Raw genomic sequence first — 47,393 nt, forward strand, 5'->3', positions numbered from 1 at the left:
ACGCAGAGGCTGGCAGACTGGGCAATGATGGGTACCACGTCCGGCTACGACGGATTTTTCGATCAATGTACCACAGTGAACACAAGGCTTAACGCTACGTCCATAGATTTGCAATTGATGCTGGAAGTCGCCCGATTGGCCTTGTCCATTGACGAATGATTTAATGGACGATCCTCCGACCAAAATCGAAGCGCTCAGTGTGGAGATAATCGCTTCATGCAGCACACGGAACTGGTCACCCTCCAAGCTTTTGGCCGGCTGTGCCGGATGTATACCCGCCTTAAACAACGACTCATCCACATAAATATTCCCGATGCCCACGACATATGACTGGTTTAACAGCGCAGCCTTGATCGAAGTCGAACGGGTCCCCACAGCGGCGCGAAGCGCCTCCGGTGTAAAGGACTCGTCCATCGGCTCCAGACCGAGCTTGTTCAGCGGCTTTTCCAGCAAATCCTGTCCTTCCGTAAATAAATGCATTGTGCCGAATTGGCGAACATCCTGATAGCGTAATTCCGTTCCATCCGTAAAATGAAAGATAACGTGAGTATGCTTTTCCACAGGATCATTTTGCGAATATAGGCCATACCGTCCTTCCATTCTGAGATGGGAAACGAGCACCAGCCCGTCCAGCAGAATCCGCAAAAACTTCCCGCGTCTCTCCACTCCTGTAATGCGATGATCAGCCAATTCCATAGCAAAAGCGTGTATATCATCAGGCCGCTGAATAATGCGCGGCAGATTCACGGTCACATGATCTATATGTTTATCGACGATAAGCTCGTTTAACGTTCGTTTAATCGTTTCTACTTCCGGTAATTCCGGCATGATGTCTTCACCTCACCCTATATTATAACGGAAGCAGCGTTAAATTGGGACTATCTACTCATTGAATAACTTACTTTGCTTCATACCAATTACTTCCATAGCTAACTTCCGCTTTGAGCGGTACAGATAGCTTCAGCGCCGCTTCCATCGTAGCCGGGACAAGCTCTTTCATCGTTTCCAATTCCTCCGGCGGAACCTCGAAAACAAGCTCATCATGTACTTGAAGCAGCATACGGCTACGAAGATTACGATCGCGAAGCGCCGCGTCCATCTGCACCATCGCCAGCTTGATAATATCGGCTGCGGTACCCTGAATCGGCGTATTCATGGCGGTACGCTCCGCGAACGAGCGCAGGTTGAAGTTGCTGGCGTTAATCTCCGGCAAATAACGTCTGCGTTCCAGCAGCGTTTTTACGTATCCGTCCCGCTTCGCATCCTTCACAATATCATCCATGTAACGACGAACGCCCTGGAACACGTCAAAATATTGGTCAATAAAGCGAGCCGCTTCCTTGCGCGTAATATTCAGGTTTTGCGACAAACCGTAATCACTGATCCCGTAGACAATCCCGAAGTTAACCGCCTTGGCAGAACGCCGCATGTTAGAATCTACGTCTTCCGCAGGGATGCCGAACACATCGGACGCGGTCTTCGTATGGATATCCATGTCGTGGACAAAGGCTTCCTTCAATCGCTCATCATCCGAAATGTCAGCCAGCACCCTTAGCTCGATCTGCGAATAGTCCGCCGCGAGAATAGACCAGCCCGGCTCGGACGGCACAAATACCTTACGGATTTTACGTCCCTCTTCCAGACGAATCGGAATATTTTGCAAATTTGGGTATTGACTGCTCAATCGTCCGGTTGCTGCAACCGTCTGTCGGAAATACGTATGCAGCTTGCCCGTTTTATCCGAAATTTCCTTAAGCAATCCTTCCACATACGTGGATTGGAGTTTCGCAATGGTACGGTACTGCAAAATGTTTTGCACAATATCATGATAGGGGGCGAGCTTTTCCAGTACCTCGGCATCGGTGGAGTACCCGGTTTTCGTCTTTTTGATAACAGGAAGGCCCAGCTTATCGAACAAAATTTCACCTAGCTGCTTGGGCGAATTCAGATTGAACTCTACACCGGCAATGATGTAAATCTCGCGCACCAGCGTTTCAATCTGGGCTTCAAATTCTTTACCCAAAGCGCGCAGTTCTTCCACATTCACCAAAATGCCCTGCTTCTCCATATCCGCCAAAATGCGGGACAACGGCATCTCCAGCTCATGGAAGAGCTTGTGCATTTCCGTTTTTTCCAGCTCGGCCTGCTGTACAGGTACCAGCGCTTCAATCACCGCCGCCTTGCGCGCCACATGATCGGACAGCACATCCACGTCAGGTACTTTATATTTAGCGCCTTTGCCGAACACTTCATCGTCCGGACGAATCGAGGACAAGCTATGCTTGGCTGCCAATCCGCTCAGCGACTGGTTTGCATCCGTCGGGTCCAGCAAATATCCGGCCAACTGTACATCGAATTCCGCCCCGGCAAATTCAATCCCGTGCCAATGCAAGGCTAAATCCGTACGGTGCAAATCATGCCCCCGCTTTTTGCGCCCAACATCGGCGAGCCATTCACGGACAGGCTTGGCTGCATCAGTGTGCAGTACATCCAAGGTCATAAAAAACTGTCGCCCCGCTCCGCCAAAGACCAGACCCACAATTTCAGCATGATGCGGATTATCGCCATGGGTCTCTACATGTAGCAGATCGACGGTATCCAGTTCATGTACCAGCTCGCTAATCAGCTGTTCGTCCAATACGGTCACGTCAGCCGCAGCTTCCTCTACGTCTATTCCAGCACTGCCAACCTCACCCGAAAAGGATAAACGCTCCAGCAAGGACTTGAACTCCAGCTTCGCCAGCGCAGGTCCCGCTGTTTCTGCTTGCAGCCCGTCGAAGACAACATCTTCCAGCTGCTTGTCCAGCGTTACATCCCGATAGATGGTCGCCAAATCCTTGCTCATCCGTGCATCATCTGCATGCGTTTCAACGCGCTCTTTCATCTTGCCTTTCAGCTCATCCGTATGCGCCAGCACCTCTTCGACCGAGCCATATTGGTGCAACAGCTTGAGCGCAGTCTTCTCCCCCACGCCCGGAATCCCCGGAATGTTGTCCGACGTATCGCCCATCAGACCTTTGAGGTCGATGATTTGCAGCGGCTTCAAGCCATAACGCTCCTGAATCTGCTCAGGTCCGTACGTCTCCACCTCGGTAACCCCTTTGCGGGTTAAGCCGACAGTGACGTTGTCCGAAGCCAACTGAAGCATATCCTTATCTCCGGTAACCACCAGCACGTTAAAACCAGCTTCGTCCGCTGTTTTAGACAGGGTTCCAATGATATCGTCCGCCTCATAGCCATCCAGCTCAAACTGGGCAATGCCGAAGGCGGTCAACAGCTCTTTCAGCAGTGGAAATTGTTGGGACAGCTCCGGCGGCGTTTTTTCCCGTCCACCCTTGTAATCCTCGTATCCTTTGTGACGGAACGTTATTTTTCCAGCATCAAAGGCAACCAGAATATGTGTCGGCTTGTGTTCCTCCAAAAGCCGCAGCAACATCGTTGTAAATCCGTACACCGCGTTCGTCTGCTGTCCGCTCGAATTCGTTAACGGCGGCATAGCGAAAAACGCCCGGTAAATGATACTGTTGCCATCTATAAGCATGAGTTTATCCATTTAGCACCTCGCAAGTTCATCAATGCATTCGAAACGTTCTTTCGTTTTACGCATTCCTTTTCCTATCTTAACATAAAGGCTCCTTTTTCAGAAAAAAACGGCTGCTCCCTAACCAGATTCGTCTTTTGCACAAAGACAAGTCTGGGTCAGAAACAACCGCTATATACCTGAAAAGCCCTACTGGTTCAAATCTGGTCGCTCCCCTGTCACGAGATATACAGTGCTTTCACCGATATTCGTCGCATGGTCACCAATCCGTTCAATATATCGTCCGACGAGCAGTTGCAGCATGCCTTGTGGAGCTTCCTCAGGCTTTTCTACCATAAACACATACAGATTGCTGATCATATGGCTATACATGGAATCTACACGATCATCCTCTTTGGCCATTTTATAAGCCAAATCTGTATTTTCATCCAGATAGGATGTAATTGCGTCGTCAATCATTTCTTTGACGATCGAAGCCATCTGCGGAATATCCACCAGCGGCTTGATGACCTGCTGCCCTTCCAGACGCAGCGTGACCTTGGCAATATCGAGGGCCAAATCCCCCATCCTTTCCAGATCACTGGAAATTTTAAAAGCAACAATGATCCGGCGTAAATCCTTGGCTACCGGCTGCTGGGTAATAATGAGCTTGGAGCCCATATCGAGAATGTTCTCTTCCAGCGCATTGAGAGATGCATCATTTTTGACCACCTGCTGGGCCAATTCCGTATTTTTGGTCTGCAAACATTCAATGGCCTGATCGAGTGCCTTCGATACATGTGCACCCATTTCGCGCAGTACGGCTCTCAGCTCATCTAATCCTTCATCAAAACCTTTTCTGCGAATCATTTCGAAGTCACCCCTCCTGGCATTACTAATCTGGTCAACTTTAGCCAAACCGGCCGGAAATATAATCTTCCGTACGGGAATCCTGCGGCGTGGAAAACATCGTCTCTGTATCTGCCGCCTCTACCACAACACCGTTCAAGAAAAAAGCAGTACGACCGGACACACGAGCCGCCTGATGCATGTTATGCGTCACCATGACGATCGTATATCTGTCACGCAGCTCTTGAACCAGTTCTTCAATCTTCATCGTGGAGATCGGGTCCAGCGCTGACGTTGCCTCATCCATAAGCAAAATATCTGGCTGCACAGCAAGCGCTCTAGCAATGCACAGCCGCTGCTGCTGTCCGCCGGACAAGCTCAGGGCTGAACGCTTGAGAAAGTCCTTAACCTCTTCCCAGAGTGCCGCCTGCCGCAAGCTTTGCTCCACCAGTTCGTCCAGCTTGTCCTTTTGCCGGATTCCATGCAGACGCGGACCGTATGCCACGTTATCATAAATAGATTTAGGAAACGGATTAGGCTGTTGAAAAACCATCCCCACCTGCTTGCGCAGAGCTTCTACTTCCATCGTATCGCCATATATATCCTGGCCTGCGATACTCACCGTACCTTCAATACGCGTTCCCGGTATCATATCGTTCATCCGATTCAGCGTACGCAACAAGGTAGATTTACCGCAGCCGGACGGTCCGATGAAGGCTGTTACCGTTTTTTCAGGAATATCCAGGTTTATATGTTTCAGCGCTTGAAAATTCTCATAATACAAGTTCAGCTTATCAATCCGAATAACGGAATCATTCATTGATTTATGATCTCCTTCGTGTTGCAGTTATGGTCCTCAAGCATTGCACCTGATTTGCACAATATGAAGATTATATAAGCTGTGTGTAAATTCAGTGTGGTGGATTTGTTAACGGTATGTAAAATGATCAGGAATTCAGCATAAGCTCCAGCTCCTGTGCAATCCCGGCTGCATTCAAAGCCGCTTCCTCTGCGGAACGGGACATTTCGTTGTTTTTGGTCTCAATTTCAGCAACGGCCTGTAACAGTTGGGTAAATGTTTGGGTTCCAGCGGATATATACCGGGAGCCGCTATTAATCTGCTGCATGCTCGTATCCGTCAGATCGGCAGTGTCACGCAGCATTTGTTCAATATCTGTAAGCAAGCTTGTAATCTGTGCGGAAAAGACCTTCGTCTGAAGTGACATATTCCGCACCTCCTGAGACACGATCTGGAAGCCACGCCCGTGTTCGCCGGAATGTGCTGCTTCAATTGAAGCGTTGATCGCCAGCAGTCCACTTTGATCCGCGAGTGCGCGGATGGAGGAAGCCATGCCTGCAATGTCATTCAGCGATTGGGTAAGCGCTGTAATCTGCTCATGCTGGCGCTTCATTTGCTCTGTGACTGCACGATAGGAGAGCAGAACATCTTCCAGTTCTATTTTGCCACGGCGTGATAATTCACTCATCGAGCGGGTTAGACGCACACTGTCACCGGCCTCTTTAGCGGCATCCAGCACAGTTGTCTGAATCCGATGGGCACCATCATAGCTATGCCGAACCACCTTACCCCGATGCTCGTCCGCTTCTCTTTGCATTCGCTGTACAACCGTCAGGATATCACGAATCGTTAGCACGCCAAGTAACCTCGTCCCCTCCTTAATTAACAAACAATCGTAAAATCGTTGATCTTGGCGCAGCATCGCCTGCTCTACAATGTCCGATGCCGGGCTTTCCAGATCCACAATTAATGTATCGGGGTCGGCAAATATCGCAGCAGGCTTGTCATAAAACAGAGCCGCAGCAAACCTGCCCGTAAAATGGCGGTTATACGCATCTCTCATAATAATGCCCAACGGAAGGCCATTTTTATCAACGACAATGACACAAGGAATGTCTTCCTGCGTTTTCATTAGTGCTAATAGCTCTTTACAAGACATATCCGTACCAATGATCGGAACCTCCCGGCAAGGCACGTAGGTAGTAATTGGCTTGTTAGATTCACGTTCAATCACGGCAGTGGAACTCGGCTGGGTCTTTGGTTCCGTTATCATCGTTCTGAAGTCCCCTTTTTTAACTACTTGAAGTGACGGGAACATCATATCGGTCATTTGTTGATTGTAACGTTTGTTTATGTTAACGAAATGTAAAATCACGAAATGGACACAAAAATCGTCGCATACAAAAATCGAACATAAAGAAAAACGCTCCTCATTTATAGTAAATGAGAAGCGCTTCTTTTTTTATTAACAACCAGTTTGTATCCGACTCCGCGAATCGAATCAATATGAACCGAATCGGGATCCAGCTCCAGCTTCTTACGCAATGAGCTAACATGCACATCCACCGTCCGTTGACCGCCAATGTAGTCGAAGCCCCAAACCGCGTTCATCAGATCGTCGCGAGTCAATACCACGCCCGGCTTACGGGACAAGTAGAGGAGCACCTCAAATTCCTTCGGCCTTAAGCTGATGGATTGTCCTCCGAGAATCACTTCATATTTCTCAGGATAAATCTCCAGCTCGCCTAATTGAATTTTGGAGCCGTCTTTCTGATCGGATAGCACGCCTTCATCCCCACCGGAGGTTCTTCGCAGCACAGCCGTTACGCGGGCCAGCAGCTCGGAAACACCGAAAGGCTTCGTGATGTAATCGTCCGCTCCTGATTTCAATCCTTGGACAACCTCAGCTTCGCCGTTTTTGGCTGTTAAAATAATGATTGGAGTCGTTAGTCCCTGATGGCGGAGTCTGCTCAGAATATCCAGTCCGTTCATACCGGGCAGCATCAAATCCAGCAGAATCAAATCATAGGACTCTCTGGAGGCTTTTTCATACCCTGCACTGCCGTGATCCTCCGTATCTACTTCAAAACCCTCTTGTATCAAATTGTAGGATAGCAATCTGGCAAGCGTTGGTTCATCCTCAATAACCAGCAAGCGTTGTCCCATAAATAAATTCATCTCCTGTTTACCTTTTAAAGGCGCATTGGTCAAAATTCCAAAATCTTTTCCATACTCATGCGACACCCGTATATTTTATCACGGCATTGTTAACAGAATGTAAAAACCAAACTAGTTCATTCTTCCTGTTGCAATAACGGCAATTCAATCGTAAATGTCGTGCCCAAACCAAGCTCACTTTCCACGGAAAGCCCCCCATGATGTAGGTCCACCAAATGCTTGACGATGGACAATCCCAGACCTGTTCCCCCCGAGTTGCGCGAACGCCCTTTATCCACCCGGTAAAAGCGCTCAAAGATGCGTGGCAGGTCCTTCTTTGGAATCCCGATGCCCGTATCGCTAACTGTAAATACGACCTTCTCCGTGTCATTCTCCCGCTGTACTGTTACAACCTTGATTTTCACCTTGCCGCCGTCAAGTGTGTAGTTAATGCCATTAGACAGAAGGTTTACAAAAATTTGCTGGAGCTTATCTTCATCCGCCTCCATAAACAGTTCATCCGGGACATCCATATGCAGTGTAATTCTTTTTTTGGCAGCTACATTATTCAATTTTTCCAGCAATGATTCTATAAACGAGGATACATGAACCGGAGAGCAATCCAGCGGGGAACGCTTGGATTCAATTTTGGACAGCTCCAGAATGTCGCCGATCAGCCGATTGAGCCGTTCGCTTTCATCATAAATAATTTGCAAAAAGGAACGGGCTGTTTCCTCATCCTTAACCCCGCCACCGAGCAACGTCTCGGCAAAGCCCTTGACTGCGGCAATCGGCGTTTTTAGCTCATGGGAAACATTAGCCACAAATTCGCTCCGCATATTTTCCAGCCGCCGAATAGCTGTAATATCCTGCAAAAGGAACAGCATGCCGCGATATCTGCCTTCATCCTCATACATCGGCACACCATCGAGCAAAATCAGCCGTTCCTCGGGATTATACAGATGGACCTCACCATGCAGTCTGTCGCGGCTCTGTATACTGCCCTCGATCAGCTTCGTCAGCTCGTAGTGCTTTTTCAGCTCATGATACGGCTTGTCCGTCACCCGTGTGCTAGTGACACCGAGCATCCGCTCAGACTCACGGTTCACAAGCGCAATCCGCTCCCCGGCATCAATCATGAGAATCCCTCCGGTCATATTGCTCATGACGCTCTGAAGCAAATCCTCATTATCACGTATCGTTTTCATTTGGTTTTGCAGACTGTCCGCCATGCGGTTAATCGCTTCACCCAGTTGCCCTACCTCATCCCTGCGCTGTATGCCAACTCTTGCGTCATAATCCAGCCCGGAAATACGATTGGCTACGCCTGTAATATGCTCAATAGGCGAGGTTAGGCCACGCGCGATACGGTAACTGACCAATCCAGCGGCAAGAAACAACAAGACCAGACCAATGCCAATCGCCGTCCAGCCACGCTGCACACCTTCCTCTACCGCCTTCAAATTCATGGACAAACGGATATATCCGTCAAACCCCTTGTCGGATACAACAGGCTCTGCCACGTACAGCATATTTCGCTGCAAAGTTTCACTATAGCGTATCGTCCGTCCGATTCCTTCAGACGCGGCTTCCCGAATTTCTTCACGTGATACATGGTTCTCCATCTTGCGCGGATCGCTTAGTGAATCGCCAACAACCGTTCCATCCTTGCGAATGAAGGTCACCCGTGAGTCCGTCAGACGTGCAATTTCCTTGGCCTTTTCTGAATAGTAGGAGACGTAATCAGTACTGGAAAGAGCGTCTGCGCTGACAAAAGGAAATGTAGCCCGAAGCAGGTCGATCTCACGCCCCATATTTTCCTCAAGTACCTTCATGTTCGAGTTTTTAAAAATTTGTCCCATGGTGATTCCAGCAGCAAGGACAGATACGCCGATCAAAATCAGCATCATCAAGGTAAGCCTGAAACGAAATGACTTCATACATATGCCCATCCTTTAGTTGAGTAGAAATTTTTTGATCATAACAGCTGTAAGTTAAGTCCCATTCTACAGGCCACCTGCTTTTTGTTCCACTGTTAAAAAGGAAAAAAGGTCAGGGCACACATGCCCCAACCTCTCTCTTATCCGTTTACGACTTCACCGCCGTTGATATGGATAACCTGCCCGCTTACATAAGATGAATCATCTGAGGCGAGATACACATAGGCTGGTGCCAATTCTTCCGGCTGACCGGGACGTTTCATCGGCTGCGCCCCTCCGAACTCGCTGACGGTCTTGGCATCAAAGGTCGAAGGGATCAGCGGTGTCCAGATCGGTCCCGGCGCGACAGCGTTTACCCGAATGCCTTGATCGACCAAATTGAGCGAAAGAGAACGGGTGAATGAAGTAATCGCCCCTTTGGTGGATGAATAATCAATGAGTGTCTTGTTACCAGCATAGGCCGTAATCGACGTGGTGTTAACAATTGCGCTGCCCTTCTTCAAATGCGGCAATGCTGCTTGCGTCAGGAAAAACATGCCGAAAATGTTCGTGCGGAATGTACGCTCCAGCTGCTCTTTCGTGATATCCACCAGCTTTTGCTGTGGATGCTGCTCTGCGGCATTGTTCACGACAATGTCCAGCTTGCCCAGCTCGTTAACCGTCTGCTGAACTGCTTTTTTGGCAAATTGGTCATCTCCGATATCGCCGGGGATCAGCACGCATTTGCGGTCCTCCTGCTCTACTTGACGCTTCGTCTCCTCAGCATCCTTATGCTCGTTCAGATAGACGATAGCTACGTCAGCACCTTCCTTGGCGTACGTAACAGCTACTGCGCGTCCAATTCCACTATCTCCACCGCTAATGAGTGCGACTTTGCCTGTTAGCTTGCCAGCCGCCTTATAGGTAGACTTCTCAAATTGAGGTGCAGGCGACATTTTGGACTCGACCCCCGGTTGCTGTTCTTGATGCTGCGGGGGCAAGGTTTGTTGGGTCTGATTGCTTTTGGCCATCGTGCATTCTCCTTTCAAGATTAGATATCTTATAGGATGCAACATTTGTATCCACCCTACTCCTGATTTACCACACGGGCTTGTACGTTAAACGAAAAAGGAGTATGAGGTTCGTTGGACGCACAAAAAAACGGATTGTGCTTATTCAGCACAAACCGCTTTTTTCAATTTAGCATTTTGTATCATTCGATTTGCAGCCACTCGCAAAATGCTTCATTAAATAATATGGCTATATACCATTAAAAACGTGATGAGGATCAGAAATACCGCAAGCAATGTACTGAACATGCGCATTTTTCCAGCGTATTGCGTAATGGGCTGTTGGTTACGAATCGCTTCCAGCGATAAACGTAACGGCTTGCCCATAGCACCTGCGATGCCGGAGATAGCCAGAAACAGCAGCAAAACGACGACGATCCATGCTACGGAATATGGACCCCAAGCAAAAATCATATAGATGCCGCTAACGAGCAAAATGATCATTGCAAATTGAGCCAAACGGTTCAATAGTTGAACAGCCGATATCGTTCCTTCCTGCACGGAGGGGGCCAGCTTGTCGATTTTGCCAACTACGAAGGGGAGCAATATATAAAAACCCAGCGCCAGCGATCCGATCATGTGAATAAAAAACATAGTTTTCAGCCTCCATTTCTTTGTTTACCTGAATGTCATCATTTCAGTGTTTTGGGACATGCTTTTCTATGTACACTATCAACGCATACGAAATCTATTATACCGGGGAAATTAATTAAATTCTATATAAAGAGGTGTCCGTCGGCCATAACTATGGCTTTGGGACACCTCTTCAAGTAAAAGTATACCGTTTTAGTAGAAAATCGAACCTATACGGTTACTATTTTAATTACATTGCGGACTGATTCGGCGGATTGATCAAGCGCTACTTTTTCCTCGTCGGTCAATTCCAGCTCGAACACCTTTTCGATACCATTACCACCAAGAAGTGTCGGTACGCCGAGGAACAAGTCCTGATAACCGTACTCTCCCTCCAGATAGGCAATGACCGGGATAATACGTTTTTTGTCTTTCACAATCGCTTCTGTCATCTGCGTAAGCGAGGCTGCCGGGGCATAGTATGCGCTACCATTACCCAGCAGGTTAACTATCTCCCCGCCACCGACACGCGTCCGTTCTACAATCGCTTCGATACGTTCCTGCGAAATCAGGGTTTCGATAGGGATACCACCAACGCTGGAATAGCGTACCAGCGGCACCATATCATCACCGTGACCACCCAATACGAAGCCACGCACGTCTTCGACGGATACGTTCAGTTCCTGTGCAATAAAGGTACAATATCGCGCCGTATCCAGCACACTAGATTGGCCGATGACCCGATTTTTCGGGAAACCGAGCGTCTGATAGGCGGTATAGGTCATCGCATCGACCGGATTACTCAGAATAATGACGATAGAATCCGGCGCATACTTCTTCACGTTTTCACATACGGATTTTACAATGCCTGCATTCGTATTTACCAAATCGTCACGGCTCATGCCTGGCTTGCGCGCAATCCCCGCTGTAATAATGACGATATCCGAGTTGGCTGCATCCTCATAATTGGAAGTGCCTGTGACCTGGCTGTCAAATCCCTGAATAGGACTGGCCTCTAAAATATCAAGCGCTTTGCCTTTGGTCGGATTCTCAAGTTGCGGAATATCGATCAGAACGATATCACCCAGCTCTTTTTGGGCCAGCAGCAATGCGGTAGTGGCACCGGTAAAACCGGCGCCAACAATGGATATTTTTTTGCGTTGAATGGTCACGTGGCATTCCCCTCTCTACAGGTTACTAATAATGGTATCTGCGAACTCGGAGCATTTCACTTGTGTAGCGCCTTCCATCAGACGGGCAAAGTCATACGTTACGATTTTCTGATTAATGGACGTTTCCAGTCCTTTGTAAATCAGGTTTGCCGCTTCGTGCCAGCCCAAATGCTCAAGCATCATCACGCCGGACAAAATAACGGAACCAGGGTTTACGACATCTTTGTCAGCATATTTTGGCGCTGTGCCGTGTGTAGCCTCAAAGATAGCATGCCCAGTTACATAGTTAATGTTCGCACCTGGTGCGATACCAATTCCACCGACTTGAGCAGCCAGCGCATCGGACAGATAGTCTCCGTTCAGGTTCAGTGTAGCAATAACATCAAATTCGGAAGGACGAGTCAGCACTTGTTGCAGTGCAATGTCAGCGATCGCATCCTTAATGATGATTTTTCCTGCATCTTCAGCTGCTTTTTGAGCAGCATTTGCCGCATCTTCACCATCTTTTTCCTTGATAGCATCATATTGAGCCCAAGTGAATACTTTATCTGCAAATTCTTCCTCAGCCACTTCATAACCCCAGTTTTTGAAGGCACCTTCGGTAAATTTCATAATGTTGCCTTTGTGTACGAGCGTTACGCTCTTGCGTCCGTGGTCAACAGCATACTGAATGGCTGCACGCACCAGACGTTTTGAGCCCTCGGAGGAAACCGGTTTGATCCCGATACCTGACGTTTCTGGGAAACGGATTTTGTTCACACCCAGCTCCTGTTGGAGGAACTGAATGACTTTTTTCACGTCCTCGGAGCCCTCGGCATATTCAATACCCGCATAAATATCCTCGGTATTCTCACGGAAAATAACCATGTCTACCAATTCAGGACGCTTCACCGGAGACGGAACACCGTTAAAGTAACGAACAGGACGCAGACATACGTACAGATCCAGCTCTTGACGCAATGCCACGTTCAAAGAGCGAATGCCGCCGCCAATCGGTGTCGTAAGCGGCCCTTTGATGGCTACAATATACTCACGGATGGCTTCCAAGGTATCGTTAGGCAACCACTCGCCGTATGTATTGAAAGCTTTCTCACCAGCGAATACTTCATACCAGGCAATCTTCTTGGTGCCGTTATATGCTTTATCTACAGCTGCGTCCAGTACGCGCTTGGATGCTTTCCAGATGTCGCGGCCTGTGCCATCGCCTTCGATAAATGGAATAACCGGATGATTCGGAACCTGTAGTTGACCGTTATCAATCGTAATTTTTTCGCCTTCAGTTGGGAGCTCAAACTTTTCAAATTTCGCCATAAGTTCCTTTTCCTCCTCAGATATGAATGGGTACAGGGCGAAAGACGTGATCTTCATCATAGACAAAAACGCGCATCTCTCGCCGTCCCTTCTATTGTACCTTATTTTTTTAATTCAGGGTATACAGCCTCAATATTCGTACAACAAGTGATTAGCGTAATTCCGGAGACACATACTTTTGGTCAATCGGACCTGTATATTCAGCACGCGGACGGATCAGACGATTATTTTCGTACTGCTCCAAAATGTGCGCAGTCCACCCGGATACACGACTCACGGCAAAGATCGGTGTGAACAGGTCTCTTTTGATACCCAGTTGGGTATAAACAGAGGCAGAGTAAAAATCAACATTTGGCTTCAAGCCCTTTTGTCCAGTCACAATTTCCTCGATTCGAACCGAAATATCGAACAACGTCGTATCGCCGTTCATTTCGCCCAGTTCGCGGGACATTTTGTGCAAATGCTTGGCACGCGGATCACCGTTTTTATACACACGATGTCCAAAGCCCATAATTTTTTCGCGGTTATCCAGTTTGGTCTGAATATACGAATCCACCTGATCCAAACCGCCGATTTCCTCCAGGGTTTTGGCAACAGCTTCGTTGGCTCCGCCATGCAGTGGTCCCTTCAAAGCTCCAATTGCCGACGTAATGCCGGAATAAATATCGGATAGTGTTGCTACCGTCACGCGTGCAGCAAAGGTCGATGCATTCAATTCATGATCGGCATGCAGCACAAGAGCCTGATCGAACGCTTTGATAGCCGTCTCTTCCGGGTCTTTGCCAGTAAGCTGATACAGAAAGTTTTCGGCGATAGAAACACCTTTCTTGGGCGCAATCGGCTCCAGCCCTTCGCGCACACGCGCTATGGCCGCCACAATTGTGGGCAATTGCGCCTGAAGCTTGACGGTTTTGATCACATTGGCCTCTCTCGACATATCATCCGCCTGTGGGTCATACAAGGCAAGAGACGATACAGCTGATCTCAGGGCAGCCATCGTGCTCAAATCTTTTGGGTACAGCTTTAATTGAGTAATAATTTCATCCGGAATGGCAGCATATTCGCTTAGTTGGTCGCGAAGCTCCTGCAATTGGGCTTGATCAGGCAATTTTCCGAACCACAACAAATAAGCTACCTCTTCAAAAGCGGCGTTAACAGCCAAATCATCAATGTTATAACCCCGGTACGTGAGAACGCCATCTACGATAGAGCTTATGGAGGAAGTGGTCGCTACGATCCCTTCCAGACCTTTAGTCGCTGTCATCGTTACATCTCTCCTTTGTAAAAACATTGTGAACGGACTTGCAATGTAAACATTTTCAAAAGTAAGTTTTGCCTTTTAAATAAATAAGTAATGTTAACGCCATATGTCAATATTTAAACCTTCTTTCACTATACTGGATTTTGTCGTTTATGTGAACATTCAGGGCTATTCCGACACATTCAAATGTTTTATCGGTTCTATAAATATTTTTTTGAAACCCCTTACATAATTTTTTAATCCATTTGCACTTTTGTACACAGGTCTTGTCTCACCTCCTTCTCGCATATGTATAGTAAAGCACTTATTTCATGGAATCAACTGTAAAAGAAAGGAGCCGTGAGAGCTTGAGCCGGTTGATCCTGAATCGCATATTTCGCGCTCTTTGGGTCGTAGTCGTGATTATAGCTCTGTTGTTGGGCATATACGTGCTGTTCCCTCTCATCTATCCCTTCCTGTTCGCCTGGCTTGTGGCCTATGCCATGAATCCGCTCGTTCACTTTCTGCGCAGCCAGGCCCGCTTGCCACGTTGGATGGCTGTCACGGTCTCGTTATTTGTATATTTAGGCGGAATCGCCATTGTCCTCTCTGCGGCCATCACTCGGATGGTTCGAGAGATCATCAGGCTCACCATGACCTTTGACGGGCATATTGAACATTTTAAAAGCCTGTTTATCGACTGGACTCAGAGCGATCTGATCCAAAATGTGATTAATGAAATTAACCAATTTATTCGCAATAACCCGGATTACTACCATACAATTAACAACAATATTGATAAAACAACCCAGACGGTAAGCTCGGCTGTCACCACACTGGTTGCCCAATTTTTTAATGGTATTCTGAATTTGCTGACCTCTCTGCCTAACATGGGCGCGGTGCTGATGGTTATTGTATTAGCGGCATTTTTTATCAGTAAAGACTGGGAACAACATAGCCAAATGCTCTCGAATACGGTTCCTGATACGATTCGCAAGCCCATGTCGGGGATATGGCACGATCTGCGCAAGGCGTTGTTTGGTTATTTGCGCGCACAGTTTATTATAATCTCCATTACTGCGGTGACCGTCATTATTGGACTGTTCATTTTGCGTGTAGAATCCGCCTTCACCATCGGTTTGATGATCGGACTGGTTGATTTGCTTCCTTATTTAGGGGTTGGCATTGTGATGATTCCGTGGATTTTATATGCCTATATGTCGGGTAATTTGGCATTAGGGGTAGGATTGTCGATCCTCTATATCATCCTGTTGGTGGGACGGCAAATTGTAGAACCTAAGGTGCTCGCAAGCAGCGTGGGTCTGAACCCGCTTCCCACCCTCATTGGGATGTTCATCGGGCTCAAGCTGTTTGGTGTGTTGGGGCTGATTATCGGACCTGTGTCCCTCATTGTAGTGGACGCGCTCCATCGCGCCAATGTCATTCAGGACTTGCGCAACTATATTCTTGCCGGAAGAGTCCGTTAAGATCATGTGAGTAGGAAAAACGGCAGCTTACGTCAAAACCGCCGAAACGTAATGCTGCCATTTTTCATTTTTTTCTCGAGCCATTTCAATAAAAAGCGTCGGTACAACGCACGGGTCAAAGGAAAAACCAGCGTAAAACCGATAATATCCGTTAAAAATCCAGGGATAAGCAGCAAGCTCCCGCCGAAAAAGACACATAATCCATCCAGCATTTTGCGGCCGGGCATTTGTCCCCGATTCATTTCATTTTTCGCATCAGCAATGACCTTGCGTCCTTCAAATTGCATCATAGCGGCTCCGATCAGGGTCGTCAGAATGATAAGCAGAATGGTTTTACCCGCTCCAATCCAGTGACTTACCCATATAAACCCGTACAGCTCTGCCAGAGGAATAAGCAGCAGCAACAGCCACAGACGTTTGCGCATCATCATGCTTTCTCTCCCTCCCCGCCTGACATCGCAGATCGTAGCGCGGTGTACAGCTTAGGCAACGCCTGATCCAGTCGGACGGGCTTCCATTCAGTGCTCACCCATACGTGGCGTGTCACCCCGGTTACGAGCAGCTCTCCCGGAAGTGTGTCTGCCTGTGTCCACACCTTTCCCACCTGGCTTTGATGCTCCTCAGCTGTTACACGCCGGACCTCATAAGTGTAGTTCAGACGTAGTCTGGAGAAGTCCGTAATCGCGGTATAAATGGTAATCAAATCATCATATCGGGCAGGACTCACATATTTCGCATTGATTTCGATAACGGGCAGCAGAACGCCTTGTTCCTCCATGCTTCGATAGTTAAAGCCTGCCTGCCGGATCATTTCCGTACGCCCGATCTCAAACCAGTTCAGATAATTGGCATGATACACGACCCCCATTTGGTCGCTTTCCTGATAACGCACACGCAGCGGTGCTCCATACCAGCGCAATTCCGTTTGTTTCTCCTCTTGTGTCATACAAGCTCTCCTATCTGTGTGCATCTTTATCTCTATTTTGCCCTCTCTCCATTAAACCATATTTACCGCCCCGGAACAAAAAGAGGGCCGAACCGTGATGGTTCCGCCCTCCCAAGCATTTTATAATGATGGCTTTATCATTTTGGCAACGGCTTGGACAGTTTGTAATATCCGCTTTCCGAGGCCAGCTTCAGCAGGCTCTTAGCCTGGCTTCCTGCCCAAGCATAACCGAGTCGTCTTTCCTTACTAATTTTCATAATGTCCGTATATTTTTTGCCATCCCGGTCTGAAAAGAAATACTTGTTGTCTTCCACATTGTAGAAGCGATACCACATTACGCTTGATGCGTCCTTTTGGAAAAACGTCGGACCCTGACGGTTGTATTTGATCCCGTCGATCCGGTTACTATCAAACCATTTCAAAGCGCTCTGAGCTGCTTTTTTCACCTCAGACGTTTGCGGTTGCGACATCAAGAAGGCCGTGATGCCTACAGACTCTGTAGTTGTTTTGGAAGGAAGCTCAAATGCACGGGCCGCAACAGATGCATAAGTAGACGGATCATGCTGTGCACCCCAGATCGTCGGTGTACCATTATTTACAATTTGAGACTTAATGGTGTACTGGATGCCTTTTTTTAGTGCTTGCTGAAGTTTGGAGCGATATGCATTGTCCAGAATATCGCTATCAAACGGCTGCTTCTTGTTCACAATATCGTCAGCCAAAACCATAACTCTAACCATTGCATCATCGTTGTAAGTTACGGCATCCGAATAATTTCCACGTTTAGGGTATACTTGCGGCCAGCCACCGGAGGAATATTGAGAGGTCAGAACGAAGTCAACTGCTTTTTGTACACTGTTCTTGATGTCTTTATTTTTTGTTTTTTTGTATACATCCGCCAAAAAGCGAATTTCAGTTGTCGTAGCCTCGTTATCAAATGTTCCCAGCTCTACGCCATCCTTGCTCTTCCAGGTAGAGCGTGCAGCTTTGCCATCCCACTTGGATTTATAATTCTTTTCCATAGCTTTGAAGAATCCGCCATGCGGCAATTGCCAGGATACAATATTTAAGGCAAGCGCAGTATCCTTGGATGTATTCCCCGTAGAAAACTGGCTGAAATCACGCATATTGTCCAGGATGCTATCAGCATTGACAACAGCAGCAGGTTTCGCCACTGCCGATAGTCTAATTATTTGATTACCATCCAGATTACTAGAATTCACATCGTCACCATAAACGGCCTGTACCACATTTGAATCCGTTGTTAGCTCATAAGGGACTGTAGATGATTCACGAACTGAATCTCCTGTACCTGACGTAATTTCCTGTGCCGCGACCCAAGAGGGATTTAGGAGTCCCGATGCAACTGTAACCACCGCACCTGAAATCGCTATCATTCTTGCTTTTGAACTCAATTTCAACTTCATTTGAATCTCTCCCTTTGTTTTAGTTCAGCTTCTTGCATAATTCGATTCCCAACGCTTAAAAGTACAATATATAGACAAATTAGGCTACTATTTATACAGGACAAATAGATAATTATATTATATGAAAATATACCCAAATAATCAATATATTTTATTATATACAAATGAAAGAGTTTACTAAACTAAAAAAACCTCTTACTAATACTGGATTAGTAAGAGGTTTTTTTCCTATCTCATGTATAGTAAGTCGACAAACAGCGTCGCTTACCCAAACCGGCCCATAATGTACTCCTGGGTCAGCTCATTTTCAGGATTAGTGAAAATATCATTCGTTTTGCCATGCTCAACCAGACTCCCGATATAAAAATAAGCAGTGTAATCGGAAATCCGTGCGGCCTGCTGCATATTGTGCGTTACGATGACGATGCGCAGATCTTTTTTCAACTCGGTAATCAGCTCTTCGACCTTACCTGTAGAAACAGGGTCCAGCGCAGAGGCCGGCTCGTCAAGCAACAAAATTTTCGGTTGGACGGATAGCGCACGCGCAATACAAAGACGCTGCTGCTGTCCACCAGACAATGCCAGGGCGGAATCATGAAGGCGGTCCTTGACCTCATCCCATAACGCCGCTTTACGCAGACTGCTTTCGACGATTTCATCAAGCTGTTTCTTTTTACGAACACCCCGGTATTTGGGTCCGAAGGCGATGTTATTGTAAATGGATTTGTAAAACGGATTAGGACGCTGCCACACCATGCCAATCTGCTGACGCAGCTTGATCACGTCTGTGCCCGGCGCGGTCAAATCCTGCCCATCCATCCAGATGTGCCCAGTCGTAGAAGAAGACGCAATCTCGTCATTCATCCGGTTGAGGGAGCGTAAAAAGGTCGATTTACCACAGCCGGAAGGCCCGATCAGGGCGGTCACTGTCTGCTTGGGAAAGGCCAGATTTACTTTTTTCACAGCCTCAAAGCTGCCGTAATAGATGCTCAAATCCTCGGTACTGAATGGTTGTGGAGCTTGCACCGCAAGTTGTTCCGAGCGCGTAGATTGTATGGATGTTGCAGGTGTTGCCGTTCGCGTAATGACTTGTTCCATGTTTCCCATCCCCTTTCTAATCCATCCGTTTGGCAGCTGTCAGCCGGCGGTAGACGACTCTTCCGAACCATCTTGCGATCAGGTTGAAGGCAAGTACGAGCAGCACCAATACCGCGGAAGCACCTGCGGCAATATCCTTGGAATCAGGAGCGATGCCTTCACTGTTAACCTTCCAGATATGCACAGCCAGTGTCTCGGCAGGACGCATCGGATTAATGGGAGATCTGGCATGCAATGGATTCCAATCCGTGAAATCAAGCGGCGGCGTACTCATCCCAGCTGTAAACAGCAACGCTGCTGCTTCCCCGAAAATGCGGCCCGCGGCCAAAATCGTCCCTGTAATCAAACTTGGCAACGCAGCGGGTAACAAAATGGAGGTAATGATTTTCCACTTGGACAGCCCGAGCGCAAGCCCGGCTTCCTTTTGCTCCTTGGGCACAGCCCGGAAAGCCTGTTCTGTCGTCCGAACCATCAGCGGCAGGTTGAATACAGCCAAGGCCAGGGCTCCAGATAACAGGGAAAAACCAAAATTAAATGTATTTACGATCAGTAAAAGTCCAAACAAACCGATGACAATGGACGGAAACGAAGACAATACCTCGACGACAAGTCGTATGAAGTCCGTAATTTTCCCCGGCTTCGCATATTGCGCCATGTATATACCCGCACCCCAGCCAATGGGAATGGTGATAATCAAGGTTAGAATAAGTAAAAATACAGAGTTGAACAATTGCGGGCCGATGCCTCCACCTGCGCGTAACGTCTGAGGAGCACTGGTCAAAAAGTCAAAGGAAATATGACTGACTCCGCGTGCCAAAATGAATCCCAGCAGTCCCACCAGAAGTGCGACAATGAACAATGCGAAGAAACAGATTACAAATGTAGCGATTTTGTCGGTCGTTTTAGCTTTCATCAAATCCGGTTTCTCCTTTCAAGCAGCCTTACCAGCAGCACGAAGATGAATGTCATGAGCAGGAGAACAAGCGCCATGCTCCAGAGAGCATTGTTATGAACCGAGCCCATAGCTGTATTGCCCATGCTAAGTGTAATAACACTGGTCAAGGTCGAAGCGGATTCCAGCAAGGATTGCGGTATATGCGGAGCATTCCCGATCACCATCTGTACAGCCAGCGCTTCCCCGAAGGCGCGAGCCATACCAAGAATAATTCCTGTTAACAGAGCAGGCAGCAGTGTCGGAATAATAACACGTGCAATGGTCTGCCAGCGGGTAGCGCCCAGGGCGTAAGAGGACTCGCGCAGGCCACCTGGCAAGGATGACAATGCATCCGCCATAATACTCGTAATGGTCGGCAAAATCATCACTGACAACACGAGACAGCCAGCGAGAATCCCGATGCCTTGTCCCCCGAACACGTCCCGCAGCAACGGCACAATTACGGTCAAGCCGACAAAGCCGTATACTACAGATGGAATACCGGATAACAATTCAATCGCAGGCTGAAGGATACGTTTACCGGATTTCGGTACGATTTCGGTCATAAACAAAGCCGCACACAAGCTGAGCGGGCTGGCAATCAAGGCCGCCAGAACGGTTACAGCAAAAGAGCCTGTAATAAACGGAAGTGCGCCGAAGGACTTGGGCTCACCATCCGGGCTCCATTTGGTACCGAAGAAAAAATCTCGCAGACTGACTCCATTCACCGCAAATGTAGCTACACCCTTGGAGGCGACAAAAAATACGATGGAGACAATAACTGCAACCAAAAAAACGACACAAACCGACGTATAAATGCGGCCGGTCCATTCTTCCCAGTAATGCCTTTCTTTCATACCTCGGGATCGTTTATTCTGTTCCATGTATGCCTTCCCTTCAATTGGTTCCATACTGTGACTCCTTTAACGGAAGAATAGAGGCTGGACGCTAGTCCGCCTCTTCTCCGTGAATATAACCTTGCATTTAGCTGCATTTCATCCGAACAGGAGGTGTATATCTCCTTATTTCGTAATGTTACCGTCAGCATCGCGTTTAACTTGCATGCCTGACACCGGGATGTATCCCAGGTCTACGACATCGGATTTTTGGATTTCATCAGACAGAATGTAATCCAGGAATGCTTTTACATGCTCTTTTGGCTCACCTTTGGTGTACATATGCTCGTATGCCCATACTGGATATTTACCTTGCTCTACATTTTCCACGTTAGCTTCAACACCATCGTATTTCAATGCTGTTACTGTGTTGTCGATGTAAGACAGGGCGAGGTAACCAATCGCACCCGGTGTTTCAGCAATCAGCTTTTTCACAGTACCGGAGGAATCTTCCTGAATGGAGCCTGGCAGATCTTCCGTTTTTTGTCCCAAAGCATATTTTTCAAATGTTGCACGAGTACCGGAGCTGCTTGGACGGTTTACGATAACGATTTTTTGATCTGCGCCACCAACTTGTTTCCAGTTGGTGATTTTACCTGTGAAAATTTGTACCAATTGATCTTTCTTCAAATCTGTTACGCCTGCTTTAGGATTGGCTACTGCTGACATAGCCACAACAGCTACTTGGTGGTCAACCAACTCATCTGCACCGCTCTCCAGCTTTTCTTTTGCAAACACATCGGAGTTACCGATATCCGCTTGTCCGCCGGAAACTTGAGTTAAGCCCGTACCGCTACCGCCGCCCTGCACTTGAACCGCAATTCCTTTATATTTATCTACAGCCATAAATTTTTGTCCCGCTTGCTCTACCAATGGTTGAAGTGCAGTGGAGCCAACAGCCAGAATGTTACCTGTCAGTTCAGTAGCTGCTTTATTGTCTGTTCCTGTAGCAGCGTCTCCTTGTGGTGCAGCATTGTTAGCTGATCCACAAGCTGCAAGTGCAAATACCATAGTAAGAGTCATCAGAATGAACGGCCATTTTTTCAACATTTTTTATTGTCCTCCCCTTATTTAAGTGACGGTTTTTTATTTATGACCATCAACACTTTTACATTGTAGGCTTGGAATGTTAGACGAACGACTTGGTTTTGTAAAAGAAATATAAAATATTGATAGATAAATTGTTTTTGTGTATATAATTAATCTATAGTCAATTTTTTATACATGATGTCCATATAAGGAGAGCTGTTCAAGTCCATGAATATTTTAAAATTGCGTATTTTAATGATGATCGACAAATTCCACAAGGCGACGGATGTGGCCGAGGCATTGCACATTAAACAGCCTACCGTCAGCTTTCATATGAAAAGTCTGGAAAAGGAACTGGGTGTCTCCCTGTTCATCTCCCAACAAGGAAGGATTATGCTGACGGAAGCTGGCAAAAAACTGCTGCCTTATGCCAAGCAGATGGTTGCTCTGGAGCAAGAAGCAAGACAAACCGTGAATGAACTGGCAGAGCAGTCGCAGGCACAATTACACCTCGGCGCCGAGTCCATCTCGGGCACATATGTACTCCCCTCTATGATTGCTACATTTGCTCAACAATATCCAGAATGCCAAATTCGATTAGACATTCAATCCCCGGATAAAGTCAGACTGCTTCTACAACAGGGAGAGATTGATTTTGCTTTTCTGGATGACAGAGGACATCCTCCCGAGCATACGGTGGCAGAGCCTGTCGCTTCGGATCAGATTGGAGTGATCAGGTCTGTGTCTGTACAGCATTCTTCCAAGCCAACGGACATTTGGGGGACTGAAATGCTGGACAAGCACACATGGGTGAGATATAGCGGGACATCTGTTGTAGATCCGTATTCCTCGCTAATCAAGCCCCATCTGGAAATGAACTCATGGGAGGCGGTAAAGCAAGTGGTAAGCGTCGGGGAAGCACTTGCCTTCTTCCCTGCCTGTGGCGTTCTTCACAACGAAGGTAATGACGCTCCGTTGGTAGAGTGGCTTCCTTGGCCCGATGCCGAGGAGAAGCATGAGCGTTATCACATAAATATACTGTATCAACGCGATACTAATCTCAGCGTGCTCCAGCAGGCATTTCTGGATTTTATACGGAAAGAAGGTCTGGAGGATTAGAAACTGGAGAGCATAAAAAAAGAGCATCCAAGTCCTAAGTGACTTGAATGCTCTCCCTGCCATACCTAAAAGATACAGCCTGTCTGTTATTCCGCATAAGCTAAAGTTACGCTTGTGCAGGAACACAGCTAATTTTAATCAGGTTGGTAGAACCAGAAGCACCGAGTGGTATACCTGCGGTAATAACAACCAAATCGCCCTCTTTAACGAGGCCGGATTTGCGACCGCCTTCCAATGCGTTTTCGATCAGTTTGTCCGTCGTGTCCACGACAGGCTTGCCTTGTACTGCATGTACTCCCCAGATCAGAGCCAGGCGGCGAACTGTTCTTTCCTGCGTTGTCACAGCAATAATCGGAGCTTGTGGACGGTATTTGGAAATCATACGCGCCGTTGTTCCGCTTTGTGTGGACGTCAGGATGGCTTTAGCATGCAGGTCAAGCGCAGAAATAGAAACGGATTGGCTGATCGCTTCCGTAATACTAACTTCCTGAGCCGTTCTTTGTTTTTTGAACAAATCACGGTAGTTCAGAGCAGATTCTGCTTTCTCTGCAATACGGGACATCGTCAATACAGATTCTACTGGATATTTACCCGCAGCTGTTTCACCGGACAGCATAATGGCATCTGTTCCGTCAAAAATGGCATTCGCTACGTCACTCGCTTCCGCACGAGTCGGACGCGGGTTACGTTGCATGGAATCCAGCATTTGTGTTGCGGTAATAACAGGCTTGCCCGCTACATTACACTTGGTAATCATCAATTTTTGCGCCAATGGCACTTCTTCAGCAGGAATTTCAACACCGAGGTCACCACGGGCAACCATCAGGCCATCCGAAGCTTCCAAAATTTCGTCCAAGTTGTCGACACCTTGCTGATTTTCGATTTTGGAAATAATCTGAATGTGACTTGCATTATGCTTCGCCAGCAATTCACGAATTTCCAGTACATCACTCGCTTTACGAACAAAAGAAGCTGCGATGAAATCAACGTCCTGCTCAATACCGAAAGTGATGTCGTTAGCATCCTTTTCTGTAATGCCTGGCAAGGAAATATTCACGCCGGGAACATTAACGCCTTTCTTGCTCTTGATCGTTCCGCCATTGACAATGCGGCATTTGATTTCACTGCCTGATACTTCAATAACGGTGAGTCCGATCAGACCATCGTCGATCAGAATGGTGGAGCCGGGCTCCACGTCCGAGGGAAGATCCTGGTACGTAACGGAAATACGATCTTTCGTACCGAGAATTTCTTCCGTTGTCAGCGTAATATACTCGTCCTGAACAAGCTCAATAGGTTCAACTTCGAGCTTTCCTGTCCGGATTTCCGGCCCCTTCGTATCGAGCAAAATAGCAACATTTTTGTTAAGCTCTTTACAAGCTTGGCGGATATTTTTGATCCGGTTGCCATGCTCCTCGAAATCACCGTGAGAGAAATTCAGGCGGGCTACGTTCATACCAGCCAAAATCAGTTTCTTCACATTTTCCAATGACTCACTGGAAGGACCGATGGTACATACAATCTTAGTTTTGCGCATTTGGGTTTTTCCTCCGTTTTCAAAGGTGCTACTTTATATCTTTTTCCAACAATTAAATCTACTACACTTTTTCCTATTTGTATAGGAAGTTCGTCATATTTATTGTTACCCGTTCCCAGCGTATTACAACATAGGATCTGGTTCCGAAGTTTTTAAAAAGGTATATTGGCCTATTTTTCGGAACTTTTGATACCGATCTTCCCTCAATTCGTCGCAGTTCATATTCAAAAGGTCGGCTAAATGGCGTTCCAGCGACTCCTTGATAGCAGCAGCGGTTACTTCATAGTTACGATGAGCGCCCCCCTTCGGCTCCGGCACGATATCCTCGATAACCTCCATGCGCAGGAGGTCATTCGCCGTAATCTTCATGGCCTCGGCAGCCTGATCCGCCTTGGAAGCATCCTTCCACAAAATCGAGGCCGCTCCGTTTGGAGAAATAGCCGAATAGATGGCATGCTCCAGCATCAGTACACGGTTGCCGACGGCAAACGCAAGTGCGCCGCCGCTTCCACCCTCGCCGATGATCACACAAATAACAGGCACCGAAAGCTTTGCCATCTCCCGCAAATTGCGGGCTATCGCTTCCGATTGACCTCTCTCCTCTGCTGTATTACCCGGATAAGCGCCCTTCGTATCAATAAATGTAATGATTGGGCGTTTGAATTTGTCAGCCTGCTGCATTAGACGCAAGCCTTTACGGAATCCCTCCGGGTGCGCGCTCCCGAAAAACCGTGCAATATTATCCTTCGTATCCTTGCCGCGTTGCTGCCCAATAACGGTTACCGGAATACCATTCAGCTTGCCAATTCCACCCACGACCGCCAGATCGTCGCCATACAGGCGGTCGCCATGCAGTTCAATGAAATCCGTAAACACCTGCCCGATCAAATCAAGTGATGTCGGTCGCTGATGATGACGAGCCACGTGCATTTTTTGCGGTGCTGTAATGTTCGTATATATTTCTTCCTCCATCTGGAGATAACGTTCCTCCAGACGGTTAATTTCATCGGTAAAATCAATTTGCTTATCCTGTCCGAATTGCTTGAGTTCTTCAATCTTCTGTCGCATCTCGACCAGGGGCTTTTCAAAAGGCAATTCGCCAGCCATTTATTCCACCTCTTTCGCGCTGTGCAAATCGAGCAGTTGGCCAAGTGTATCGCGCAGTTCCTTGCGATGTACAACCATATCCAATTGTCCGTGCTGCAAATTAAATTCGGAGGTTTGAAAATCGTCCGGTAGCTTCTGTCTGATCGTCTGTTCGATCACGATACGTCCGGCAAAACCGAATACTGCCCCCGGCTCCGCGATGTTAATATCTCCAAGTGTAGCAAAGCTGGCGGATACTCCACCTGTAGTCGGATCGGTGATAACGGAAATATAGAGCAAGCCCTGCTCGTCCATACGAGCGAGAGCCGCACTTGTTTTGGCCATCTGCATCAGGCTCAAAATACTTTCCTGCATACGCGCCCCACCAGATGTGGAGAAAATAATAAGCGGAAGACGCTTGTCTATCGCCTGCTCAATAGCGCGGGTAATTTTCTCCCCGACGACCGATCCCATGCTTCCAGTGAAAAAGTCAAAACTCATCACTGCAACAACAACCGGAAGCCCATAAATGAGCCCATCGCCCGTAATGACAGCCTCTCGCAAACCGGATTTCAGCGTCTGCTGTTCCAGCTTGCTTGCATAACCCGGAAAACCCAGCGGATCAACCGAAATCATATCGGCATCATATTCTGTAAATGTATCTTCATCGAGCACCATGCGAATACGATCCATAGCATTAAGACGCATATGGTGTCCGCATACTGGACACACTTTCAGATTTTTTTCTAACTCTTTACTGTATTGAATGCTTCCGCATTTGCCACATTTGGTCATAAGACCTTCGGGAATTTCCCGTTTGGGACGATCCGGCATGTCCGCTTGATCGCCGCTCAGCGCCCGTTCCGAAGGGATGGTCGCGTATTTACGCTTCTTTTGGAATAAATCTTTAAACACAACTACACCTCTCCAGCCGTTTATTTGTCAGCCGTAACCGATACAAGGTCCTCTGCCGTCTGTGCGGCATCTCTTAGCATTATGTTTATACACACGTCAACGCCTGTTTTGCAAAACATTACCGCCGATCGTGCATCCTTTGTTCCATTCATGCTGCTGTATCACTTCCGCCGTTCCGGACTCAAGGGCGCAAAATCGAATTAAGCACTTCCTGTATTTCTTCGACTTCACCCGAAGGCACAAGTATCTCAAACTGCTGCTTGGATGCGCTGATGGCCCGGGCCTGCACCATAAAACCTTCTTCCGACAGTTTGAGCTTAATCATGTCAGCCAGTCTGGCCGTCGGTGCAATATAGATCACCGTCCACATGCCTTGTTTCTACCCCCTAAGCCTCAAGTTTTGAGCCCATATAATAGACTCATGATAACATACCTTACTTTTTTCCCGCAACAAAAGCCCTTCTGCTCGGTCAAGATCGGTCAGAGGGCCCAGAAAATCATTGACTCTGTTCGTGCAGGTGAATCAAGTGTCCAATGACACGGGGTATTGCTTGGCATGAGGACTGCGATGAGCAATGCGCGAAGAAGCGGCAGCTGCCAGTCCGGCGACCAGATCGTCCAGAAATACATGAATACCGCTGCCTTTACGGTTTAGCTGTTCAATGATTCCCGTCTTTTCTTTATCCAGATAACCAAAACTGGTCAAGCCAATCATACCATACACGCTCGTAATCCCGAGGGCCAGCGTCTCGTCCACTCCGTACAGGGGTTCATCTGCCTCCATAATGGCTTGTAGCGGCTGGGGAAGAAGTTTTTTTTCGGCCAGCTCATCAAGCGCAATACCCGTGAACAGCGTATACTGCACTTCCCGCTTCTGCAAAACTGCCTTTACGCTGTCCACACATTCTTCAATGGTCAAATGAGGGTAATATTTTAGCTGAAGCTGAAAAACAATGTCCGCTATGGACTCGATACTAATACCTCTGCGAATTAACAGGGTTTCTGCATATTCATAGGTCATGATTTCCCTCCCGCCTTCACCATACATTTCTGTCTTCCAGCTTGCGGAACCTTATGATGTTGGATAAGTGCTGATGTTCCTGTTCCTCCAGTGTTCCAAGTGTATGCGGGAGGGGAGGAAAATGTTCATTATTTAACTTTCACCGTGCCTGCCCCCAGCATGGACTCCATCCGGTCGAAAAGCTGAGGCGAAGGCTTGATGCTGTAAGCATCACTCAACGCCAGCAAACGCTGGCTGCTCTCATAAAAGAGTACGGTAGGCAACGCACCGGGATGCTCCTGTAGCAGCGCCTTGAGGCTGACCAGCAAGCTGGCATCCTCCTCAGCCTGGCGGGTGATTTTGACAAACACCCGCTGACGGGCTGACGGCTCCGAACCACGCGGAGCCGAGGTTTGTTCGCTGGGAGCCGCTTCCGTGACGTGCGGCGTAGTGCCTGTGGCCGGGCGGGCCACCGAAACGGGCGGGACCGCTGGCGCCGTAGTCGGCTGCGCAGACGACTCGGCTGCCGACGGACTCGACGGCACGCGCGGCGCTCGCCCGCCGGGGCCGCCAGCGGCAGAGCCAGCCGCTGACGCGGGCTTTCCGGCCGCGGCGGACGAACGCGCCCCAGCACGTCGGCGCTGGAGAAGCCGCGCCAATGAATCCTCCGCCAGCGGGGCGGCCTCGTCCGCAAGGAGCTTGAAATGCTCGTCCTGGTGCTGCATTTTGGCACGAAACGCAAGCAGCGCTCCCTTTTCAATCCACTGGTGGCTTCGCTTCCACACTTCGGGAAACAACACGACCTCGCAGCGCTCAATCTGATCCTCCAGCTCGATAAAGGCCATAGCCTTCCCCTGTTTGGTCGTAATCGTCTTGAGCGACACAACCATACCTGCGGTCACGACAACCGCTTCATCCGGCACATCGCCCAATTCCATCAGACGCTCTGCATCGCTGCTTTCCAGCAACGACTCAAAATCATCCAGTGGATGCCCGGACAGATACAGTCCCAACAGCTCACGTTCCAGCTCTAGCTGCTGACCCGCACTGAATTTCGGTACATCGGGATATTCGATATCCCAATTGGGCATTTCCACAAAACCGAACATATCTATTTGCAAATCGTCACGTTCCTTGCGCCATTTGACCGCTGCATCCACTGTTTCATCCAGCATGGCAATCAACTGCGCACGATGACCTGGCAACGAGTCAAACGCCCCTGCCTGGATGAGCGATTCAATCACCCGCTTATTGCACACACGCAAATCCACGCGACGACAAAAATCGAGCAGGCTGTCAAAAGGACGCTCCTTGCGAACGGCGAGAATACTTTCCATCGCCTGCGTGCCAACATTTTTAATCGCGGCAAGTCCGAAGCGGATATTCCCCTGCTGCAACGGGGTAAACAGCACCCCGCTTTCATTTACATCAGGCGGCAGAACCGCCATATCCATTCGACGGCATTCGACGACATATTCCGCCACTTTCCGGTGGCTACCCATCACCGCTGTCAGCATGGAAGCCATAAACTGCACCGGATAATGGGCTTTAAGATACGCCGTCTGGAACGCTAGCACACCATAGGCAGCCGCATGTGCACGCGGAAATCCATAGTCCGCAAAACGGACAATCATATCGTAGACTCTTCCAGCTTCCTCTTCTGTATAACCCTGCTTGACACTGCCCTCCACAAAATGGCCACGCTCAAGGTCCAGCACTTCGCGTTTTTTCTTGGATACGGCGCGACGCAGCAGATCGGCTTCTCCCAGGGAAAAGCCAGCCATGCGCGAAGCAATCTGCATGATTTGTTCCTGATACACGATAATGCCGTACGTATCCTTCAGGATCGGCTCCAGATCAGGATGCGGATAATGAACCTCAATCTCCCCGTGTTTGGCCTGAATAAAGTTAGGAATGAAGCCCATTGGACCCGGACGATACAAGGCCAGTACAGAAATAATATCCTCGAACACACTTGGCTTTAGATCCTTGAGCACCCGGCGTACCCCCGCCGACTCCAGCTGAAACACACCGCCTGTGTCGCCTTTGCCTAGCATGTCATAGGTATGTGGGTCATTGTCAGGAATGAGACTAAAATCAGGCGTTTCCCCATGTTCTTCGGTAATCCAACGCATACAGCGTTCAATAATAGAGAGAGTGCGCAGCCCAAGAAAATCCATTTTCAGCAAACCGATCCGCTCCAGATTTTCCATCGAGTATTGCGTCAAGGGAACCCCTTCACTCCCCTCTTGAAGCGGTACTGCATCAGTCAGCGGAGTCCGCGAAATGACGACACCCGCCGCATGGGTTGAAGCATGACGTGGCATGCCCTCTACTTTAATCGCCATATCCAGCAGTTCACGCGTCTTGGGCTTGGTTTCATACAGTGTTTTCAGCTCAGGGGTGATCTCAAGCGCATGACGGATATTAATCCCGAGCTGCGCCGGAATCAGCTTGGCCGCCTTGTCCACCTCGCCATACGGTACATTCAACGCACGCCCAACGTCACGCACTGCGGCTCTTGCCGCCAGCGTTCCGAAGGTAATAATTTGCGCTACATGCTCGTTACCGTACTTCTGCACCACATAGTCGATAACCTCATCCCGTCGTTCATCGCTGAAATCAATATCTATATCCGGCATGCTAATCCGTTCAGGATTCAGAAACCGTTCAAACAGCAGGTTATATTTCAGGGGATCCACATTCGTGATATGAAGTACATAAGCGACCAGACTGCCCGCGGAGGAACCCCGTCCTGGGCCGGTAGCAATATGATGCTTATGAGCGAAAGCGATAAAATCCCACACGATCAGAAAATAATCACTGAATCCCATGCTGTCAATCGTGTTCAGCTCATAACTGAGCCGCTGCTCCAGCCTTTCTCGTTGCTCCGGTTGTTCCCACGCCAGATCACTCCCATAACGACGCTCCAGCCCTTGCACACACAAACTGCACAGATAGGACGAAGGAGTCATGCCTTCCGGCAGCGGACGATATTCAGGCAAAATGGATTGCCCAAATTCCAGTTCCAATTCGCATTTTTCAGCAATACGCACTGTATTGTCGATGGCTTCCGCCACATGGGGGAACAAACGAGCCATCTCCTCCTGGCTTTTCAAGTACAACTGACGGGTCGGTATACGCAAGCGCTCCTCGTCGTCGACTGTCTTGCCAGTTCCAATGCAAATCAGAACGTCTTGTACATCTGCATCCGGCTCAGTCAGGTAGTGCACGTCATTCGTCGCTACCAGCGGAATATCCAGTTCCTTCGCTAACGCGATCAACAGAGGATTTACGCGCTTTTGCTCCGACAGACCGTGATCCTGAAGCTCCAGATAAAAATCATCGCCAAAAATGTTGCGGTAGCGTTCCGCTGCCCGTCGTGCTTCGGCTTCCCGGCCATGCAGCAAATGCTGCGGCACTTCACCGCCCAAACATGCGCTTAAGCATATGATGCCTTCATGGTGGGTAGCCAGCGCTTCCATGTCGATACGTGGCTTGTAGTGAAAGCCCTCCAAATGGCCAATAGAGCACAGCTTCATCAGATTTTGATAGCCTGTTTTATTTTTGGCGAGCAAAATTAAATGATATATGGGCTGATCCTTTCGGCTGCCACGCTCCTTGCGCGAGCCAGCCGTCATATAGGCCTCACACCCGATAATCGGCTTCATGCCGTTCTCTACACACGCTCTGTAAAAAGGAATGGCACCATACATCACCCCGTGATCCGTAAGGGCCAGTGCCTTCATTCCGTAAGCTGATGCCTGTTTGACCAACTCCGCGGTACGAGCCGCGCCGTCCAGCAGGCTATACTCGCTGTGAACATGCAAATGCACAAATGAACTCATGCGCTTCTCTTCCTTTCACCGCTTGTTTTTCTTCAAACTATTTTATCATATCCGCGCTGGTAGCGCCCATACAATAAAAGTACAGACCCGGGCGGACAAGCGCGGTCCTGATTCGTATACCTTATAGGAGGAAAAGAGCATGAGCACTTTTATATCCAAAGCGATTCTCGACTTCTTCATTGCCTTCGGCATCGTGCTCGGGGGAGCCATGCTCGGAGGAATGGGAGCTGTGGTATCGCTTCAGCCGCCTACTCAGACGATGCTGGAGGTTGCCGGAAGAATTAAAATATGGGCTCTTGCCGCCGCTGTGGGGGGAACAATGGACCCGATCCGCGTCATTGAAAGCAATATGCTGGACGGTAATTTGTCGCCTGCCATTAAGCAGATATTGTATTTGATTTTCGCCTTTTTAGGCGCTCATATGGGTGCAGAGCTGGTCAAGTGGGTGTGCGGCAACGGACGGCCGTGAGGTGAAACGACTATGAGAGTGCCTCCCTTTGAGCGCCTGCGCCCTTTTATGCATTTATCCTCCGTCTTCGTGCTGGGCATGATTACCGGAGCAATAGTCTACAATGCCATCTGGCACGCCAGCTTCAATGAGCTATGGACGAACAATCAGGACCTCCAATTCCAGCTTCAGCAAGCGCAGGAGGACAATAGAACCCTGCGCAAATACAGTAAGCGCCAGACTGTTGTCAAAGAAATCAAATTGATTGCTGAAGAAACCTCGGCCGAAAAAATTGACTCTATCAACCTGAAGGAGCTTCTTCGCCGCGTCAGCCGTGATTTAGAGGTACTGCGAGGCCGGGACATGTTCGAGATTGATTCCGACAGCAAGCTGGTACGCATGCTGCTTCACCAAAAAAAATACACCGTTCGTGACAAGGAGTATACGATCCAGGTCAAAACGATGCTTGTAATGGAAGGTGTGCTGCAAATTTGGCTGGAGGCAAAAGAAAGACTTCCGGAAAGTCATTGAGCTGCTCTACTCCGACTCCGCTTACTACACACGAATGGACACTAACCGTGTTCAATGGAGTGGAGCGTCATCACCGCTTTGCATACCAATTGATTTTCCCGTGAAATTGCAATTTCCAGCTTGCAGGTGCGGCGGCTTGTTTCCAGCAACATTGGACGAAGAACTATGGCATCCTCAATCTGTACGGGTCTGATAAAATAGGTCGTTAAATTGTCCAGCACATAATCCTTCCCGCTCATATCTCTGGCAATCCGGTAGCCCGCTTGTGTCATCACATTGACCAGCACGCCTTCCGAGATGGTACCCAGATTGGTCGCCATCTGAGGAATGACGAAGCCCCGAAAAAATAATGATCCGTCCTCATCACGCTCCTCTGCAAATCCGTTCCAAATGAGCTGGTCGAACGTCTCGCCGAGCTGTGGCTGCTTTTGGGCGTTGCGCAAGGCATCCAGTACCTCTCGCCGTGTGACGGACCCCAGCAGCTTGCGGTTGCGGTCCACGACCGGTAAATAATCCACACCTTCCCAAGCCATCATCTGCGCGGCCGAAGCGAGCGAGGTCTGGTAGGTCACTGTTACCGGATTGCGAATCAGGCATTTGTCCATCGTATGCTCGGGTTGCAGTCCCTCCACATCCTTGCGGCTGACGATACCGATCAGGCGGTTCCATTCATCCACCACCGCAAAATGGTGATTTCCAGTCATCACCGAAAGTTCTTCAAATTCGGTAAGGGTACTGTTGATTTTCAAGGTCTGCGTCTTCGGTTTACTTGCCGCGATGTCTTCAATCAGCATAATCTTCTTTTTGATCAAGCGGTCGAAAATCGCTCTATTAATCATAGAGGCCACTGTAAAGGTATCGTGACGCGAAGAAATGATCGGCAAACTGATCTGGTCCGCCAGTTGCTTAACCTCCCGGCTCGTACCAAAGCCTCCTGTAATCAGTACGCCTGCTCCCTGCTCTAGCGCAAGGGAATGCGCATCCTCGCGGTTACCAACAATCAGCAAGCTACCTGCATCAATGTATCGGGCCATAGCCTCTTCGCGCATCGCTCCAATGACATACTTGTGCAAGGGCTTTTCCAGCCCCTCGCTTCCCCCGAGCACATGTCCCTCCACGATATTCACGACATCGGCAAAGGTAAGCTGCTCGGACAACCCGCGTGGGCGCTTTTCCACCCGCACCGTCCCGATGCGTTCCTTGGTAATGACAATTCCCAGGTTCTCGGCTTCCTTCACGGCCCGGTAGGCCGTTCCTTCGCTGACGCTCATTTCTTTAGCCAACCTGCGCACAGAAATTTTGGAGCCTATTTTCAACTGCTCGATATGACGCAATAGCTGCTCATGCTTCGTAACTGCTTCATCTAGCCCGTCCAAATCTGTTACACCCCCAACGTTCAATCTGTATCATTCTGTATCTATTATAGCACACCCCCCCCTCTTTTAGACCCTCGTTAATCACGATAGTTCAGAGCTGAAAATAGCAAAAAGCGATCTCCTTTTTACAGGGACCGCTTTTTCAAATATTACGGATCGGCAGCATCAGAGCATGCTCATGACAAGCCGGGAGGAAACTTTTTATAGCGTGCTGCCTTTATCAGCTTCTTTATCCCATTTCATCTGCCACTGCTTCATTTTGGCCCGCCGTACACGCTCCAGCGTTTTCCGTTTTTCCTCATCCACGCCAAGCAAAAAGTGCAGATTTGCTCCGATGACAAGCAGCGCAAACAGTACCCATACGATACCGAAGCCGTTGACCCAGTTCAATCCGCCCGTAAGCGAGATGCGCGGCAGCGCGGTAAGCACCATAGCCAGCGCAATCAGTGTGTACAAGCCGTGTTTCCATTTTTTAAAAGGTCCCAATGTTATCCCTTCCTCTCCCTGTGACTCTATGTATCTAGTCTATGAGAGGGCAGAAAGGAATATGAGACAAACTTACAGAGACGAACCGTACAAATGCTGAAGGCTGTCTGCGATAATTTTGTTGACATCCTCAATGATCACACTCAGGCGGCGTTCGGCATCGAACAGACGGCGGATGTTCAGGTTCAGGCTTAGCACCTCGAACAGCTTTTCCATTTTTTCCATCTCTTCCTGTGCCGGCATATCACCGCTCATCATCCGCTGCTGTACTTCCATTTGGCGCTCACGGAAATCGTCGAGCATTTTTTTGGCTTCCGGGTCGGTTTCAATCAACTTCATCGCTGACGTGATTTCCTCCACCTCTTTACTTTCCTTCAACGCTTTTGCCAAATCATGGGCTTTGTCATAGATATTCATATTCGTTATTTCCTCCAATTCAAATCATCGTGCAAACATTTCACATTGTCCGTCAATCACCAAGGGATATATGTCCTCATATGATGAATCAGTGCTATTACAGCCCCTTCACGTTTCCCGTTACTTTTAAGACATCAAGTTGCTGCCCGGAAGGAGATCCACGATGTCCATCAAAAAAACAAGGATTCAAATCATCGGATCGGGCATCTTGCAGGATGACGTACTCATGGTCGGCGAGTCCTTGCTTCGCAAATGGAAAATATCCACAGGCCACCCCGTACAGCTCGCCTTCGGTTCGTTCCGCCAGCAGGTTACCGTCATTTCGGTACCCCGTTACAGCGGCTTACGTGTGGGAAGCGTACTGGCCCGAAAAATGGGAATTAACTCCAATTGCGAGCTACGAGTAACCTACAGCCGAGGACGCCGGACACTTCGAGTGGGCCCACTTATTAGCGTGCTGGTCAGCCGGGACTATCCCGAACAGCCCGACAAGCCTTTCGGGTCGATCACCCTGTTCTGCCGTGAACTGATCGGGGAATGCCGCAGACAAGGAGCATATGTGTATTTTTTCACCCCGGAGCATATTGGAAGTCAGCCCGAACGCGTTCAGGGATGGGTCTATGACGGAGGCTGGAAAAAGACGGTCATGCCCGCCGGGGATGTCGTCAATAACCGGCTTACCTCTCGTAAACTCGAGAACAGAACTAGCGTACAGCATTTTATGAAAGAAGTAAAATCGCAGTACGGCACGGCCATTTTCAATGAAAAGTTTCTGGATAAAAATGAAGTGTTCGATGCGCTTAAATCCAATTCGTCCCTGCGCAAGTATTTACCCGAGTCCCATTTGCTGCAAACCTTTGCGGTCTTCAAAAAAATGTGCAACCAGTACCCCACTGTTTTTCTCAAGCCTGTGCGGGGTAGTCTGGGCAAAGGTATTATGCGCATTACAAAGCAAGCCGATGGCACATTTTACGTGCTGTCCACTACCGCCGGCGCACCACGAAAGCAAACGTATGCCACGATCGAGAAGCTGTACAAAGGTATGGCAGGAAAAATGAAAACGACGCGCTTCCAGCTCCAGCAGGGCCTTACCCTGATTGATCACGGCAAGCGTCCGGTTGACTTTCGTGCGCTTGTGCAGAAAAACGCCTCTGGCGCATGGACCGTGACCTCCATCGTCGCCCGGATTGCCGGGGGCAGCCATTTTGTGTCCAATCTGGCGAGAGGTGGCACGCTGAGCACAGTCAAGGAGGCCTTGGCCAAAACCACGCTGCCTGCCTTAACCAAGTCGAACGGCCAAACCCATCTGAAGACAGCCGCGCTCGAAATTGCAACCGGAGTTGAGAAAGCGATCCCTGCCCATTTTGCGGAATTTGGCATTGATCTGGCAATTGACAGCATGGGGCATATTTGGCTGCTGGAGGTCAACTCCAAGCCGTCGAAAAATGACAATACGCCGTTAAATGATCAAAAACCTCGGCCGTCCGTGAAAAAAATGATTGAGTATTGCTGTTTTTCAGCCGGATTCAAATGAATCCGTCTCTTACGGAATTCGGCTGCCAAAGGAGGCTGTTATCGGTGTCTCTTGTCGTACCAGACACACTGGGTGTGCTCGTCAGCCGGAATCAGGCGGCGATTCCCCCGATTACCGAAGCGGAGTTTTGCCGCAGGCTAAGTCTGTTGGGCAGGCGCTCCGGCTTTAGCGTAATAGCGTTTACTGCGGAAGGAATTTCGCCCGAAGATCACTCCATACGAGGTTATGCCTATCGTGACGGAGTATGGACATCCAGCCGCTTTCCCCTGCCGGATATTGTGTATAACCGCTGTTTCCATGCCCACGGGAGCCGGAACGCCGGGCACGCGCTGCAGCACATGGCAGAGCAGGGATCACGCAAGCTCATCTACTGGTCGCGTAACTTGCCCGGCAAATGGCAAGTGTACCGTGCGCTGCACACGATAGATGAAGTGCGTCCCTATGTGCCGCCTACAACGCCTTACCGGGACACGGCTCAGATTGTGGAATGGCTGCACCGCTATTCGGCGCTATTTATGAAGCCCCAGGCCGGAACTCACGGTAAGGGCACGCTGTATCTCCGGCTATCGGATGGAGACGCTGGACTGCTCGTGCAGGGCAGAGACTCCCGAAACCGTCCGTTCCGGCGCTTGTTTTCTGAGCTGGATGCCGGATTGTCATGGGTCAACGGGATTGCAGGCAGACGCTCCTATATCGTGCAGCCTTATTTGAAATTAACGAGCCAAAGCGGTCATCCCTTTGATGTCCGCGCGCTCATGCAAAAGGATGGAAAGGGTTGCTGGCGTCTGACGGGCTTTGCCGTGAGAGAAGGCAGGAAAGGAACCCTGACTTCCAATCTGCATGGAGGGGGCGCAGCCCATCCGGCAGAACCTTACCTTCGTGAACAATATGGCGCGGACAGCACGCGTCTCATCATTGGACAGATGATGGCGCTGTCCCTGACCATTACCAGGGCGCTGGAGGAACGATATGGCCGCCTTGGCGAGCTGGGGATTGATTATGGTATTGACCGGAGTGGGAACATCTGGCTATTGGAGGTTAATTCCCGGCCGGGTCGGGCCTCCTTTTTCCAGACCCGTCAGCCAAAGTGTGCTTTCCGGTCAGTCAACCGCCCACTCGAATATGCTCGATATTTAATGACCCATTCCAAAGTGACAGGGTCAAAGGGCGCAGACACCTCCCTTGAACATATGGTATAGGAGGATAAACAGATGAGTTTAACGCATTGCAATGTGCATTTCTCACAGCAGCCCGACAAGGTGGCGTATATATCCACCGCCTTGTTGAAAAGCCTTAAATTATCCGGAGCCAAGTCCATTCGTCTGCGGCTCGGTAAGGATCAGATTCCCACCATGATAAAACCGATTCAGAAGGCGGGACGCCATCTGTACCTGACCTCAGGCTTGCGTAATGCCATCCGGGTTCCTAAAAGCGGGTCCATCTATTTGCGGAATCTGGACGGAGATATACAGCTCGGACCGTTAATTGGCGTGCTGTCTGACGGCACCACCTCTGCCACCCGCCCTTTTGGCTCACGCACGGGCTTCATTAAGCAACTGCTGAAGGAAGGCAGCAAGAATTCTTATATTTTTGCCTTTACTCCTCGGGATATCAACTGGCAAAATGATACGATTAACGGCTATTTTCTGTCATCAAACGGGGTGTTTTCACGCAAAATTGTACCTTTACCGGACGTGATTTACAATCGGCTGCCGAGCCGCCGCTCTGATTTTTCCCCAGCGATCAATCAGCTGCGCGAACGCTTTTCACGCAAACGGATTCCCTTTTTCAACTGGAGCTTCTTCAATAAATCGGATATCTATCATCTGCTGGAAAATAATTCAGAGGTTAACCGTTATGTCCCCGAATCGTATATGAATCCCAGCTCAGAACGTATCCGAGGCATGCTGGAGCGTCATCAATTTGCTTATTACAAGCCAAGCGGAGGTAGTCTCGGTAAAGGAATTTACCGTCTCTCCCATGTTCCCAAGCAAGGTTATTATGTAAGGTACCGCAAGAAAAACAGCAATGTCTTGCTGCGCTTCAACTCTTTTAACTCTATGCTACGTATGCTCCAATCCAATCAGGGCCAGTCGTTGAAGGGCTATGTCATTCAGCAGGGTATCCAACTGATTGAGATTGACAATTGTCCGATTGATTTCCGATTTCATATGCACAAGAATGGCAACAACCAGTGGGTCGTCGTCGGAATTGGAGCCAAAAAATCCGGACGCGGCAGTGTCACGACCCATATTAAAAACGGCGGCTCCCTCATGACACCCGAGCAGGCGCTGAACCGGGTATTCGGAGACCGGGCGGGCGAGGTGCTTCAGCGTGCCAAGAATGTAGCGGTTACACTCGCAGAAGCCATCGAGTACCATCACCAGCATCTGCTGGGTGAAATTGGCTTCGATCTGGGCATTGACCAACAGGAAAAGGTATGGATGTTTGAAGCCAATTCCAAGCCCGGGCGATCCATTTTTCAGCATCCATCGTTGCGTGCGGAGGGTAAAGCATCCGTGGAGCATATTTTGGACCACTGTCTTTACCTCAGTAAATTCCGCAGAAAAGAGGAACTATGAATACCCGGGCGGAGTACAAACCAGTCGTTGCCATATTGACCGTGCACGACGAAGGACAATTTTTCAAGGGAAATCGGCGCAATTTCAGGGATATTCTTGAAATGGGGACGCGGATGGGCTATCAGGTGTACATTGTTACTGTCAGGGACCTGAAGCTGACATCGGAGACAGTCAGGGGCTATATTTTCAACAAAACCTTACAGACCTGGGAGGAACAAAGTTTTCCACTACCGCAAATCATTTATAATCGCATCCCGAACCGCAACTATGAGCTTAAAACTTCTGTTCGCACAAAGTTGAATGAAATTTCTCATGCCTCTGGCATTGAACTGTACAATCCGGGCTTTTTCAACAAATGGGAGCTGTTCAAATGGCTCCGTGCTTCGGAATCCACTCGTCAGTTCGTACCAGCGACCAAACGCTTAAGCAACCTGTCTTCCTTGGGCAAAATGCTGTCTGTGTATCCATACCTGTATCTCAAGCCAGAGAACGGCAAGGCCGGAAAAGGGATTATGATTCTCAAATACCGACCGGACCTTCTCATGGCTTACAGGCTGACGATTCAGCATGACAAAAAAAGTGTAACCTACCGATCTGTATCGCTGTCCCGACTGTGGGGACGTATTCGCCGGGAAGCTGGCGCTTCGCCTTATATCATTCAGCAGGGCATCGAGCTGGCAACCTATCAGAAAAAGCCCTTCGACCTGCGTATCCTGGTGCAAAAAAACACCCACGGCTCTTGGAGCACTACGGGAGTCGGTGCCAGACTGGCGGGTAAGGGGAGCATTACAACGCATGTTCCGCGCGGCGGAAGTGTGGAAGACCCGTTCAAGCTGCTATCTGCGCTGTTTGGACCTGAGAACAGTAAGGATCTGTTGAACAAGATTAAAAGTACCGCCATACAGATTGCACGCCAAATTGAACGAGGCTCCGGTCTTTCCCACGGCGAAATGTCCATGGATTTGGGCGTAGATATGTTCGGAATCCTTTGGTTTTTTGAAGCCAACTCCAAACCGATGAAATTTGACGAGCCAGAAATTCGTCAAAAATCGCTGAGACGCATATTCCAGTACAGCTCCTATTTGGCCGAACGAATGAAATTATGAGTCAAGGAAGTGGAATCATGCCACAAATTAGCGATGTTCAACATTTGCCTGCCCGTAGCTGGCTGCTGAGACGACGGCAGCTGCTATTTCTGGCCCGTAGCTCGGGCGGCATGCGCATTACCCGCAATGCCTTGCGGCAGCTGGCCATTTTAACGCCGGAGCAATTAAAAGCACCCGGCTCCTCCCTCCTGTGCGCTTATCTGCGCACGGAGCAAGGACTGCGGATTGCAGGATTTTGCCTCACTCTGAATTACGGTGAGGATGCGTGCATCGTGATCGTTCGTCCACTTTACCGGGGTCGCAGACTGGGCGCTAGACTGCTGTCCGCCCAGCTCAAACAGCTGCGCCGCCTGACGTGCAGCGTGGCCGCCGACAATATGGCCAGTCTCAAAACCTGCTTTCGCGCTGGACTTGTTGCGGATGACATAACGAATGGACCGACCGGAAAGCCCACCCTAATATTTCGCGGGGAGTTATCCGAAGATGAGCAGACGGCAGAGGAAGGTGGAATGCTGTGCCAAAACCTGTCCTAGGCATCATGACCTTGTATTTGAACAACAAGAAGCAATTGGAGGAACGCGCCATATATGAGCGCATGATTGCAGAAGGGAACAGACTGGGACTGGATATGTATGTATTCACTCCCGCAGATGTCCACAAGGATCGCAGGCTGCTTCTTGCCCAAATGTATGATCCACACAGCGGTAAATGGACCCGAAAATGGCGGGAATTCCCGGATATGATTTTCGACCGTTGTCGGGTACAGCGCAGTGAGCGGTATCGTCAGTTAAAGCAATTTCGGGTGCAATATACAGATCTCGTATATTTAAACCGACCGCTAAGTAACAAATGGGCCATTCATCAGCAGCTTGCAAGAAGGGTCGCCTTTCGATCCCATCTGCCCGAAACAGAGCCGTTCACAGGATTTCATAGCGTAAGGCGGATGCTCAAAAAAAATTCACTGGTCTACCTCAAACCGATTAACGGTACAGGAGGACGCGGTATTTTACGCATTGAGCCTGTTAACAAGCAAGGCGGTCTGTATCTAATCGAGGGCCGCGATCGCAAGCGCCGTATTATTCCCCAGCAGCGAGTGCGTCTGGATCGACTGGAGCCGCGTCTAAGTAGCTGGAGCATGGACAATTACATTGTTCAGGAGGGCATTCCTGTGCAGCTGCCCAATGGCAGGGTTCACGATTACCGCATGCTGGTGCAAAAAAATGGCCAGGGGACATGGGAGTTAACTGGATGCGCAGGACGGATCGGGGCACATCGCAGCGTTACTTCCAACCTGCATGGCGGAGGCAAGGCGGTACCGATGAATCAACTGCTGACACAATGGATTCGTAATGAAGATCAGAGAGAGAAGATCACCAAGCAAGGGGAACAGCTGGGGCTGGATATCGCAGCTTATCTGGAGGAAAGCTACGGGGCATTATGCGAGCTTGCGCTCGATTTGGCGATCAACAAGGACGGTCACATTTACGTACTGGAGGTCAATCCGAAGCCAGCACGCGAGGTATTTGCACGTATTGGTGAAAAAGAAACCTACCACCGCTCTATCGCCAAGCCCATGGAATACGCCTTATGGGTCTATCACACACAAATTAATCCAAAACCTCTGACAGATCACAACATAGAGAGCAAAGCAGAGAATAAGGCAAAGGAAGGCTCCGCGTAAAAGCGGCAGCCTTCCTTTGTTTTGTGATATGTCAGATATACCTTAATGGTTACTTTGCGTTTTTATACAATGTGAGCAGCTGCGTGAAGTCCGTAATAATTGCATCGGAACCCTTCAACTCGTCGTTTACGCCAAATCCAGCATAGGCGCAGCCAATGACCGTTTGTCCATTCTTTTTGCCTGCCTCCACATCGGAAGATCGGTCGCCTACCATCCATACGTTGGAAATTCCGTGCTTACTCAACAAAATCTCCAGCAAATTCACTTTGGATAGTGTGCTGTATTCACCAGCGCTATACAGTCCTTCAAAAATCGGGACCAATTCATATGCAGCCGCTATCCCTTTCACATAATCCTCCAGCCCATTACTGGCTACGAACAATCTTACACCCTGTTCATGGAGGGTTTGGAGCGTTTCTTTTACATGCGGATACAGGGCATGACTTCCGTTCTTCAATCCCTCCAGTTCCAGCTGGAGCAGCAGCTCGTCCGCTCTTCTGTGGGCCGCTTCGCTGGCTTCCGGCATCACTCTTCTCCAGATTTCGTCCAGCAGCATACCCAAACTATTCAAAATAAGCTCCTCTGGAGGCGTCTCTCCTTCAAAAAGACCTTCGGCGCGCAGCGCATCAAACAGCTTGTGATACGCAGGAAGCAGCAGCGTCTCCGTCTGAAAAAGTGTACCATCCATATCAAATACCATAGCCTCAGGTTTCTTCAACACAGGTGCATTGTTCATGTAGTTGTCAGTCATTCCTTTCCTATGTAGGTTTACAGTTCCGACCCCTCTCATGATAAGCAATAAGAGAGGTCCGTGTAAACCTCATTGCGCATACCGTTAGCTCTTGTATTTTTTCAAAACAGCCCTAAAACAATGCAAACCGCCCCACAAATCTGTGCGCAATGCATCCGGCGGAAGATTAAGATCAACCTCGCTCCAGTACGAAAACCCCGCCTCACCTATCCATTGCTCCATCGCAGACAGATTAACCGTAGGGTAATCAAACGTCAGCAGAAGCAGTCCGTCATCTCGCAAAGTCCGGTGAAATTCACGCAGGGTGGCTAGCGAGTCATCAGGGGTTAGATGCTCCAGCACTGATATACATACAATTTTGTCAAAGCTGGCCGTCTCATAAGGCAAGGCGGTTAGATTAGCATGCGCGGAGTGAAGACGAACCGGTAAAATTTCCTGGACACGCTCGGCAGCCTCCTCTCCGATATCACGGCGCACCTCGGCCAATATGGCATCCACGGAAACGATTCTCATATCCAGATCACAGGCATAGGCCTGAGCGCAGCGGCGAGCCAGCTCAAACTTGAACGGATGCGGGATACCACATGCCGCGTCAAGCACCGTATCCTGCCCGGACACAAAGTGCAGACACCACTCATACTCATAGGGACGACTCCACCAGCTGTGGGGCAGCCTGTAGATCAGGTTGGAGGTATTGGGATCGGAATGTACGAAAAAACGGGAGAGGTACGGATCAGCGGTATTCATGGGATATAGCCTCCTTTTAAATGAAAGGTGATACAATGTGGGTTCAGATCGTATATTCCCCCAGCCAGCTCAGATCGCCCTTGCCACGCAGCATAGCTCATGACCACGTTTCTCTCCTTGAAGTTTGGCCAACAGTCCCATCTGCTCCGTGAACGTAAGCTCGCCATATAAAGGATGTGCCTGTATCAAGGCGTCCAGACCGGAAGGAAGCTGACGGGTGAACAGGGACATCGGACGCAGACCAGACTTCTCCAGCAAACGTGTCAGCGTGTGCTCTGAATAATGATACAAATGATCTTCCTCGGTAAATAAAGGCGAGTGAGCACCATAAGCCTCATTTGTAAACGAGTTTTTGTTGGGTACTGTAATGTATAACGTTCCATCCGGTTGAAGCTGCTCGCGTAAATCTGTTAAAAATGTCACCGGGTCTGCAATATGCTCCAGCACATGCCAGCATGCAACGGCCTCATATTCATGATGCAGTGATAAGGCAGTATCTCCCTCTGTTTCTGTCTCTGTATCGCCATTCCAGAAGCCAGGTAGTAGATCCACGTCATATTTGTATTTAGCATATGCGCGCGAGTCTATGGAAGGCTCAATGCCCACAGCACTCCATCCACTCTGAAGGGCAGCATGAATAAATTCTCCGGTACCAGATCCAATTTCCAGTAATTTTCCTTTTCCGGGACTGAACATATCCAGCAGCATGAGTCCGAAAAGAGCATGATCCCCGTAGGTTGAGGCGGCTGCACTATCGCGCATGGCGACCCATTTGACGTTATAGATATCTGCGATCATATTCTCTGGCTGGATATGATCCACATCATTGCGAAAAATAAGCCCACAGGACCCACAACCTAACAATGTAAAATGTTCATACCGATGAAACAACGTCGTATTGGACGAGCCACACAGCTTGCAAGCCATGCCCTGTCCTTCCCCCCTCCCTTTTCCACTAAGCGCGTCCTCTATTTCGCCTTTGGTAAGAGCATGGGAGCCAATAATAGCATGAACACCAGCAATCTTAGCGACAGCATTCTTGTCGACAGGATTGGCAGAGTTAGCCGCTTCATAAACAGGAGCAGATTCAACGAGATGGACACCGTTCGCCACTTGAACATCTTCAGCGGTATGAATTGCTTCAATTCTATTCTCTGCTCTAGCAGGATGGGTACCCTCGGCAATCGTATCTTGGATATTCGTGCCTGTATTCACAACGGAATTTACACCGCTAGTGTCTTCAGATTCAGCCTCATGTTGATTTTTTACACCCTCTCGGTCTGGGTCTATCCAGAGACTGAGCCGGGGAGTCGGATCGAATATGGACTCATATTGCTCCTTCCACCCATAACGGGCATCCGGGTCCAACTGTTGATAACGCTCGTATTTGGCGGTGCGAATAGCTGGTGTGTACCAGCCCCAGTGCTGGATACGATAGTCGCTAATCTCACTCGGAAGCTCAAGCACATTATCGGGAAATCTCCCACAGTGCAAATATTGCTCCTTCCATTTATAAGGGAAGCTATCCCGATATCGAGTCAAAAAAGGGCGGTAGTAACGATGAGCCTGCCAGTAATCATCATCGCGATAATGCGTGGGAGACCACATATCAAACAGCCTGAAACAAATGGTATCGGCTTTCGTTCCGGCTAATAGAGCATGCACACCTTGGACAAATCGGGATTCGAACATTTCGTCAGCATCCATGTTTAAAATCCATTCCGGGTAAGATGCCAGCGTCTCACTCCACTGCTGCTTCCGCAGCTCCACTTCATTCGTAAAGGAGGCCCTTTCATTACGAATCAAACGCAGTGGAATCCCCTTTAGCAGGTCTCGGCACAAATCACCACTATCATCACGGCTGCCATCATCAATAATGACCGCTTCATCAATATATTCCCGATGACTTCGGAGCACTTCTGCGAGCTTGCGATCTGCCTCATTGCATATCGTCATGCTCAGCGTCAGTTTGGGCCTGGAGACAGGCGGAGCATGAAGCTCACTATGTCGTGGACCAGAGAAAGCTGGTGGCACGACAAAAGAATCCGTAGCATACTTTGCGAAGACAGCAGACTCGCGGAGATCCCGTGGAATGGTAATTTCAGGCGGCGTAGAGGAAGTGCTGGATGGATCATTTTCTGACTGCGTAATTCCATTCAGGGTCAGTAGCAATTGTTCCGCCTTGATGCGGTCCCCTTCCCGGTACATATGCATGGCAGGATAGTGAGTATCTACAAAAAGCGGAAACCCGTACGCCGCTGCGCGGATGCAAAAATGTCGATCCTCTCCCCAAAAAGAAACGTTAGGGATTTTACCAAAATGAATTCCGACTTCCAGCGCCCTTCTGCGGATTAAGGTACAAGCACCCAGACCGCCTACCTCATACAAACCGGGAATATGCAACTGATGTATAAATTGCAGCTCGCGATGTGCCCGTTCTTCTGCCGACAGCACTTCTCCTTCTTCTCGATGGAACAGATTGTATTCATCACTGACCCATACCTGAGGCAATAACGCCCCATCGGGCTGCCAGCGTGTCCAGAAAATCTCGGATACGATATCCTTCTCTGTCTCGACCAGTCTGCATAAGGTGCGGGAATGGAGGATCAGGTCTGAATCGACCAAAAATAGCGCGTCGTAATGATGCTGAAGCGCGTAGTCAATGAGACGATTTTTGAACCCGGCCACTTTCCAAACGAGGGAAGGCGGCCAATAATGGGTATGCTCATCACTTCGGTTCTCATATTGCTGCAAGCCTGACAGCGGTGGCAAAACACGCCCCGGGAGCCGGTCCGCAAAATCGGCCAGCCATTGGCTTGAAGTTGGATTGTCATTATCATCGACGAACAAATAATCCGGCAGCACATCGGGTGCTTCCAGCCGCTCCAAAGCTTGGAGAAATAAAGCTAATATTTCGGGCTTCTGATGCACCGGGCTACCGATTAAAATACGCATGAGTCGACGCCTCCCATCAGGCGGAAGCCTCATAACCGTTCCTCCTGCTTGCTCTGACGCATACGATAATTGCGATGAAGCGATAAGGGAGCGAGCGTGATATGAATGGACTTACACCTGGAAATATCGATGAAAACAACATCAATGCACTGCTTGCCTGCATCGCCTTTCAAGAGCTTTCATTAAGTCACCTGATTAATGCTGAAGGTGAGAAAATACAATATGCCGTCGGGACCCTTCCCGGCCTTACACCACCCGCAGGGAGCATTGCCGAGCTTCTGGAGGTAAATAACAGCGTACAATCGGTTTTGAATTGTACGTTTTTAAACGAGCTTGCCCTGCTGGCTCAGCTCCAGTGCCTGCTCAATCCGTCAGGCATCACCGGGGCAACCTGTTGTTTTCCATTTGGAAGCACTGGAGCTACTGGAGCTACTGGGGCTACGGGTGACACCGGAGCCACGGGAGTTACGGGAGTTACGGGAGTTACGGGAGCGACAGGCGACCCAGGGGCCACGGGTACCGCTGGCGCCACGGGCGCTACAGGGGCCACAGGCATCGCAGGCGCGACGGGGACCACAGGGGCCACTGGCACCGCTGGCGCCACCGGGCCTACCGGACCCACGGGTACCGCGGGGGCTACCGGGCCCACAGGGGCCACTGGCACCGCTGGCGCGACGGGGACCACAGGGGCCACAGGCACCGCTGGCGCTACCGGGCCTACCGGAGCCACGGGTACCGCGGGGGCCACCGGGCCCACAGGGGCCACGGGTACCGCGGGGGCCACCGGGCCCACAGGGGCCACGGGTACCGCGGGGGCTACAGGGACCACAGGGGCCACGGGTACCGC

General features: G+C 49.3%; 41 protein-coding genes and 1 pseudogene (1 of these 42 cut by a window edge). 11 read left to right on the plus strand and 31 right to left on the minus strand.

Going from position 1 to position 47,393, the window contains the following annotated elements; all coding sequences use genetic code 11:
- The 12 genes from mutM to citZ all read right to left on the minus strand — a co-directional run.
- Positions 1–828 carry the 5' portion of a DNA-formamidopyrimidine glycosylase gene (mutM, locus tag ACIFQM_RS21745; RefSeq protein WP_430041485.1) on the minus strand. Its footprint begins 3 nt before the window's first position, so 828 of the gene's 831 nt are visible here — the first part of the coding sequence; it begins with the start codon at positions 826–828; its stop codon lies off the left edge, out of view.
- Between the two features lie 70 nt (positions 829–898).
- On the minus strand, positions 899–3,553 hold the full coding sequence (gene polA / locus ACIFQM_RS21750; RefSeq protein WP_430066113.1) for a DNA polymerase I: 2,655 nt from the start codon (positions 3,551–3,553) through the stop codon (positions 899–901).
- 177 nt (positions 3,554–3,730) lie between these two features.
- Positions 3,731–4,390 (minus strand): phosphate signaling complex protein PhoU, encoded by a 660-nt coding sequence (gene phoU / locus ACIFQM_RS21755; protein WP_192512834.1) that lies wholly within the window; start codon positions 4,388–4,390, stop codon positions 3,731–3,733.
- A gap of 40 nt (positions 4,391–4,430) precedes the next feature.
- A complete protein-coding gene (pstB, locus tag ACIFQM_RS21760) occupies positions 4,431–5,189 on the minus strand; it encodes a phosphate ABC transporter ATP-binding protein PstB (protein WP_044647067.1) in 759 nt (252 codons plus the stop codon).
- 127 nt (positions 5,190–5,316) lie between these two features.
- Complete coding sequence (locus ACIFQM_RS21765) at positions 5,317–6,441, minus strand: methyl-accepting chemotaxis protein (protein WP_430066115.1); 1,125 nt, start codon at positions 6,439–6,441, stop codon at positions 5,317–5,319.
- Between the two features lie 161 nt (positions 6,442–6,602).
- A complete protein-coding gene (locus ACIFQM_RS21770; protein ID WP_430037816.1) occupies positions 6,603–7,334 on the minus strand; it encodes a response regulator transcription factor in 732 nt (243 codons plus the stop codon).
- A 128-nt stretch (positions 7,335–7,462) separates the two neighbouring features.
- Positions 7,463–9,265 carry a two-component system histidine kinase PnpS gene (pnpS, locus tag ACIFQM_RS21775; RefSeq protein ID WP_430037813.1) on the minus strand — a complete coding sequence of 601 codons (1,803 nt, stop codon included), beginning with the start codon at positions 9,263–9,265 and terminating at the stop codon, positions 7,463–7,465.
- A 140-nt stretch (positions 9,266–9,405) separates the two neighbouring features.
- On the minus strand, positions 9,406–10,275 hold the full coding sequence (locus tag ACIFQM_RS21780) for an SDR family oxidoreductase (RefSeq protein ID WP_430037810.1): 870 nt from the start codon (positions 10,273–10,275) through the stop codon (positions 9,406–9,408).
- 216 nt (positions 10,276–10,491) lie between these two features.
- Positions 10,492–10,908, minus strand: a complete 417-nt coding sequence (locus ACIFQM_RS21785; protein ID WP_430037807.1) for a hypothetical protein — start codon at positions 10,906–10,908, stop codon at positions 10,492–10,494.
- A gap of 209 nt (positions 10,909–11,117) precedes the next feature.
- Positions 11,118–12,059, minus strand: a complete 942-nt coding sequence (mdh, locus tag ACIFQM_RS21790; RefSeq protein WP_430066117.1) for a malate dehydrogenase — start codon at positions 12,057–12,059, stop codon at positions 11,118–11,120.
- 15 nt (positions 12,060–12,074) lie between these two features.
- A complete protein-coding gene (gene icd, locus ACIFQM_RS21795; protein ID WP_430037801.1) occupies positions 12,075–13,370 on the minus strand; it encodes an NADP-dependent isocitrate dehydrogenase in 1,296 nt (431 codons plus the stop codon).
- A gap of 151 nt (positions 13,371–13,521) precedes the next feature.
- The gene (citZ, locus tag ACIFQM_RS21800) at positions 13,522–14,634 is read right to left on the minus strand and encodes a citrate synthase (RefSeq protein ID WP_430037798.1); all 1,113 of its coding nucleotides are present in this window, start codon (positions 14,632–14,634) and stop codon (positions 13,522–13,524) included.
- 344 nt (positions 14,635–14,978) lie between these two features.
- Between citZ and ytvI the strand changes: the two genes are divergently transcribed.
- Complete coding sequence (ytvI, locus tag ACIFQM_RS21805; RefSeq protein WP_430066119.1) at positions 14,979–16,097, plus strand: sporulation integral membrane protein YtvI; 1,119 nt, start codon at positions 14,979–14,981, stop codon at positions 16,095–16,097.
- Positions 16,098–16,129: 32 nt separating this feature from the next.
- Here ytvI and ACIFQM_RS21810 read toward each other — a convergent pair whose 3' ends face one another.
- The 7 genes from ACIFQM_RS21810 to ACIFQM_RS21840 all read right to left on the minus strand — a co-directional run bounded on the left by ACIFQM_RS21810 (position 16,130) and on the right by ACIFQM_RS21840 (position 22,448).
- Positions 16,130–16,528 (minus strand): FxsA family protein, encoded by a 399-nt coding sequence (locus ACIFQM_RS21810; protein WP_013309596.1) that lies wholly within the window; start codon positions 16,526–16,528, stop codon positions 16,130–16,132.
- A complete protein-coding gene (locus tag ACIFQM_RS21815) occupies positions 16,525–17,043 on the minus strand; it encodes an acyl-CoA thioesterase (protein WP_430037792.1) in 519 nt (172 codons plus the stop codon). The genes ACIFQM_RS21810 and ACIFQM_RS21815 overlap by 4 nt, the downstream gene beginning before the upstream one ends.
- Positions 17,044–17,180: 137 nt before the next feature.
- Entirely contained in the window at positions 17,181–18,470 is a 1,290-nt protein-coding gene (gene pelA, locus ACIFQM_RS21820) for a pectate lyase (protein WP_430037789.1), read from the minus strand.
- 264 nt (positions 18,471–18,734) lie between these two features.
- Positions 18,735–19,568, minus strand: coding sequence for a phosphate ABC transporter ATP-binding protein PstB (gene pstB, locus ACIFQM_RS21825; protein WP_430037786.1), 834 nt, complete (start codon positions 19,566–19,568; stop codon positions 18,735–18,737).
- Positions 19,569–19,584: 16 nt separating this feature from the next.
- A complete protein-coding gene (gene pstA, locus ACIFQM_RS21830; protein WP_014280701.1) occupies positions 19,585–20,481 on the minus strand; it encodes a phosphate ABC transporter permease PstA in 897 nt (298 codons plus the stop codon).
- Entirely contained in the window at positions 20,481–21,413 is a 933-nt protein-coding gene (gene pstC / locus ACIFQM_RS21835) for a phosphate ABC transporter permease subunit PstC (RefSeq protein WP_430037783.1), read from the minus strand. Before pstC ends, pstA begins: the two co-directional genes overlap by 1 nt.
- Before the next feature lie 111 nt (positions 21,414–21,524).
- The gene (locus tag ACIFQM_RS21840; RefSeq protein WP_430037780.1) at positions 21,525–22,448 is read right to left on the minus strand and encodes a phosphate ABC transporter substrate-binding protein PstS family protein; all 924 of its coding nucleotides are present in this window, start codon (positions 22,446–22,448) and stop codon (positions 21,525–21,527) included.
- A gap of 207 nt (positions 22,449–22,655) precedes the next feature.
- Here ACIFQM_RS21840 and ACIFQM_RS21845 point away from each other — a divergent pair, with 207 nt between their 5' ends.
- Positions 22,656–23,546 (plus strand): LysR family transcriptional regulator, encoded by an 891-nt coding sequence (locus tag ACIFQM_RS21845; protein WP_430037777.1) that lies wholly within the window; start codon positions 22,656–22,658, stop codon positions 23,544–23,546.
- A 106-nt stretch (positions 23,547–23,652) separates the two neighbouring features.
- On the opposite strand, the gene pyk is transcribed toward ACIFQM_RS21845, so the two are convergent.
- From pyk to ACIFQM_RS21875, 6 genes are all read right to left on the minus strand, one after another.
- On the minus strand, positions 23,653–25,083 hold the full coding sequence (gene pyk, locus ACIFQM_RS21850; protein ID WP_044648779.1) for a pyruvate kinase: 1,431 nt from the start codon (positions 25,081–25,083) through the stop codon (positions 23,653–23,655).
- Positions 25,084–25,206: 123 nt separating this feature from the next.
- Complete coding sequence (locus ACIFQM_RS21855) at positions 25,207–26,190, minus strand: acetyl-CoA carboxylase carboxyltransferase subunit alpha (RefSeq protein WP_430037774.1); 984 nt, start codon at positions 26,188–26,190, stop codon at positions 25,207–25,209.
- Positions 26,191–27,084, minus strand: a complete 894-nt coding sequence (gene accD, locus ACIFQM_RS21860) for an acetyl-CoA carboxylase, carboxyltransferase subunit beta (RefSeq protein WP_430037771.1) — start codon at positions 27,082–27,084, stop codon at positions 26,191–26,193.
- Between the two features lie 181 nt (positions 27,085–27,265).
- Positions 27,266–27,454, minus strand: a complete 189-nt coding sequence (locus ACIFQM_RS21865) for a hypothetical protein (protein WP_013309585.1) — start codon at positions 27,452–27,454, stop codon at positions 27,266–27,268.
- A 153-nt stretch (positions 27,455–27,607) separates the two neighbouring features.
- Positions 27,608–28,105: a phosphatidylglycerophosphatase A family protein gene (locus ACIFQM_RS21870; protein ID WP_430037768.1), complete on the minus strand. Its 498-nt coding sequence runs from the start codon at positions 28,103–28,105 to the stop codon at positions 27,608–27,610.
- Positions 28,106–28,233: 128 nt separating this feature from the next.
- Entirely contained in the window at positions 28,234–31,932 is a 3,699-nt protein-coding gene (locus ACIFQM_RS21875; protein WP_430037765.1) for a DNA polymerase III subunit alpha, read from the minus strand.
- Between the two features lie 139 nt (positions 31,933–32,071).
- On the opposite strand from ACIFQM_RS21875, the gene ACIFQM_RS21880 reads away from it, so the two are divergent.
- Both ACIFQM_RS21880 and ACIFQM_RS21885 read left to right on the plus strand, forming a co-directional pair.
- Positions 32,072–32,401 (plus strand): YtrH family sporulation protein, encoded by a 330-nt coding sequence (locus tag ACIFQM_RS21880; RefSeq protein ID WP_013309582.1) that lies wholly within the window; start codon positions 32,072–32,074, stop codon positions 32,399–32,401.
- Between the two features lie 12 nt (positions 32,402–32,413).
- Complete coding sequence (locus ACIFQM_RS21885; protein WP_283655353.1) at positions 32,414–32,911, plus strand: hypothetical protein; 498 nt, start codon at positions 32,414–32,416, stop codon at positions 32,909–32,911.
- A 41-nt stretch (positions 32,912–32,952) separates the two neighbouring features.
- On the opposite strand, the gene ACIFQM_RS21890 is transcribed toward ACIFQM_RS21885, so the two are convergent.
- From ACIFQM_RS21890 to ACIFQM_RS21900, 3 genes are all read right to left on the minus strand, one after another.
- Complete coding sequence (locus tag ACIFQM_RS21890; protein ID WP_430037762.1) at positions 32,953–34,287, minus strand: DRTGG domain-containing protein; 1,335 nt, start codon at positions 34,285–34,287, stop codon at positions 32,953–32,955.
- A gap of 201 nt (positions 34,288–34,488) precedes the next feature.
- The gene (locus ACIFQM_RS21895) at positions 34,489–34,773 is read right to left on the minus strand and encodes a hypothetical protein (protein WP_430037759.1); all 285 of its coding nucleotides are present in this window, start codon (positions 34,771–34,773) and stop codon (positions 34,489–34,491) included.
- 72 nt (positions 34,774–34,845) lie between these two features.
- Positions 34,846–35,190 (minus strand): YlbF family regulator, encoded by a 345-nt coding sequence (locus ACIFQM_RS21900; protein WP_025685398.1) that lies wholly within the window; start codon positions 35,188–35,190, stop codon positions 34,846–34,848.
- Between the two features lie 163 nt (positions 35,191–35,353).
- Here ACIFQM_RS21900 and ACIFQM_RS21905 point away from each other — a divergent pair, with 163 nt between their 5' ends.
- Genes ACIFQM_RS21905 through ACIFQM_RS21930 form a run of 6 tightly spaced genes read left to right on the plus strand, consistent with a single transcriptional unit; the run spans position 35,354 to position 42,093 of the window.
- Positions 35,354–36,724 (plus strand): YheC/YheD family protein, encoded by a 1,371-nt coding sequence (locus tag ACIFQM_RS21905; protein ID WP_430037756.1) that lies wholly within the window; start codon positions 35,354–35,356, stop codon positions 36,722–36,724.
- A 44-nt stretch (positions 36,725–36,768) separates the two neighbouring features.
- Positions 36,769–37,923 (plus strand): YheC/YheD family protein, encoded by a 1,155-nt coding sequence (locus ACIFQM_RS21910; protein WP_430037753.1) that lies wholly within the window; start codon positions 36,769–36,771, stop codon positions 37,921–37,923.
- A gap of 12 nt (positions 37,924–37,935) precedes the next feature.
- On the plus strand, positions 37,936–39,306 hold the full coding sequence (locus ACIFQM_RS21915; protein ID WP_430037750.1) for a YheC/YheD family protein: 1,371 nt from the start codon (positions 37,936–37,938) through the stop codon (positions 39,304–39,306).
- The gene (locus ACIFQM_RS21920) at positions 39,303–40,412 is read left to right on the plus strand and encodes a YheC/YheD family protein (protein WP_430037747.1); all 1,110 of its coding nucleotides are present in this window, start codon (positions 39,303–39,305) and stop codon (positions 40,410–40,412) included. The genes ACIFQM_RS21915 and ACIFQM_RS21920 overlap by 4 nt, the downstream gene beginning before the upstream one ends.
- A gap of 17 nt (positions 40,413–40,429) precedes the next feature.
- Positions 40,430–40,945, plus strand: a complete 516-nt coding sequence (locus ACIFQM_RS21925; protein ID WP_430037744.1) for a GNAT family N-acetyltransferase — start codon at positions 40,430–40,432, stop codon at positions 40,943–40,945.
- A complete protein-coding gene (locus ACIFQM_RS21930) occupies positions 40,927–42,093 on the plus strand; it encodes a YheC/YheD family protein (RefSeq protein WP_430037742.1) in 1,167 nt (388 codons plus the stop codon). Before ACIFQM_RS21925 ends, ACIFQM_RS21930 begins: the two co-directional genes overlap by 19 nt.
- 49 nt (positions 42,094–42,142) lie before the next feature.
- Here ACIFQM_RS21930 and ACIFQM_RS21935 read toward each other — a convergent pair whose 3' ends face one another.
- From ACIFQM_RS21935 to ACIFQM_RS21945, 3 genes are all read right to left on the minus strand, one after another.
- Positions 42,143–42,844 (minus strand): HAD family hydrolase, encoded by a 702-nt coding sequence (locus ACIFQM_RS21935; RefSeq protein ID WP_430037739.1) that lies wholly within the window; start codon positions 42,842–42,844, stop codon positions 42,143–42,145.
- A gap of 84 nt (positions 42,845–42,928) precedes the next feature.
- The gene (locus ACIFQM_RS21940; RefSeq protein WP_430037736.1) at positions 42,929–43,591 is read right to left on the minus strand and encodes a class I SAM-dependent methyltransferase; all 663 of its coding nucleotides are present in this window, start codon (positions 43,589–43,591) and stop codon (positions 42,929–42,931) included.
- Between the two features lie 69 nt (positions 43,592–43,660).
- Positions 43,661–46,546 (minus strand): methyltransferase domain-containing protein, encoded by a 2,886-nt coding sequence (locus ACIFQM_RS21945; RefSeq protein ID WP_430047298.1) that lies wholly within the window; start codon positions 46,544–46,546, stop codon positions 43,661–43,663.
- 101 nt (positions 46,547–46,647) lie between these two features.
- Between ACIFQM_RS21945 and ACIFQM_RS21950 the strand changes: the two are divergent.
- Positions 46,648–47,393 (plus strand): annotated as a pseudogene (locus ACIFQM_RS21950) (collagen-like protein); the annotation flags it as partial.

It is taken from the genome of Paenibacillus sp. NRS-1782, from assembly GCF_050467685.1.
GTDB classification, from domain to species: Bacteria; Bacillota; Bacilli; order Paenibacillales; family Paenibacillaceae; genus Paenibacillus; species Paenibacillus terrae_A.

Coding starts and splice junctions, on each gene's coding strand:
- polA (WP_430066113.1), bottom strand. CDS start 3,553: ATGGATAAACTCATGCTTATAGATGGCAACAGTATCATTTACCGGGCG.
- phoU (WP_192512834.1), bottom strand. CDS start 4,390: ATGATTCGCAGAAAAGGTTTTGATGAAGGATTAGATGAGCTGAGAGCC.
- pstB (WP_044647067.1), bottom strand. CDS start 5,189: ATGAATGATTCCGTTATTCGGATTGATAAGCTGAACTTGTATTATGAG.
- ACIFQM_RS21765 (WP_430066115.1), bottom strand. CDS start 6,441: ATGATAACGGAACCAAAGACCCAGCCGAGTTCCACTGCCGTGATTGAA.
- ACIFQM_RS21770 (WP_430037816.1), bottom strand. CDS start 7,334: ATGGGACAACGCTTGCTGGTTATTGAGGATGAACCAACGCTTGCCAGA.
- pnpS (WP_430037813.1), bottom strand. CDS start 9,265: ATGAAGTCATTTCGTTTCAGGCTTACCTTGATGATGCTGATTTTGATC.
- ACIFQM_RS21780 (WP_430037810.1), bottom strand. CDS start 10,275: ATGGCCAAAAGCAATCAGACCCAACAAACCTTGCCCCCGCAGCATCAA.
- ACIFQM_RS21785 (WP_430037807.1), bottom strand. CDS start 10,908: ATGTTTTTTATTCACATGATCGGATCGCTGGCGCTGGGTTTTTATATA.
- icd (WP_430037801.1), bottom strand. CDS start 13,370: ATGGCGAAATTTGAAAAGTTTGAGCTCCCAACTGAAGGCGAAAAAATT.
- citZ (WP_430037798.1), bottom strand. CDS start 14,634: ATGACAGCGACTAAAGGTCTGGAAGGGATCGTAGCGACCACTTCCTCC.
- ACIFQM_RS21810 (WP_013309596.1), bottom strand. CDS start 16,528: ATGATGATGCGCAAACGTCTGTGGCTGTTGCTGCTGCTTATTCCTCTG.
- ACIFQM_RS21815 (WP_430037792.1), bottom strand. CDS start 17,043: ATGACACAAGAGGAGAAACAAACGGAATTGCGCTGGTATGGAGCACCG.
- pelA (WP_430037789.1), bottom strand. CDS start 18,470: ATGAAGTTGAAATTGAGTTCAAAAGCAAGAATGATAGCGATTTCAGGT.
- pstB (WP_430037786.1), bottom strand. CDS start 19,568: ATGGAACAAGTCATTACGCGAACGGCAACACCTGCAACATCCATACAA.
- pstA (WP_014280701.1), bottom strand. CDS start 20,481: ATGAAAGCTAAAACGACCGACAAAATCGCTACATTTGTAATCTGTTTC.
- pstC (WP_430037783.1), bottom strand. CDS start 21,413: ATGGAACCAATTGAAGGGAAGGCATACATGGAACAGAATAAACGATCC.
- ACIFQM_RS21840 (WP_430037780.1), bottom strand. CDS start 22,448: ATGTTGAAAAAATGGCCGTTCATTCTGATGACTCTTACTATGGTATTT.
- ACIFQM_RS21845 (WP_430037777.1), top strand. CDS start 22,656: ATGAATATTTTAAAATTGCGTATTTTAATGATGATCGACAAATTCCAC.
- pyk (WP_044648779.1), bottom strand. CDS start 25,083: ATGCGCAAAACTAAGATTGTATGTACCATCGGTCCTTCCAGTGAGTCA.
- ACIFQM_RS21855 (WP_430037774.1), bottom strand. CDS start 26,190: ATGGCTGGCGAATTGCCTTTTGAAAAGCCCCTGGTCGAGATGCGACAG.
- ACIFQM_RS21865 (WP_013309585.1), bottom strand. CDS start 27,454: ATGTGGACGGTGATCTATATTGCACCGACGGCCAGACTGGCTGACATG.
- ACIFQM_RS21870 (WP_430037768.1), bottom strand. CDS start 28,105: ATGACCTATGAATATGCAGAAACCCTGTTAATTCGCAGAGGTATTAGT.
- ACIFQM_RS21875 (WP_430037765.1), bottom strand. CDS start 31,932: ATGAGTTCATTTGTGCATTTGCATGTTCACAGCGAGTATAGCCTGCTG.
- ACIFQM_RS21880 (WP_013309582.1), top strand. CDS start 32,072: ATGAGCACTTTTATATCCAAAGCGATTCTCGACTTCTTCATTGCCTTC.
- ACIFQM_RS21885 (WP_283655353.1), top strand. CDS start 32,414: ATGAGAGTGCCTCCCTTTGAGCGCCTGCGCCCTTTTATGCATTTATCC.
- ACIFQM_RS21900 (WP_025685398.1), bottom strand. CDS start 35,190: ATGAATATCTATGACAAAGCCCATGATTTGGCAAAAGCGTTGAAGGAA.
- ACIFQM_RS21905 (WP_430037756.1), top strand. CDS start 35,354: ATGTCCATCAAAAAAACAAGGATTCAAATCATCGGATCGGGCATCTTG.
- ACIFQM_RS21915 (WP_430037750.1), top strand. CDS start 37,936: ATGAGTTTAACGCATTGCAATGTGCATTTCTCACAGCAGCCCGACAAG.
- ACIFQM_RS21920 (WP_430037747.1), top strand. CDS start 39,303: ATGAATACCCGGGCGGAGTACAAACCAGTCGTTGCCATATTGACCGTG.
- ACIFQM_RS21925 (WP_430037744.1), top strand. CDS start 40,430: ATGCCACAAATTAGCGATGTTCAACATTTGCCTGCCCGTAGCTGGCTG.
- ACIFQM_RS21935 (WP_430037739.1), bottom strand. CDS start 42,844: ATGACTGACAACTACATGAACAATGCACCTGTGTTGAAGAAACCTGAG.
- ACIFQM_RS21940 (WP_430037736.1), bottom strand. CDS start 43,591: ATGAATACCGCTGATCCGTACCTCTCCCGTTTTTTCGTACATTCCGAT.
- ACIFQM_RS21945 (WP_430047298.1), bottom strand. CDS start 46,546: ATGCGTATTTTAATCGGTAGCCCGGTGCATCAGAAGCCCGAAATATTA.